This window comes from Pantoea sp. SGAir0184 (assembly GCF_043544755.1).
The window spans coordinates 2,403,671-2,461,341 of sequence record NZ_CP028050.1; the positions used below are offsets into that span (position 1 = coordinate 2,403,671).

The window sequence follows — 57,671 nt, forward strand, 5'->3', positions numbered from 1 at the left end:
CACGGCGGGAATTGCATTCCTGGCGCGGTTTAATATGATAATGATTATCATTAACCTACTTTGGGTGGCGACATGACGCTTTCCGTCTCAGCCTGGTTACAACACAAAATCGACGAATATAAGTTTTCGGTCCGTGATATCACCGTCGACTTCTATCTGGCTCAGGCAAAGCTCAACCGCACCGATTGTTCCATTGAACAACTGCGTCGTTTTAACGATACCTGTCTCGACATGGCCGAAATCTGCCAGCTGAACGGCGACGATCATAGCTACCTGCACGCGATGGGCAAGCTGCACCACCGCTTAGTGCAGGAGATGGGCAATGCCGATCGCGATCGCCTGTTCCGTATTCAGGCTTACCAGCTGGCGCGCCTGTCGCTGACCCGTTTGTGTCATCAACTGGCGCTCAGCGGCGACTGGGACCAGGCGACCCGCCTGCAAAGTGATTTCGTCCGCCACGCAGGCTGGATATTCTAATCCAGCTTTGTGACGGCTCCTACAATTTGTTTACATCAATTCCAGCAAAGCCTGTAGCGGATGGCGCATACCGTTGCCCTCGGCGCGTTTCACCTGGCTGCGGCAGGAGAAGCCGGTCGCCAGACAGCGCTGACGCGGCAGCTTCTGCAGTTGCGGATGCCACGACAGTTCATAAATGCCCAGCGAGTTGGCCAGGTTTTTACTCTCGTGACCATAAGTGCCGGCCATGCCACAGCAGCCCACGTTGATGTTCTCCAGCTTCGCGCCAAAACGGGCAAAAATAGCCTGCCACTGATTGGGCGTTGACGGCAGCGCCGTGACCTCGGTGCAGTGGGCAAACAGATACCAGGCTTCGCCGCTGGCGATCTGCTCCTCGCGCCCGGCCAGCACGCCGTGCAGCCATTCATGCACCAGCTGCACACTGAACGTGCCGCGCTGCTCGCCCAGCACCTGCTGATATTCGTCGCGATAGCACAATACCGTGGCCGGATCGACACCGACCATCGGCACCCCGAGCTGCGCCACCCGGTTGAGGAATTCAGCGGTTTTGCCGGCGGTGCGGGCAAAGCGCTGCAGAAAACCTTTCACGTGCTGCGCTTTCCCGTTAGGTGAGAACGGCAGCAGCACCGGCCGGTAGCCGAGTTTTTCAATCAGCCGGATGAAATCGGTCACCAGCTGCGCTTCGTAATAGCTGGTAAACGGATCCTGCACCACCAGCACGTGCTGTTCGCGCTGGGCCGCATCCATCGCCTCCAGTTGCTCCAGCGTGACCCGCATCGCCGGGTGACCGCTCAGCTGCTGCTTCAGGCTGGGCGAGGAGAGCAGCGGCAGATCGACCATGCCGATGTGGCGCTGGCTGAGGTCGCGCATCCACGGCTGTTTCAGGAAGAAGTTGAACACCCGCGGTGCTTTCGCCATCAGCGGCGCATAGCTTTCAACCGACGCCACCAGATGGTCGCTGACCGGGCGCAGATAGCGGGTGTGATAAAGCTGCAGGAAGCGCGATCGGAAGTTCGGCACATCGATTTTAATCGGGCACTGGGTCGAGCAGGCTTTACACGCCAGGCAGCCGGACATCGCCTCTTTCACTTCATGCGAGAAGTCATATTCGCCCTGCTTCGCATGCCACGAATTGCGCGTGCGCTGAATCAGACTGCGCAGGCTGGCGCCCTGTGCTGGCAAAGCCTGCTCCAGCTTAAGCGGGTCAACGCCCTGCTCCGCCAGCAGGCGCAGCCACTCACGCGTTAGCGTGGCGCGTCCTTTTGGCGAATGGATACGGTTGCGGGTGATTTTCATCGACGGGCACATCGGGCTGCGCACGTCAAAGTTAAAGCACAGTCCGTTGCCGTTACACTCCATCGCGCCGCGCCAGTCATTGCGTACCGTCAGCGGAATCTGGCGATCCCAGCTGCCGCGCGTGGCCGCATCGACCTGCATCATGGGTTCGTCGTTACCCAGCGGCGTACAGATTTTGCCGGGGTTGAGACGGTTATCCGGATCGAACGCCGCTTTGATGCGACGCAGCTCATTAAACAGCGTTTCGCCAAAGAACGCCGGACTGTACTGGGCGCGGAAGCCTTTGCCGTGCTCGCCCCACAGCAGACCGCCGTAGCGCGCGGTAAGCGCCACCACTTCGTCCGAGATCTGCTTCATCAGCATCTCCTGCTGCGGATCGCACATGTCCAGCGCCGGACGCACGTGCAATACGCCGGCATCCACGTGACCAAACATGCCGTAGCTCAGGCCATGGCTGTCGAGCAGCGCACGAAAATCCACAATGTAATCCGCCAGATGCTCCGGCGGCACGGCGGTATCCTCCACGAAAGGAATCGGTTTGGCGCGCCCTTTGGCGTTGCCAAGCAGACCCACCGCTTTTTTACGCATGTTATAGATGCGCTCAATGCCCGCCAGATCATCACACAGCTGATAGCCCATCACGCCACCCTGCTGCTGCGCCATCAGCTCATCCAGCCGCGCGCACAGCGTGGTCACCTGCTGCGCAATCAGCGCCGCATCGTCGCCGGCAAACTCGACAATATTCAGGCCGAGCATCTCTTTGCCTGGCACATCGGTGATCAGCTCGCTGACCGAATGCCAGACAATATCCTCGCGCGCCAGGTTCAGCACTTTCGAATCCACCGTCTCCACCGACAGGGCCTGCGCCTCGACCATAAAAGGTGCATTGCGCAGTGCGGAATCAAACGAATCGTACTTAATGTTCACCAGCCGGCGCACTTTGGGAATGGGTGTGATATCCAGCCGGGCTTCGGTGATAAAGGCCAGCGTGCCTTCGGCGCCGCACAACAGGCGCGTCAGGTCGAAAGTTTGCAAATCATCACTGAACACATGGCGCAGGTCATAACCGGTAAGGAAGCGGTTCAGTTTGGGGAATTTTGCCAGAATCAGTTCACGCTGCTCGCGGCAGCGGTTAAGCACTTCTTTATAGATGCGCCCTTCAGCGGTCGGCGTTGTGGCCAGCTGTTCCGCCAGCGCGGTGGGCATGGCGCGCGTATCAAGAATTTCGCCGCCCAGCAGCACGGCACGCAGGCCTTCGACGTGATCGGAGGTTTTGCCATACACCAGCGAGCCCTGACCGGAGGCATCGGTATTGATCATGCCGCCCAGCGTGGCGCGGTTACTGGTCGACAGCTCCGGAGAGAAGAAAAAGCCGTACGGCCTGAGCCAGGCGTTAAGCTGGTCCTTCACCACGCCGGCTTCTACCCGCACCCAGCCCTGCTCGGTGTTGATCTCGAGGATACGGTTCATGTAGCGCGACATGTCGACCACAATGCCCTGATTGAGCGACTGCCCGTTAGTGCCGGTACCGCCGCCGCGCGGGGTAAACACCAGGCTGTTGAAACGCGGCTCACCAGCCAGTCGGGCGATCAGCGCCACGTCCGCCGTTGAGCGCGGAAACAGCGCCGCATCGGGCAGGAGCTGATAGATGCTGTTATCGGTGGAGAGCGTGAGGCGGTCGGCATAGCTGGTCGCGGTGTCGCCGGTAAAACCTTGTTCTTTCAGCGACTGCAGGAATGTCAGCACCAGTTGAACGAGGCCTGGCGCCTGAGAAATCTGTGGGATCATTATTTCGTGACCGGGATGTTGTAAACGTTTGCGTGGTTAATTTTTTTCAGCTCTTGGTTGTATCACATTTTTTTGCCGCCCGCTGTTTTTTCAGGAAAACGGCCGCGTCACGCTGCTTTTTCTGTTTAATTTTCAGGAAATAGATCATCATTGTGAAGGCGCCGCGGAGCGCCCTCCTGAAGGATTACTGAGGTCTGTGTTGTGATGAAAAGCCTGCAACGCGGTGTGGATCTACCGCAAATGTTGTTCTCGCTGATGTTTATTTTGCTGATGATCATTGCCTGTCTGTGGGTGGTGCAGCCGTTCATTCTCGGCTTCGCCTGGGCCAGCATGGTGGTGATTGCCACCTGGCCGCTGATGATTCGTCTGCAGCAACTGCTGTGGGGTCGCCGTTCGCTGGCGGTGATTGCCATGACGATTCTGCTATTGCTGCTGTTTATTATTCCTATCGCGCTGCTGGTCAGCAGCCTGATTGATAACAGCGCGCCGGTCATCGCCTGGGCGACCCAGCGCCATCTGGTGCTGCCGGATCTCGCCTGGCTGCGCGATATTCCCTATGCCGGACGCAAACTCTATTCCAGCTACCATAAACTGATCGACGGCGGCGGCGCGGCGATCATGAGCCAGGTCCAGCCTTATATTGGCCGCACCACCGGCTTCTTTGTCGCCCAGGCCGGACACTTTGGCCGTTTCATGCTGCACCTTGCCCTGATGCTGCTGTTCAGCGTGCTGCTGTACTGGCGCGGTGAGCAGGTTGGTCTCGGTATCCGGCACTTTGCCTACCGCATGGGCGGACGGCGCGGTGACGCCGCCGTGCTGCTGGCCGGTCAGGCGATCCGCGCCGTGGCGCTCGGCGTGGTGGTGACTGCGCTGGTGCAGGGCGTGCTGGGCGGCATCGGTCTGGCGATTTCCGGCATTCCGTATGCCACGCTGCTGACCGTATTAATGATTCTTACCTGCCTGGTGCAGCTTGGACCGTTGATTGTGCTGGTGCCGGCAATTATCTGGCTCTACTGGAGCGGCGACACCACCTGGGGCACGGTGCTGCTGGTGTGGAGCTGCGTGGTCGGCACGCTGGATAACGTGCTGCGTCCGATGCTGATTCGCATGGGCGCTGATTTACCGATGATTCTGATACTTTCCGGCGTCATCGGCGGGCTGATCGCCTTCGGTATGATTGGACTGTTTATCGGTCCGGTCGTGCTGGCGGTCTCTTACCGGCTGGTTTCGGTGTGGATGCATGAAGCGCCGGCGCCGGATGACGATCCGGAAACGGCCATCGAAGCACTGGCCGAACACGAAGAGCCGCAGCCGTAACGCGCTTCCGGCGCATAACCGGGCGTCCAGCCCGGTTTGCTTATCCGCTTTTCCCTCTCCGCACCCATCGCGATTTGCATTAGTCAGCCGTGGTTAACACTCATTAATCCGTACCACTTAATTTCGCGGCACAATAATTTTTTCCATTAGTGATTTTTAAGAAAAAACGCACTTTTCAGCGTTTAAGCCCGATCGCACCGATAAAATGATTATTTTTCGCACTGATTCCTGTGCCGGATGGGTCATAAAACGTAATGAAAGATTATCAGCTTTAAACTAATAAGAGGATTCTTAAAGACGCCAGCGGCGGCGGTGAATAACATGTTCACTATGTTTTAAATCAAGCCACTGATTTTTAAACAACCTTTTTCCCCTGAGTAAAGTGAAGAATTGCTGTGTGTAGTCTTTGCCCATCCCCTGTGATGGGCTTTTTTTTGCCTGCACTTTAGCGATAAACAGAGCGGACCGGCGGCGAACGCCGTCAGCGCTGGGTTTATGGCAATCTCAGGTGATGAAAAGTAGGATGAGATAACAGACAGGTGCCCGACGGTTGCCGGGCACCAGGCAGGTGTAACAGATTACGCTTTAGCCGCGTCCAGCTCAGCCAGGCTCAGCCAGGTTTCCACCACGGTATCCGGATTGAGCGACAGGCTGTCGATGCCCTGCTCCATCAGCCAGGCAGCAAAGTCCTGATGATCGGAAGGCCCCTGGCCGCAGATGCCGACATATTTGCCCTGCTTCTTCGCCGCCTGAATTGACATCGACAGCAGCGCCTTCACCGCATCGTTGCGCTCATCAAACAGCGCCGACACCACGCCGGAGTCGCGATCCAGCCCCAGCGCCAGCTGCGTCATGTCGTTGGAGCCGATAGAGAAGCCGTCAAAGTGCTGCAGGAACTGTTCTGCCAGCAGCGCGTTGGACGGGATCTCACACATCATGATCACCTTCAGCCCGTTCTCGCCGCGTTTCAGGCCCTGCTTCGCCAGTTCGGCCACCACGGCCTCGGCCTGATCGACGGTGCGTACAAACGGCACCATGATCTCAACGTTGGTCAGCCCCATGTCGTTGCGCACGCGCTTCACGGCTTCACACTCCAGCGCAAAGCAGTCGCGGAAGCTGTCGGCCACGTAGCGTCCGGCGCCGCGGAAGCCCAGCATCGGGTTTTCCTCTTCCGGCTCGTAACGCTCGCCGCCGACCAGGTTGGCATACTCGTTGGTTTTGAAATCCGACAACCGCACAATCACCCGCTTCGGCGCGAAGGCCGCACCCAGCGTGGCGATCCCTTCGGTCAGGCGCGCAATGTAGAACTCCACCGGATCGTCAAAGCCTTTCATCATCTGACCAATCTGCGCCTGCAGTTCCGGCGTCTGCTGATCAAACTCCAGCAGGGCTTTCGGGTGCACGCCAATCATGCGGTTGATGATGAACTCCAGCCGCGCCAGACCGACGCCCTCGTTGGGCAGGCAGGCAAAGTCAAACGCGCGATCCGGGTTACCGACGTTCATCATAATTTTCAGCGGCAGATCCGGCATGGTATCAACCTGCGAACTGGTGACTTCAAAGTCCAGCAGATCGTTATACACATAGCCGGTATCGCCTTCAGCGCATGACACCGTGACCTTATGACCGTCCTTCAGGTGCTCAGTGGCATCACCACAGCCCACCACCGCCGGAATGCCCAGCTCGCGCGCAATGATTGCCGCGTGACAGGTCCGCCCGCCACGGTTGGTGACGATCGCCGACGCCTTCTTCATGATCGGTTCCCAGTCCGGGTCGGTCATGTCGGTGACCAGCACATCGCCTTTTTCGATGCGGTGCATCTCGCTGATGTCGTGAATCACCTTCACTTCACCCGCACCGATGCGATGGCCGATGGCCCGGCCTTCCACCAGCACGCTGCCTTTGCCCTGCAGGCTGTAGCGTTCCATCACCTGTCCGTTGGAACGCACGGTTTCCGGCCGCGCCTGCACGATGAACAGTTTGCCGGTGTGGCCATCTTTGGCCCACTCAATATCCATCGGACGCTTATAATGCTGCTCAATCAGCACCGCCTGGCGCGCCAGCGCCTGCACTTCGTCATCGGTCAGGCTAAAGCGGTCTCGCTGTTCCTGTTCCACGTTCTCAATGCGCACCTGTTCGCCGTGCTCCTGCGAATCGGCGTACACCATGCGGATCTTCTTCGAGCCCAGGGTACGGCGCACAATCGCCGGGCGATTAGCGGCCAGCGTCGGTTTGTGCACGTAAAACTCATCCGGGTTGACCGCGCCCTGCACCACCATTTCGCCAAGACCGAACGCCGAGGTGATGAACACCACCTGGTCGAAGCCGGATTCGGTATCTATGGTGAACATCACGCCGGAGGAGGCGAGATCGGAACGTACCATGCGCTGCACACCGGCCGAGAGCGCCACGCCACGGTGGTCATAGCCCTGATGCACGCGGTATGAAATGGCGCGATCGTTAAACAGCGAGGCGAACACGTGCTTCACGGCCACCAGCACCGCGTCGAAGCCCTGCACGTTAAGGAAAGTTTCCTGCTGGCCGGCAAACGAGGCGTCGGGCATATCCTCGGCGGTGGCCGAAGAGCGCACCGCAAAGGAGGCTTCGGCGTCATCAGCAGAAAGTTGTTCATAGGCGCTGCGGATCGCCGCTTCCAGCTCTGGCTGGAAAGGCGTATCCACCACCCATTGACGAATCTGTTTGCCGGCCTGCGCCAGCGCTGCAACATCATCAATATCCGTGTTGTCCAGCAATGCATAAATACGCTGGTTCAGTCCGCTTTGGTCGAGAAACTGATTAAAAGCGTAAGATGTCGTCGCGTAGCCGTTTGGCACGGATACCCCGAGCGACGACAAATTGGTAATCATTTCTCCCAGGGAAGCATTCTTGCCCCCTACCCGATCAACATCATGCATGCCAAGCTGGTTGTACCAGAGCACTAGCGACTGTTGGTCTTGATTGGACATTGAGATTATCCTTTTAAATGATTGGAGCACATGGAACATTTTGCTATTCGCCAAATCAGCCTGGCACAATCAATTAATAAAGACTAAGTGTTGAATCGTTAAAGCAGAAAATCAGCGTTAAAATCGGATTACTCCCCGAAAAGCGCCTTGTTGCGCAACGTAGCTATTTTTGCCAACCTATTGGCAATGCGATATTTTTCACTTTTTCATGAGGTTAGCCGCGTTTTTTGTTGCGCAACGCTTGCCGTTTTTATTTTGCGCCCGCGCGGGCAAAAGCGAGAAATTAGCGCTGAACAACCCGGCTTTTCATCTATGATGGGTAATCAGCGCAGCGTAAAAATAGATTATTCGCCGGCCAGATATGGATATTTCATTTTACCCTTAGTGAAAATGAAATATTTTAGGTGATAATGTTACGCAAAAGTAAACAAAAGCTTGAGGTCAACCATGAGCACTGAACGCAGCGTATTTTATATCTCTGACGGCACCGCCATCACCGCGGAAGTGCTGGGCCACGCGGTGCTGTCACAGTTTCCGGTGAATACCAACAGCGTGACGCTGCCGTTCGTGGAGAATGTGCAGCGCGCCCAGGCGGTGAAAGCCCAGATCAATGCGCTCTACCAGCAGAGCGGCGTGCGCCCGCTGGTGTTTTTCTCGATTGTCACACCAGAGGTGCGCGACATCATTCTGGAGAGCGAAGGTTTCTGCCAGGACATCGTGCAGGCGCTGGTGGCACCGCTGCAGAGCGAACTGGGCGTAGCCTCCATGCCGGTGGCGCACCGTACCCACGGCCTGACCGCCAGTAACTTAGGCAAATACGATGCCCGTATCGCCGCGATTGATTACACCCTGGCGCACGATGACGGTATTTCGCTGCGCGGGCTGGAAGATGCGCAGGTGATTCTGCTGGGGGTATCGCGCTGCGGCAAAACCCCGACCAGTCTGTATCTGGCGATGCAGTTTGGCGTCCGCGCGGCTAACTATCCGTTCATCGCTGATGACTTGGATAACCTAAAGCTGCCGCCTGCGCTGCGCGCCCATCAGCACAAGCTGTTTGGCCTGACCATCGATCCGGAACGGCTGGCGGCGATTCGTCAGGAGCGCGCTGAAAATACCCGCTATGCGTCGATGCGTCAGTGCCGGCTGGAGGTCGGTGAAGTGGAAGCGCTGTTCCGCACCCATCAGATTCGCTATCTCAACAGCACCAATTACTCTGTCGAAGAGATCGCCACCAAAATCCTCGACATCATGGGCCTGCGCCGCAGCATGTACTGACCTCACCTGCCAGGTTGTAAAGCCTGGCTGCCGTCAGTAATGAATAGCCTTTTGATTTAGCTGGTTGAATTCACGGGCTAATGGTTTATTGTGATCATCATCACTTCCCGGTATTTCACCGCTGCGAAGAACAGATTTTTGAGAATCCCAATGAACAAAACTGATGAACTGCGCACCGCGCGCATCGGCACGCTGCTGACGCCGGCCGCGCTGGCGCAACAACACCCCATTTCGGCGGCGATTGCCGCTAACGTTACCGCCGCGCGTCAGCGCATCGCGCGCATCCTGACCGGTGAAGATCCACGCCTGCTGGTGATTATCGGCCCCTGCTCGCTGCACGACCCAAAGGCCGCACTGGAGTACGCAGAGCGTCTCAGTCTGCTGCGTGAACAGCACAAGGACCGGCTGGAAATTGTGATGCGCGCCTACTTTGAGAAGCCGCGCACCGTGGTCGGCTGGAAGGGTCTGATTTCCGATCCGGATCTCGATGGCAGCTTCGACGTCAACCGCGGCATCGCTATCGCGCGCCAGCTGCTGCTGGATATCAACGCCATCGGCATGCCAACCGCCACGGAATTTCTCGATATGGTGATCGGCCAGTTTATTGCCGACCTGATCAGCTGGGGCGCGATTGGCGCGCGCACCACCGAGAGCCAGATTCACCGTGAAATGGCCTCGGCGCTCTCCTGCCCGGTGGGCTTCAAGAATGGCACCGACGGCAACGTGCAGATCGCGGTTGATGCGATTCGCGCCGCGCGTGTCAGCCATATGTTCCTGTCACCCGACAAAACCGGGCAGATGACGATTTATCAGACCAGCGGCAATCCGCACGGTCACGTGATCCTGCGCGGCGGGCGTCAGCCGAACTACCACGCTGAAGATGTCGCCGCTGCGGCCGCCAACCTGCGCGACTTCAACCTGCCGGAACAGCTGGTGATCGACTTCAGCCATGGCAACTGCCTGAAGCAGCATCGCCGCCAGCGCGATGTGGCGCAGGACGTGGCGGCGCAGATCCGTGCCGGTTCGCGGGCAGTGGCGGGAGTGATGATTGAGAGTTTCCTGCAGGAGGGTAATCAGAAAGTGGTGAGCGGCCAGCCGCTGACCTACGGCCAGTCGATTACCGATCCGTGCCTCGGCTGGGATGACAGCGCGGAGGTGCTGGCGCTGCTGGCGGCTGCCGTGGACAGCCGCTTCTGATGCCTGCTAGCTGGAGCAGCTTACCTCCAGCGTTTTTCCCCACTCCGGCGGCCGCTGGCGCAGTTCCGGGCTGATGGCCGCCTCGTTAAACGGCTGCTGCAGCGCCAGATGTAATCTGGCCAGCGCCGCCGTTTCCCCCTGCTCAACCTCATCGATCACCTGCTGGGCCAGATAGTTGCGCAACACCAGCGCCGGGTTAGCCGCTTTCATGACTGCCTGACGCTGCGCATCGCTGACGCCATCCTGCAGCAGGCGCTGACGATAGCCGTGATACCAGCGGTCAAAGGCGTCACGGTCGATAAACTCATCGCGCAGCGGTGAACGCGTCTCTGCCTGCTGCGTCTCGCTCAGCAGGCGGAACGTCAGGGTGTAATCGCTGTGCTCTGCGGTCATCAGCGCCAGCAGGTCAGTGAGGATGGCGTTATCCCCCGCATCGGCGGTCAGCAACCCGAGCTTCGCGCGCATTTTTTCGCCCCACACCCGCATCAGCTCGTTCTCGTAATGGCTGAGCGCCTGTTTCAACTGCTCAGTGCTCAGCAAACCGGACAGCGCATGCGCCAGGCGGTTGAGATTCCACAAGCCGATCATCGGCTGGTTGCTGAAGGCGTAGCGCCCCTGATAATCGCTGTGATTACAGATGAAATCCGCATCGTAGTCATCAAGGAAACCGTAAGGCCCGTAATCGAGCGTCAGGCCGAGGATCGACATATTATCGGTGTTCATCACGCCATGCGCGAAGCCGACGCTCTGCCACTGGGCAATCAGGCTGGCGGTGCGTTTGACGATATCGGTAAACCACAACAGGTAGCGATCGGCCTCCTGCTCCAGCTGCGGCCAGTGATGATGAATCGCGTAGTCCGCCAGCTGGCGCACTTTCTCCGGCTCGCCGCCGTAATAGAAATGCTCGAAGTGACCAAAGCGCAGATGGCTGTCGGCGATGCGCATCAGCATCGCGCCGCGCTCGCGGGTTTCACGCTGGACCGGTTCGTCGCCAATGGCCAGCGCCAGCGCGCGCGTGGTCGGGATGCCAAGATGGTGCAGCGCTTCCGAGGCGAGAAACTCGCGCACGCTGGAACGGATCACCGCGCGGCCATCGCCCATGCGTGAATAGGGGGTCAGGCCCGCGCCTTTCAGATGCCAGTCAAGTTTGCGGCCGTCGGCCAGTTGCTGTTCGCCCAGCAGCAGACCGCGTCCGTCGCCCAATTGACCGGCCCACACGCCAAACTGGTGCCCGCTGTAGACCTGCGCCAGCGGCGACATGCCGGGAAGTAACGCTGCGCCATACCACACGCCGTGGCCTTTGCCAGCAAACAGCGCGGCATCCAGGCCCATCTCCTGCGCCAGCGCGGCATTGTGATAACACAGCCGCCCGCCGGCAAGCGGCGTTGGGTCCAGCGCGGTGTAGAATCCCGGCAACGTCTGCTGCCAGCTATTAATAAATTGCATCGACACTCCGGAAGGTGCGCAACGGTGCGCCACCCGCATTGCGTTTAAAGATAAAGCGTAGTCTACCGTCGGGGTGACGGAGAAGACAGATGAAAGGTTACTGCTGTGAAGGCGTGGTGAGCGTGACGTGCGGATAGATGAGATCGCTTAACCGTTCCGCTTTAACCACCGGGAACAGACTGCCCTGCAGCTGTGCGCCGCTCAGGGAACTGACTTTCTCCAGCAGGGCATTATCGTCAACGCCACAAATAATTATTTGCGGGGCGTAAGCGGAAAAATTATCGATAACAGTCTGAATAAATGGCGTAAATGAGGCACGTTTCGCCAGCGCATGAATAAACGCTTTGTCCATTTTTAACACGCTAAACAGATTTTCGTATACTGCCGTAGCCGGTGCTTTTCCTGCCCCAAATTGAGAAAGCGATAAGCGAAATTCCTGTTGCAGGCGTGCTAACAGCGGCTGCTTTTTGCCAGCCGATAATTGCGGAAACGTTTCACTGATATCCAAAACAATAAAGGGAAGTTGTTTAAATTTCCTTAAGAGAAACTCACTGGCCAATAGCGTCGTGGCCATAGATTCATCAATACGAACCAGCGCGATAATTTGATGTAACTCAAAAAAGTCACGGTACTTTTCCAGCAGCACTAACTGGCTCTGCAGCAAACGTAATTGCTGGGCATCGTCAAGCTGCGGCAACAGCAAGTCCTGCGGCAGCGTAATCGGCGCACTGTCATGAACAAACTGGGTGACCAGCTCAACCGCAGTCAGCTGGCCCGCCAGGGAATAGGCAGGATAAAACCAGGTTTCCGACTGATAGTCGGCAGATAAATGGACTTTCATTTTTTACAGCCAGATGCAGTGGCAATTGGCGCATCGTATATCAATGAAAACGGTCAGGCAATAGGACCAAACGTTAGAAGAGACGCCGTTTTCTGTCTAATTACCGACTTTTCTGCATCAAATAATACTTAAGCCAAATGATCCAGGTTAATGTCCATACTGATTAAATTCACTGACGTCTATTTTTAGTCGCAAACCCGATTGCGGTAAAGTGCCATTTTAAATGAGAGTTATATCTGGCGGAAAAAAACAAATAAATCGGATCAAAACCCATCTGATTATTACGCCTTTTTTTAACACTAATGGGTTAAGCGGATTAGATGCGACGCGCCTGCCAGAATACTTTGCGCCAGTAAACATTATCCAGCGAGGAGCGGATCACGCCCTGGCTGGTAGAGGCGTGAATGAAGGTATTGTCGGTGTCATAGATGCCGACGTGAAGGCCATTTTCGCCGCTGCCGGTTTTGAAAAATACCAGGTCGCCGGGCAGCAGATCGCTTTTATCGATGCGCGTGCCAATATCGGTCTGATCAATCGTTGAGCGCGGCAGCTGCAGGTCAAAGCGGTCACGAAAGGTCAGGTAGACAAAACCCGAGCAATCCACGCCACCGCGGCTTAACCCGCCATAGCGATAAGGTGTACCGCGCCAGCGGCTGAGCTGATCGTTAAGTTGCGCAATCACGGTGATGGAGTCAGACAGACGGCCATTGGGCGGCGGCGCATGATGGCTACAGCCCGCCAGCAGCAACACGAGGAGAAACAGGGTCAGCCGCATCAGAATAGTCCTTAAAAACGTCGTCCGGCTGACACTGTAGCGACAAAGCGGCGCGGCGCGCAAGTCAGGGAAGATAAAGCAGCGGCCCCTGTGGCGTCTCCAGCTGCACGAATTCGGCCTGATAAAGCGGTGCCAGTCGCTCGGCGGTCAGCACCTCGCGCGCCCTGCCCTGACTGACTACGCGGCCCTGATGCATCAGCCAGACGCGATCGGCATGGCGCAGGCTGTGGTTGAGATCGTGTCCGCTGGCGACAATGGCGATGCCGGCCTCGCTGAGCTGCAACAGCAGCTTATCCACCGCGCGCTGCTGTGCGATGTCAAGCGCGGTGAGCGGCTCATCCAGAATCAGTAACGCACCGCGCGGATTAATTGCCGGATGGATCTGCAGCACCACCGCCGCCAGGCGCACCCGCTGCCACTCACCGCCGGAAAGCTGCGCCAGCGGACGCGTCAGCTTATCCTGCAAGCCAAGCTGCTGCAGCAGGTCAGTGAGCGTCGCCTGCGCGTTATCGCCGCCCGGCGGGCTGTGCAGCCGCAGATAGTGCCACACCGGCAGCGCCGCAGGCGCCGGCTGCTGCTGCGGGAGCCAGGCGCGCTGCTGTGCCAGTGCGGCACCCGACCAGCTTCGCAGCGGCTGGCCGGCCAGCGTCAGCTGCCCTTCGGCGTCGAGCAGGCCAGCGAGCGCGGTCAGCAGCGTGCTCTTGCCGGCGCCGTTAGGGCCGACCACGTGCACGCGCTCACCGCGGCAGAGTGTCAGCTCCCCCGCGCTCAGCCGTCCGGGCACGCGCAGGTCGTGGCACTGCAGCAGCATTACGCCGCCAGCGCCTGCTCAATGCGCTTCAGAATGATCGGATCGTCCGGCGTCATGTCCGGCGAGAAGCGCGCGATCACCTCACCCTGTTTATTGATGAGGAATTTTTCGAAATTCCACAGGATATCGCCCGGCGCTTTTGGCGCGCGGCCTTTGCTCTCCATGCGCTCAAGGAAACCGCTGCCTGCCGGGCGTTCGGCTTCCGGCTGCGCGGCGACCAGCTGACGGTACAGCGGATGACGCTGCTCGCCGTTAACGTCCGTTTTGTCGAACAGCGGGAAGGTTACGCCGTACGTGGTGCTGCAGAAGGTTTTGATCTCTTCATTGCTGCCCGGTTCCTGCTCAAGAAACTGATTGCAGGGGAAGCCCAGCACGCTGAAATCTTTGTCCTGCCAGGCCTTCTGCAGCGACTCCAGCTGTTCATACTGCGGCGTCAGGCCGCATTTTGATGCTACGTTAACCACCAGCAGCACCTTGCCCTGATACTGTGCCAGCGTGGTTTTTTCACCGTCCAGCGTAACCAGTTCTGTCTGATAAAGGCTCATCGTCGATTCCCGTTGTTGATTGCACTGTGCCAGCCGCAGCTAGCGCGAAGACTTCACTAATAACATGATAAACAGTGGCGCGCCGAGCGTGGCAGTGACCACCCCAATTGGCAGCTCGGCCGAGGTGAGCACCAGCCGTGCCAGAATGTCCGCCGCCAGCAGTACCGCCGCGCCCGCCAGCGCCGCGGCCGGCAGCAGGTAGCGATGATCGCTCAGGCCGCTGAGGCGCAGCAGATGGGGGATAACCAGTCCGACAAATCCAATCGCACCGGCCATCGCCACGCTGACGCCCACCAGCCAGCCCATCGCCAGCACCAGCAGATTGCGCCACAGCAGCAGTGGCAGGCCGAGCTGCCGCGCCGACACCTCCCCCAGCGCCAGCAGATTAAGCGTCCGGGCGCTGGCCAGCAGCGCCAGCGTTACCGGCAGCAGGGCCAGCATCATCCAGCCGTAGCGCCAGTCGATGCCGCTAAATCCCCCCATCATCCAATACATCAGCTGGCGCAGATCGAGGCTGGTGCTAAAGTACACCGCCCACGTCATGATGGCGCTACAGATAATGCCGAGCGCCACGCCGGTCAGCAGCAGACGGCTGGCCGACAGCTGACGATGGGCAAAATGCAGCAGGATCAGCGTGATCAGCAGCGCGCCCGCCATCGCTGCCAGAGCCAGGCTCCACAGTGCGCCGTTACCCAGCAGCACCGCCAGCACCAGGCCAATGCCGGCACCGTTCGATACGCCCAGCAGCCCGGGCTCCGCCAGCGGATTGTTGAACAGCGCCTGCATCACCACGCCGCAGACTGCCAGCGCCGCGCCCACCAGCAGCACCGCCAGGGTGCGCGGCAGGCGAAGCTGCCAGACGAACAGATCGCCGCTGGCAGAAAACCATTGCAGCGGAGAAATCCAGCTGTCGCCCGTGCACAGACTGAGCACCAGCAGCAGCAGCACTGCGGCAGTAAGCGCGCCGAGCCAGCGCCGGCTGCGACGGTCGGCCTGTTGGGCCAGCTGATCCAGCAGAGTCATAAGTAAGATTGGCTGAGAAAACAGAGATTTGATTGTAGAGAGATTACGCTAAAAAGAAAGCCGCGCCTGCAGCGTGCTGCCGGGATTGCGCGCATAAAAAAGGCCGCTGAGCGGCCTTTTTGTCATACTGAAATCAGTCAGCATCCTTGGGTGACGCGTTCTCCACGCGACTTTTCAACTTCTGCCCCGGACGGAATGTCACCACGCGGCGGGCGGTGATTGGAATATCTTCCCCCGTCTTCGGGTTACGGCCCGGACGCTGGTTTTTGTCACGCAGATCAAAATTACCAAATCCGGACAGTTTTACCTGTTCTCCGTTTTCCAACGCGCGGCGAACTTCTTCGAAAAAAAGCTCTACCAACTCTTTGGCATCGCGTTTGCTCAACCCGAGTTTTTCAAACAGGTACTCTGACATTTCAGCTTTTGTAAGCGCCATAGGTTCAATCCCTCAAGGTTGCCTGGAATCGCTCTTTTAATGCTGCAACGCATTTGGCAACGGTCGCAGCAATCTCCTCTTCTTCGAGTGTCCGGCTGGTATCCTGCAAAATCAGGCTAATCGCGAGGCTCTTTTCACCCTCGTTTACGCCCTTACCACGGTACACGTCAAACAAGTTTACGCCAACTACCTGATTTACGCCAACTTTCTTACACTCCGCGATGATATCTGCTGCGGGCACATTTTCAGCCACTACCACAGCGATGTCACGGCGGTTTGCCGGGAAGCGTGAGATCTCGCGCGCGTCAGGCAGGACGCGGTCTGCGACCTTATTCCAAAGCAGTTCAAACACTAAGGTGCGGCCGTTAAGATCCAGCTTACGTTCCAGCTCCGGATGAACCACCCCGATAAATCCGATTCGTTCGCCGGCTAAATAAATGCCAGCACTCTGTCCCGGATGCAGCGCCGGATTGGCTTCTGCACGGAACGAAATCGCGTCGAGTTTACCGGTCAAATCCAGCAGCGACTCTAAATCGCCTTTCAAATCATAGAAGTCAACCGTCTGGCGCGCCAGATCCCAGTGCTCTTCGTAGCGGTTACCGCTTAGCACGCCCGCCAGCATAAGATCCTGACGGATGCCGAGATCGGCCTGCGTATCAGGCACAAAGCGTAAACCGCTCTCAAACAGGCGCACACGGCTCTGCTGACGGTTCTGGTTATACACCACGGCGCCGAGCAGACCGGTCCACAGCGACAGGCGCATTGCCGACATATCGCTGGAAATCGGGCTGGGCAGAATCAGCGCTTCTTCGCCCGGATGCAACAGCTGCTGCACTTTCGGATCGACAAAGCTGTAGGTAATCGCTTCCTGATAGCCTTTATCCACCAGCAGGTTTTTGGCACGCTTCAGAGACAGATCGGCTTCACGGTGCTGGGTCATCAGCAGGCTGGCTTTCACCGGCACATCCGGAATGTTGTTGTAGCCGTATACGCGCGCCACTTCTTCGACCAGGTCTTCTTCGATGGCCATATCGAAGCGCCAGCTCGGGGCGACGGCCTGCCATTCGCCGTTGCCAACGGTGACGTCACAGCCGAGACGGGTCAGGATATCGGTCACCTGCTCATCCGCAATGACGTGGCCAATCAGGCGGTCCAGCTTCTCACGGCGCAGCGTAATGGTGGCGCGCGCCGGCAGTTTGCTGGCATCGGTCTGATCGATAACCGGGCCGGCTTCGCCGCCGCAAATCGCCAGCAGCAGCTGAGTGGCGCGCTCCAGCGCCTTGTGCTGCAGCGCCGGATCGACACCGCGCTCGTAGCGGTGGGACGCATCGGTATGCAGACCATGACGACGCGCACGACCGGTGATCGCCAGCGGATCGAAGAACGCGCACTCAAACAGTACGTTCTGCGTCGCTTCGTTGACGCCGGAGTGCTCACCGCCGAAGATGCCACCCATCGCCAGCGCTTTGTGGTGGTCCGCAATCACCAGCGTATCGCTGTGGAGGGTCGCTTCGCTGCCGTCGAGCAGCGTCAGGGTTTCCCCCTCTTTCGCCATGCGCACCACGATACCGCCGTCAATGCGGTCGAGATCGAAGGCGTGCATCGGCTGGCCGAGCTCCAGCAGCACGTAGTTAGTGATATCCACCACCGGATCGATCGAGCGGATACCGCAGCGGCGCAGTTTTTCGCGCATCCACAGCGGCGTTTCAGCTTTCACGTTTACGCCTTTTACCACGCGGCCCAGGTAACGTGGGCAGGCATCGGTGGCGTCAACGCGAATCGGGAAGGTGTCGCTAATGGTGGCTTTAACCGGCTCGATGACCGGCGCCTGCAGCGGCAGGCCATTAATCACCGCCACGTCACGCGCGATACCGATGATACCCAGGCAGTCGGCACGGTTTGGCGTCACGCTGATTTCGATGGTGTTGTCATCCAGCTGCAGGTACTGGCGAATATCAGTGCCCACCGGCGCATCGGCTGGCAGCTCGATAATACCGTTGTGATCGTCAGAAATACCCAGCTCGGAGAATGAGCACAGCATGCCTTCTGACGGCTCACCGCGCAGTTTTGCCGCTTTGATTTTGAAATCGCCCGGCAGCACGGCACCAACGGTCGCCACGGCCACTTTCAGGCCCTGACGGCAGTTTGGCGCGCCGCAGACGATATCCAGCAGGCGTTCGCCACCAACGTTGATTTTGGTGACGCGCAGCTTGTCGGCGTTCGGGTGCTGGCCGCACTCCACCACTTCACCCACCACAACGCCATGAAACGCGCCTGCCACCGGGTCGACGCCGTCGACTTCCAGACCGGCCATGGTGATTTGCTCAGACAGCGCGGCGCTGTCCAGGGCTGGATTTACCCATTCGCGTAACCAGAGTTCACTGAATTTCATTGGATAACCTGCCCTTATTTAAATTGTTTGAGGAAACGTAAATCGTTTTCGAAGAAGGCGCGCAGATCGGTCACACCGTAGCGCAGCATGGTCAGACGCTCCATGCCCATACCGAAGGCGAAGCCGGAGTAGATTTCCGGATCGATGCCGACGTTGCGCAGTACGTTCGGATGCACCATGCCGCAACCCAGCACTTCCAGCCATTTGCCGTTTTTACCCATCACGTCCACTTCCGCTGACGGTTCGGTGAACGGGAAATAGGACGGGCGGAAACGAATCTGCAGGTTCTCTTCGAAGAAGTTGTTCAGGAAGTCATGCAGCGTGCCTTTCAGATTGGTGAAGCTGATGTCTTTATCGACAATCAGACCTTCCATCTGATGGAACATCGGGGTGTGCGTCTGATCGTAATCGTTACGGTAAACGCGGCCCGGCGCGATGATACGAATCGGCGGCTGCTGATTTTTCATGGTGCGGATCTGCACGCCGGAAGTCTGGGTGCGCAGCAGGCGCGTGGCATCGAACCAGAAGGTGTCGTGATCGGCGCGCGCCGGGTGATGCCCCGGAATATTCAGCGCATCAAAGTTGTGATAATCGTCTTCAATTTCCGGACCGGTCGCCACCGCGAAACCCAACTCGCCGAAAAAGGTTTCGATACGATCGATGGTGCGGGTCACCGGATGCAGACCGCCGTTCTCGATACGGCGTCCCGGCAGCGACACGTCGATAGTCTCAGCCGCCAGGCGGGCATTCAGCGCCGCGCTTTCCAGCGTATCTTTACGCGCGTTGAGACGGTCCTGTACCTGCTGTTTGGCGTCGTTGATGACCGCACCGGCCGCCGGCCGCTCTTCCGCCGGCAGTTCACGCAGGGTGGTCATTTGCAGCGTCAGGTGCCCTTTTTTACCCAGAAATTCGACGCGCACGGCGTCCAGGGCGGCGATATCCGACGCCTCGTCGATGGCGGCCGTGGCACGGGCCACCAGGTCTGCGAGTTGGGACATGATTTCCTCTTCTTCCAGCCGGGCTGGTCAGTTCTCGTTGGGATCGTGCGATCCGATTAAGTGTCGCCGGAAACAAAAAAGCCTCCACGAGGGAGGCTTTCAGCGCGATTTTTCGTTTCTTTTCTTATGCGCAAAAGCCCCTGACGATCAGGCGCTAAAGTAAAAAAAGAAACGGAAAATAGCAGCGTGCATGCTTGCGTTACCTTGTCTTGATAGAAACCGCACTATTGAAATGCCCTGCGGCTAAAATGTCAATCATTTGCGTGAGTTGCAGGCAATAAAAAAGGGAGCAAGCTCCCTTTTTTACCTGACTTACGCCAGAGCTGATTTTGCTTTTTCAACCAGTGCAGTGAATGCCACTTTGTCGAATACAGCGATGTCAGCGAGGATTTTACGGTCGATTTCAATGGACGCTTTTTTCAGGCCATTGATGAAACGGCTGTAAGAGATACCGTTCTGACGCGCCGCAGCGTTGATACGTGCGATCCACAACTGACGGAACTGACGCTTACGCTGACGACGGTCGCGGTAAGCATACTGACCAGCTTTGATAACAGCCTGGAAGGCAACGCGGTAAACACGTGAACGTGCACCATAGTAGCCTTTAGCTTGTTTTAAGATTTTCTTGTGACGTGCGCGAGCAATTACACCACGTTTTACGCGAGCCATGTGAGCTCTCCTATATCATATTCTGTGATTTCCCCATCATCTTTCGTGCCGCAGTGGCGTTGGCTGCCTTCATTCATCCCAGTCACTTACTGATGTAAGCGCAGGGATTCATTCCGTTGCCGCCTGACTGCAACCCGAAATCTATCGGGGAATTAAAAAAGGGTTAACTTATGCGTACGGCAGGCAGGCAACAACCAGACCCAGATCGCCTTTAGACACCATGCCTTTTGGACGCAGGTGACGTTTACGCTTAGTAGACTTTTTAGTCAGAATATGACGCAGGTTTGCGTGCTTACGCTTGAAGCCGCCAGAAGCGGTCTTCTTGAAGCGCTTTGCGGCGCCACGTACAGTTTTAATCTTTGGCATTTTTACAAATATCCACTTCGCATTGTTAATAAAATGAACCAGACAGGCGAATAAAAATCCGCGCAGCGCGAACGCTACGCGGCATTATTACTTGAAAGCCTACTGTTTCTTCTTAGGTGCGAGCACCATAATCATCTGGCGGCCTTCGATCTTCGTCGGGAAGGATTCGACCACTGCCAGTTCATTCAGATCTTCTTTCACGCGGTTAAGCACTTCCATACCGATCTGTTGGTGCGCCATCTCACGACCACGGAAACGCAGCGTAATTTTGGCTTTATCGCCCTCTTCCAGAAAACGAATCAGGCTGCGGAGTTTTACCTGATAGTCGCCTTCATCGGTACCAGGACGGAATTTGATTTCCTTAACCTGGATAACTTTTTGCTTCTTCTTCTGTTCCTTAGAAGATTTGCTCTTTTCATAAAGGAACTTGCCGTAATCCATAATGCGGCAAACCGGCGGTTCGGCGTTCGGGCTAATTTCAACTAAATCTACGCCAGCTTCTTCTGCTTTCTCAATCGCTTCGCGCAGTGAGACAATGCCAAGTTGCTCGCCGTCTACGCCAGTTAAGCGCACTTCGGTGGCACGGATTTCGCCGTTGATACGGTTCGGACGCGTCGGTTGTACTCGTTTTCCGCCTTTAATAACCTTATTCCTCTAATTGGTGAAGATGTCGGCTGCGAATCTCTTGTTGCAGCTTCTCAACAAACACATCTACGTCCATGCTCCCGAGGTCTTTACCACGGCGGGTGCGCACGGCAACCTTGCCTGCTTCCACCTCTTTCTCACCGCAGACCAGCATGTAAGGGACGCGACGTAATGTGTGCTCGCGGATTTTAAAGCCTATCTTCTCGTTTCTCAAGTCTGCTTTGACACGAATGCCAGCATTCTGCAATTTCTTCGTCAATTCACTGACATATTCTGCCTGGCCGTCGGTGATATTCATCACCACTGCCTGTACCGGCGCCAGCCAGCTCGGGAAGAAACCGGCGAACTCTTCGGTCAGAATCCCGATAAAGCGCTCCATCGAACCCAGAATCGCACGGTGAATCATCACTGGCGTCTGACGATCGTTGGTTTCGCCCACGTAGGTGGCGTCCAGACGTTTCGGCAGGGAGAAGTCTAGCTGAACGGTGCCGCACTGCCAGGCGCGGTCGAGACAATCGTGCAGCGTAAACTCAATTTTCGGGCCGTAGAAGGCGCCTTCACCCGGCTGATATTCGAACGGAATGTTGTTCTCTTTCAGCGCTTCGGCGAGGTCCACTTCGGCACGATCCCACATCTCATCGCTGCCAATGCGCTTCTCAGGGCGCGTCGACAGTTTCACCACGATTTTTTCAAAACCGAAGGTGCTGTACATGTCATAGACCATCCGGATGCAGCTGTTCACTTCATCACGCACCTGATCTTCAGTACAGAAGATGTGGGCGTCATCCTGGGTAAAGCCGCGCACGCGCATCAGACCGTGCAGCGCACCTGACGGTTCGTTACGGTGACAGCTACCGAACTCCGCCATACGCAGCGGCAGGTCGCGGTACGATTTCAGACCCTGGTTAAAGATCTGCACGTGACCCGGACAGTTCATCGGTTTGATGCAGTATTCACGGTTCTCTGAAGAGGTGGTGAACATCGCTTCTTTGTAGTTATCCCAGTGCCCGGTTTTTTCCCACAGCACGCGGTCCATCATGAACGGACCTTTCACTTCCTGGTAGTCGTACTCTTTCAGCTTGGTGCGCACAAACACTTCCAGCTCGCGGAAGATGGTCCAGCCGTCATTGTGCCAGAATACCATACCCGGTGCTTCTTCCTGCATATGGTAGAGATCGAGCTGCTTACCGATTTTACGGTGATCGCGCTTCGCGGCCTCTTCCAGGCGCTGCAGATACGCCGCCAGCTGTTTCTTGTCTGCCCAGGCCGTACCGTAAATACGCTGCAGCATTTTGTTGTCGCTGTTGCCGCGCCAGTAGGCTCCGGAGATTTTCTGCAGTTTAAAATGATGGCAGAAACGCATATTCGGCACGTGCGGACCGCGGCACATGTCGATGTATTCTTCATGATGATACAGGCCAGGACGATCGTCATGGCTGATGTTTTCGTCGAGAATAGTGGTTTTGTAGCTTTCGCCACGCGCAGCAAACACGTCACGCGCTTCCTGCCAGCTCACCTTCTTCTTCACGACGTCGTAATTGGTCTCAGCCAGCTGGTGCATGCGCTTTTCCAGCAGCTCAAGATCTTCCTGAGTCAGCGTATGGTCGAGATCGACATCATAATAGAAGCCGTTATCGATAACCGGACCGATGGCCATTTTGGTATTCGGCCACAGCTGTTTGATCGCATGCCCTAACAGGTGCGCACAGGAGTGACGAATAATTTCCAGACCGGCTTCATCTTTCGCGGTGATGATAGCGACCTGCGCATCGCTGGTGATCGGATCAACCGCATCCACCAGTTCGCCATTGACGCGACCGGCAATGCAGGCTTTCGCCAGACCCGGACCGATATCCAGCGCAATGTCCATCACGCTGACCGGACGGTCAAATACGCGCTGACTGCCATCAGGAAGAGTAATTACTGGCATTTCATATCCTTAATTGCAGTGGTAAGCCACACGAAAGCCTACATGCAACACTGAGTTTTGTTTGGTTTACCTGGCGCGATGTCAGACCCACACTGTCGGAATGACGCCAGGCGCGTAAAGCGGCAACGATGATAACAGCTTTCCGCAGTGAGCAAAACCCGCGAAGAAATGCGCTAAGCCAAAGAGAGATCAAAAAAAAACCGCCGCGCGGCACAGGCCGGGCGACGGTGTAACAATGCGCTCTGGTTTACATCGCGTAAGAGAGCTGGACCGTGGTTTTGGTGTCGGTACGGTCTGGCGCAGATTCTGGCGGATTGTTATTCCAGGTGACGTTGTAGCCCAGTTTCAGCGCGAAGTGGTCGTTGATCGCCACCTGCAGTGCGGTTTCGGAGTTCAGCGTGGTGTCTTCACCAAAGCTGCTCAGCACCGACACACCCTGGATAAATTTGGTGGTGTCAGTCAGCTGCCACTGATAGCTCAGCGCGCCGTAGCCCAGTGCTTTGGTTTCGTGGCCGCCATCGTGGAAGTCATCGTAACGTACACCCGGACCGAATTCAGCACGCAGCGAGTGCACCGGACCGTTGAGGATCTGACGACCATAACCGGCGGTCAGGACATCGCGTGAATCATAACCGTTCAGGCGGTCGCTCAGCCAGCTCGCCTGACCGAACAGGTAGTCAGCGCTGTTGAGGTTGTAACGGCTACGTCCACCGATGTTATAGGTTTCCGACGAGCGCTCATCGTTGGATGAGGTATTCGCGGCGTTACCCCACAGGCTGTACGCCGTTGAGGTCTGATACCAGGTCATGCTGGTTGACGCGGTCAGCGATGAGCTGGTGGTGTTACCAGTCTGCGCCAGGTAACCGGCTGACGCGGTGCCTTCAAACGGTTTTTTTGCCGTAGAAGGGTCATCCATTGAGGTGAAGACAGCGTTATCTGCAAAGGCCTGGTGACAAAATGCTCCGGCGGAGAGCAACAAAACAGCGGACAGCTTATTGAAGGCTTTCATTAAAAGGTAACCCGTACGACAGTTGAAAAAGAGATGAGTCTGGAGAATTTTCCCGGGCAATCAATGCAATTTACGGTAAGTTTTGTAAAAAAGTATGAAAGCACCAGAATCGCCAGGTTTTGCGCTGGCACCGCGTGTGGATTGGGAATCTTCCCATTTCCGGCGCGCATTATAGGCGGCAAATAACCAAATAACAGCTTAAATGCTACAAGAATTTTCTGCCGACCCTGACAGGACTTTACGCTGTGCGCCGCCGGGCGATTGTGCAGAATTCGCTCTATCGCAGGCGCTGGTCTACGCTGAAATCTGTTCGATAACAATGAGGTGAAAAGATGAGCGATCATGATCTCAAGCGTTACGTTGTCACCTTCCGTTATCAGGAAAGGGGTCTTGGCGATCTGCAGGCGCTGAATAGCGCGATGGTTAACGGTGGTTACAGCACCACGTTACACGATGCGGACGGCCATCCGCACGAGCTGGGCACCAACAGCTTTGGCATTGTCAGTGCGCTGGAGGAGCAGGCGCTGGCGGAACACGCCGCCGGGCTGGCGGCAGTGGCGCTTGATCAGCAGCCGGACGCTGACGTCACCACGCTGGAGGCGTTTCTCAAAGCGCAAGCCTGACGCAATCCGCAAATTGCGCATTGCCGCTGGAGTTGTGCAAGTTTTGCGCGTTACAATCGACCTTACGCAGCGAATAAAGAGGATTACCCGATGTGGTCAGCCATTAGTCGTCTGTTAAGCGAGTACGCCGGCGATGCCGAAATCACCGAACGTCATGAGTTGCCCGGTGGCGATATTCATCCGGCGTGGCGCCTGCGCTACGGTGAGCTGGAGGTGTTCGTCAAATGCAACACGCGCGACATGCTGACGCTGTTCAGCTGGGAAGCCGACCAGCTTGATCTGCTGGCGCGTACCCACACGGTGCGCGTGCCGAAGGTCTACGGCGTCGGTAACGATCGTGACACCAGCTTTCTGCTGCTGGAATACATTCTCCCGCAGCCACTCGACGCCCAAAGCGCATTCCAGCTCGGCCAGCAGCTGGCCCATCTGCACCAGTGGAGCGAGCAACCGCAGTTTGGTCTCGACTTCGACAACAACATTACCACCACGCCGCAACCCAACAGCTGGTTACGCAAATGGTCGGTGTTTTTCGCCGAACAGCGCATCGGCTGGCAGCTGCAGCTGGCGGCGGAGAAAGGCGTGCACTACGGTGACATGGAGCTGATCGTGGATTGCGTGCAGCGCAGCCTCGCTAATCACCATCCGCAACCGTCGTTATTGCATGGTGATTTGTGGCCAGCCAACTGCGCCGGCAGCGCCAGCGGCCCGTGGCTGTTCGATCCCGCCTGCTACTGGGGCGATCGCGAATGCGACCTGGCGATGCTCAGCTATTACGCCGATCTGCCGCGCCAGATTTACGAAGGGTATCATGCGGTGTGGCCGCTGCCGGAAGGCTTCTCGCAGCGTCAGCCGGTGTATCAGCTCTACTATCTGCTCAACCGCGCCAACGTCTTTGGCGGCAACTGGGCCGGCGAAGCGCAGTTCGCTATCGGCCAGTTGCTGGAGGAGGATGCGCTGGGCCAGCGCCAGGTCAGACCGGCCTGACGCTTTACAGCATACCGAGCAGTTTCAACACGAAGTAACCGGCCACGGCGATGATCACCGGCAGAATGTACAGCGGGAAAATCTGCAGCAAAATGGTGTGGCGCGGCACATGGATTTTCTCTTCCAGCTGCGCCCGCGTGCGCCCTTCGCTGCCCTTCGCCTGTTCCAGAATCATCTGGTCTTCAATGCCTTCTTTGATGTGGCGCGCCTGACGCCACATGCGTGCGCCCGAGGCCTGCAAAGCGATGCCCACGAATATCAGGATATAGATCAGCCAGAAGCCAATATTGGCCCCGCCGTTGAATTCCGGCACCGGCGAATTGTTCCAGAACACATTGAGAAACGGCGTGTTGAACTTAATCATATCCACCATCACATGCACGAAGTCGAGCATCACGGCGTCAATGCCGGGCTGCTTTTCGCTGTGTTTAAACATGAAGCCTAAGATGGAGATAAGGGTGGATAACAGCGCCGGAATAAAAATCACCCAGCCAGCCACTCGCTTGAGGATGGCGATGCGGCCAGCCTGTTGATATGTCATGGTGTCTTCCCTTCACAAACAGTAGTTTTGCCCTAAGTCTACCTGCACTACAGCAAATTTTCCTGAAAAATGCGTAACCTGCCGTAAGTCGGTTTTCGCCGCCGCCCATGTTAAGGTAGGGCAAACTGTCAATGGAGCTGTTGTATGACCTATCGTCGCCCTGTGCTGGCCGCTATTTTTGATATGGATGGCTTACTGATTGATTCTGAACCGCTATGGGATCGCGCCGAGCTGGAGGTGTTTGCCAGCCTGAATGTGGATATTAGCCGCCGCCACGAGCTGCCGGATACGCTCGGCCTGCGCATCGATCAAACCGTGCGCATGTGGTACGAAGCGCTGCCGTGGAACGGGCCGGATCAGGCCGAAGTCACTCAGCGCATTATTGCCCGCGCACTGGCGCTGGTCGAAGAGACGCGGCCGCTGTTGCCTGGCGTAGAGCAGGCGCTGCAGCTGTGTCAGCAACAGGGACTGGCGATTGCGCTGGCCTCGGCGTCTCCGCTGGCGATGCTGGAACGCGTGCTGGAGATGTTCAATCTGCGTCACTACTTTAGCGCCCTCGCCTCGGCTGAAGCGCTGCCTTACAGCAAACCGCATCCGCAGGTGTATCTGGATGCTGCGGCAAAGCTCGGGGTTGATCCGCTCAACTGCGTGGCGCTGGAAGACTCGTTCAACGGCATGATCGCCAGCAAAGCCGCGCGCATGCGTTCCATTGTGGTGCCTGCCGCCGAACATCGCCACGATGCGCGCTGGGCACTGGCCAATGTGCAACTGGAAAACCTGACGCAGCTGCAGGCGGAACATCTGTTTAACTGATCGGTGTGCATCGCGCGTTACGCCTGGCTGATGTTTCGCCCGGTTGCCAGGCGCAAAAGTAAGCCAGACCGTTAATTTCCCGCGCTTTTTTCAGGCGCGGGTCAGCAAAAAATTCACTCTTCGTTACAGCGTCACCGTTCTCATTTACTGGATAAATCCCTATACTGGATGCATCGACAGTTTTTGCAGCCAGGTTCCATCATGACGGCCGAAGGCCATATCATTTTTGCCATCGCCAGTGCGATATTTGCCAAACGCGCCGAACTGACGCCGGTGATGGCCAGTGCCGACTGGTGGCATCTGGTGCCGGCTGCGCTGCTGACCTGCCTGCTGCCGGATATCGATCACCCTAAATCAGTGCTGGGCCAGCGGCTAAAGTGGCTGTCGCAGCCGATAGCCCGCGCTTTTGGCCATCGCGGCTTTACCCATAGCCTGCTGGCGGTGGCGGTCAGCCTGTGGCTGTTTCAGATTAACGTGCCGGCCGACTGGTTCCTGCCAGCGGATGTCCTGCAGGGCATGACGCTCGGCTATCTGAGCCACATTGTCGCCGATATGCTGACGCCCGCCGGCGTGCCGCTGCTGTGGCCGTGCCGCTGGCGCTTTCGCCTGCCTATCCTCAACAGCCAGCAAGGCAACCAGCTGGAGCGCGCGCTGTGCCTCGCCCTAGTGGGTTATGCGCTGTGGTTTCCGCCCGGTATGCCGTCGTTTGGCGCTAACGGCTGGCCGGAGCAGCTGTTCAACAACCTGCAGAACGGCATTGGCCGGCTGGTGAACGGCAGTACGCGCTGATGTGTTTTTCCTTCTGCCAGCGATTGCTGAAATAATCGCCTTAAATTCAATTTAGTTATAACCCAGACGATTTAGATATATTGTTCCCGCAGGGCCAACTGGTACCATGCCGCGACAGTTACAGAGGATCCCTCTGCTATTTTCGGTTACGCGGCGCGATCGCGTGGCGACCTTCAGGAGTTAACAATGAATATTCCTCTGATCATCAATATCGTGGCATTTGTCGCGCTGCTGATTGCGTTAAACCGCGTCGGCAACCAGAGCTGGAGCCTGTCGAAGCGCGTGCTGACCGGCCTGGTGCTGGGGGTGATCTTTGGCCTGGCACTACAGGCCATTTATGGCGAAAACAGCCCGGTGGTGAAAGAGTCGATTGGCTGGTTTAACATCGTCGGCAACGGCTATGTTCAGCTGCTGCAGATGATTGTCATGCCACTGGTGTTTGCCTCAATCCTCAGTGCGGTGGCGCGGCTGCATAACGCCTCGTCGCTGGGCAAAATCAGCGTGCTGACCATCGGCGTGCTGCTGTTTACCACCGCCATTTCCGCACTGGTGGGCGTGCTGGTGACCGGCCTGTTCCACCTCAGCGCGGAAGGACTGGTACAGGGCGCGCAGGAAACCGCGCGTCTGAGCGCCATCCAGAGCAACTACGTTGGTAAAGTCGCGGATCTGAGTACGCCGCAGCTGCTGCTCTCCTTTATCCCGAAAAACCCGTTTGCCGATCTGGCCGGTGCCAATCCAACGTCGATCATCAGCGTAGTGATTTTCGCCGCTTTCCTCGGTGTGGCGGCGCTGCAGCTGCTGAAAGATGACAAAGCTAAAGGCGAGCGCGTGCTGGTGGCGATTGATACCCTGCAATCCTGGGTGATGAAGCTGGTCCGTCTGATCATGAAGCTGACGCCGTACGGCGTGCTGGCGCTGATGACCAAAGTGGTTGCCGGTTCCAACCTGCAGGACATCATCAAGCTGGGCGGCTTTGTGGTGGCCTCGTATCTCGGCCTTGCAATCATGTTTGGCGTTCACGCGCTGCTGCTGTCAATCAACGGTATCAACCCGCTGCGCTTCTTCCGTAAAGTCTGGCCGGTGATTACCTTTGCCTTCACCAGCCGTTCCAGTGCCGCCAGTATTCCGCTGAACGTGGAGACACAGACGCGTCGTCTGGGCGTACCGGAATCCATCGCCAGCTTCTCGGCCTCATTTGGCGCGACCATCGGCCAGAACGGCTGTGCCGGCCTCTATCCCACCATGCTGGCGGTGATGGTAGCGCCGACCGTGGGTATCAACCCGTTTGACCCGGTATGGATCGCCACGCTGGTCGGTATTGTCACGCTGAGCTCAGCCGGTGTGGCGGGCGTCGGTGGCGGCGCGACCTTTGCCGCGCTGATCGTCCTGCCGGCGATGGGACTGCCGGTCACGCTGGTGGCATTGCTGATCTCCATCGAACCGCTGATTGATATGGGCCGTACCGCGCTCAACGTTAACGGCTCGATGACCGCCGGTTCACTGACCAGCCGCTGGCTGGGTATGACCGACAAAAAAGTGCTGGAGAGCGACGAACACGCGGAACTGGCGCACCGCTAAGTAACCCGTTTTCCCGTAACGGCAGGCTGCAAAGCCTGCCGTTTTTTTTTGCCGTTTTCTGCACTTTTTTCCGCAATCGTGGCGCTAACGTCAGGAAAGCGTTAAGCATGGTAAACGGAGGCAAAATCGACGGTTTTTTGCTTGAGTTTGCGCGCTGAAAGGCGAATGCTGCGGGGAGTTACCGCAGGAGAACCCCCATGAGAAACGTTATCGCCTCAATGCTGGCGTTAACCCTGATAGCGCCAACTGTAAGTTTTGCTCATCCGTATGGCTGGGGTCCGGGACCCGGCCCGCACTAGGGTGGTCCGGGACCCCGCTGGGGACATCCCGGACCGCTGCGTTTTCTGCCGGAGGCCGCGACCGCCGTGCTGATTGGCGGACTGACCTACTACCTGCTGAACGGTAGCTACTACCAGCGGCAGGGCGACACCTACGTGGTGGTCCAGCCACCGGATGGCCCACCGACCAGCGCCATGCGCGTTCTGGATTACAACGGCAAACGCTATTACGTGCAGGATGGTCACTACTATCAGCGCGAGATCAGCGGCAGCTACATTGAGGTGCCGCGGCCGTATGGGCTGTAAGCGCACAAAGAAAAACGGCCCGTCTGAGACGGGCCGTTTGTTATTCTGCTACCGTTACTGCGCGGCTTGCGGATCGGTATCGTAATCCTTACAGCTCTGGAAGCCGTAGTTCATGACGCGACCGGTGTCGTTATAGCTCACAAAGTAAGTCTGCTGTTTACCATCACGCTCACCAATCACGTAGGTCTGGCAGGTACCCCGTGCGTGAACCATGGTGATCTCGGTTGACGCCGGTCCGGCAATCTGGCGCACCTGTTCACGCGTCATGCCTTTTTTCACATCCTTCACCACAGGCTTAGTCACGTAGCTTTCCGCACGATCGTAAGTTGTACAACCAGACAGGGCTGCCAGCGTCATAGCGGCAGCGATACATCCCAGCACTTTATTCATCTTGTTGTTCCTCATACTTTGTCCATGTCCCACTAAGCCTGGAACATAATTCCAGATTTATCAACTCAATGGCGATGCTTTCGGTCAGTTCTGAAGCGTCAGGATTACGTAAAGATACTGTTTTGCCGTCACCGGCTCCGTATAATCGCGGCGCAAGATACATCTTAAAGCCAAAAATAACACAGAGGATCAATGACACCTGCACACCCTAACCGGCTGGTTTATGCCATTACGCTCGGCCTGCTCGCCGCGCTCGGGCCGCTTTGTATCGATCTCTATCTGCCTGCCCTGCCTGAACTGGCGCGCGACCTCGGTACCGAAACCGCCACCGCCCAGCTAAGTCTGACCGCCGGTCTGCTGGGGCTGGGCGCCGGACAGCTGCTGTTTGGTCCGATGAGCGATAAGTTTGGCCGTATTCGTCCGCTGCTGCTGTCGCTGGCGCTGCTGTTCATCGCCTCGATTGGCTGTGCGCTGGCGAAGGATATTCACGCTCTGCTGGTGGCGCGCCTGTTTGAAGGGCTGGCCGGTGCCGGCGGCGCGGTGCTGTCGCGTGCCATTGCCCGCGATATGTATAGCGGCCATGAGCTGACGCGCTTTTTTGCCCTGCTGATGCTGGTGAATGGCCTGGCGCCGATTGGTGCGCCGGTGCTGGGCGGTGCGCTGATGACGGTGCTGAACTGGCGCGGCATCTTTGTAGTGCTGGGCGCGATTGCCGTGCTGCTGATTCTGCTGGCGCGCTGGAAGCTGCGCGAAACCCTGCCGGCCGAACGCCGTAGCCAGGGATCGATCTTCTCCGCCTGGGCGGCGCTCGGCCAGGTCATCACCCACCGGCCGTTTATGGGCTTCTGCCTGACGCAGGGCTTCATGATGTCCGGCATGTTTGCTTATATCGGCGCCTCACCGTTTGTACTGCAGCAGATTTACGGCCTGTCACCGCAGGCATTCAGCTTGTGCTTTGCGGCGAACGGTATTGGCCTGGTGATTGCTTCCCAGACCAGCGCCCGGCTCTGTCCGCTGTGGGGCGAATATCGCGTGCTCAAGGGCGGCCTGACGCTGGCTTTTGTCGCCTCCAACTGCCTGCTGCTGGCCGGCGTGAGCGGCGCGCCGCTGCCGCTGGTGCTGGTGGCGCTGTTCTTCACCATCGCCAGTAACGGCGTGATCGCCACCACCGCGTCATCGCTGGCGATGCAGAGCCAGGGCCACCGCGCCGGCAGCGCCTCGGCGGTGATCGGCGTTGCGATGTTCTCGCTCGGCGCGCTCAGCGTACCGATCACCGGCCTTGGCGGCACCTCGGTCATCAGCATGACGGCCACCATCTTTGGCTGCTTTATGCTGGCCATCGTGATGTTCATGCTGCTGGCGCAGAAACCAAAAAGCGCCTGAATTGCCAACAGAAACACCGGACAACAAGCCGTTCGGCTTGTTGTTTTTCTGCGGAGGCGTTAGCTTTAGCACATGATTCGCATTGTGCCGTCAGGCTACCGACTTGAGGAGAGGTTCATGTCACTGCAGCAGGAAATCATTCAGGCCCTGGGTGTTAAACCGGTTATCGACCCGCAGCAGGAGATCCGCGTCAGCGTCGATTTTCTGAAGTCCTATCTGAAAGCCCATCCGTTTATCAAAACCCTGGTGCTCGGCATCAGCGGCGGTCAGGACTCAACGCTGACCGGCAAGCTGGCGCAGACTGCCATTACTGAACTGCGTGAAGAGACCGGCGATCACGACTACAGCTTTATCGCCGTGCGCCTGCCATATGGCGTGCAGGCTGACGAGCAGGATTGCCAGGATGCACTGGCATTCATCCAGCCGGATCGCACGCTGGTGGTCAACATCAAAGAAGCGGTACTGGCCAGCGAGCGCGCACTGCAGGAGGCGGGCATTGCCCTGTCGGATTTTGTGCGCGGTAACGAGAAAGCGCGCGAACGCATGAAAGCCCAGTACAGCATTGCCGGCATGACCAAAGGCGTCGTGGTCGGCACCGATCACGCCGCAGAAGCGGTGACCGGCTTCTTTACCAAGTACGGCGACGGCGGCAGCGACATCAACCCGATTTTCCGCCTCAACAAAGGCCAGGGCAAACAGCTGCTGAAAGCGCTCGGCTGCCCGGAACACCTCTATCTCAAGCACCCCACCGCCGATCTGGAGGACGATCGTCCCGGTCTGCAGGATGAAGTGGCGCTGGGCGTAACCTATCAGCAGATTGATGATTTCCTCGAAGGCAAAACCATCGACGCCGACGCGGCGAAAATCATTGAAGGCTGGTATACCAAAACCGAGCATAAACGTCGTCCGCCGATCACCGTGTTCGACGACTTCTGGAAGAAGTAATCCCTGCGGCTTCCCGCTCCCCCGGCGGGAAGCCAGCCTCTTCACGTCCCCGCTGGCGGGAAAACGCGCACGCTGATATACTGTATGCACAACCAGTAAGCGGAGCGTTCTTTGGTCAGACGAGCAAACCGCCATCGCCTCGAATTTGATGCGGCGGCTATCTATCAATATCCCGAACATCTGCGTCAGTGGCTGGAAGGCTTGCCTAATCAGCCGGGCGTTTACACTTTCCACGGTGATAACGACAACCTGCCGCTGTACATCGGCAAGAGCATCAACCTGCGCAGCCGGGTGATGGCCCATTTTCGCACGGCGGATGAAGCCAGCATGCTGCGCCAGGCGCGGCGCGTCAGCTGGATCCCCACCGCCGGGGACGTGGGCGCACAGCTGCTCGAAGCGCAGATGATCAAAACGCAGCAGCCGCTGTTCAATAAGCGCCTGCGCAAAAACCGCCAGCTGTGCTCGCTGCAGCTGGGCGATGGCGCACCGCAGGTGGTTTACGCGCGCGATCTCGATTTCTCCTCCTCGCCTGACCTGTACGGGTTATTCCGCAGCCGCTTTGCCGCCTTAGAGAAGCTGAAAAGCCTCGCCGATGAGCTGCGCCTGTGTCACGGCCTGCTGGGATTAGAGCGCCTGCAGCCGGGGCGCGGCTGTTTCCGCGCGGCGCTTAAACGCTGTGCCGGTGCCTGCTGCGGGGCGGAACCGCTGGCGGCGCATCAGCAGCGCCTGCTGGCAGGGCTGGAGCAGCTGCGCGTGGTGTGCTGGCCGTGGCAGGGCCCGGTGGGTATGGTGGAGCGCGGGACGGAGATGACGCAGATTCACGTCATCGATCACTGGTTCTGGCTGGGATCGGTCAGCAATGAGCAGGAAGCGCGTCAGCTACAGCGTGCGCGTCACGGCTTCGACCATGACGGTTACAAAATTCTCTGCCGACCGCTGCTGTCCGGCGTTTATCCGCTGATTGAGCTATAACGCAAAACCGCCGACGCTGCCCAAAGCACAGTGTGCCATGGACAACGTCGGCGGTCTCAAACCGGTGAGCTAAACGGCTTATTCGCCATCAGCCGGCGGTGGCGGCATTTTACCGTCGTGCGGGCCTTTTTCTGTCAGACGTTTCTCAAAGTTGGCGTTGTACTGCTTCTTCTGGTCTGGCGTCAGCACGTTATAAATCTTGTTCTGGGTTTCCAGCATCTTCAGCGCATGCTCTTTCGCATTGGCGCTCATTTTGTCTGCCTGCGCTTCTGCTTTGGCACGGTCAAAGGTGTCGGATGCGATGATGCTGTGGTTAGCACGACGCTCTTCCAGCGATGGACGCTTCATGTCTTTATGGCTGTCACGCAGGATGTCGCGAATCTGGGTTTTCTGCGCGTCGGTCAGGTTGAGGTCTTTGAACATCATGTCCATGCCGTGGTGGCGCATCGGCTTGTGCATCGGTTTTTCACTGCCCGCTGGCGGCGGCGTCAGGTTGTCAGCCGCAGCATGGACGATATTGGCGGCGCCGAAAGCCATTGCGGTAGCCAGAAACAGGGAGGTCAGTTTACGCATAATATTGTCCTTACTTTTCAGTTTAATGACGACAGCCTGTGTCGCGTCTTCGGAAACAAGCATACGACGCTGAACGTCAACTACTCAGAGGCTGAGTAAAGCCCTGCAAGCATAAAAGACAGTTATCGGGCAATCATGGAGAGATTGCGAAGAAATGCGTGAGGAATTGCAAAAGAGTATGACGATCAAGGGGAAAGCGCAGGAATTAAGGAGGAGTGTAATGGCTTTGTCGGTTTTGCGGAAGGGAAAATGTCGTTAATTTGCGCACGTTCTCTGCTCACCCGTGACCTCTCCCGTCACAGGGAGAGGAGGGATTGCCGGGTAAAGCTTTCGATTACAACTCCAGCGCCTGGGTCTGCTCACTCTCCTCTACCAGCATCAGCCCGGCGCGCAGGCCCGGTGCCACGCTGGGATTGGGGAACAGCACATATTCACGCGCCTGCTGCACGTAATAGCGCCGCTCACCCTCTTCCGCCAGCAGCGTGCCCTGCGGGAAAGCCGTGAAGTTGAGGGTTTCCGGGCCCATATGCAGAACAAACTGCTCGCCGTGCCGGGTGATTTGCTGCGCTACGCGGTAATGGCGCGGCGTCTCGCGCACCGCCGGCAGCGCCTCACCGTACAGCAGCGCCGCCAGCGCACGCTGCACACCGCTGAACTGAGTAAGATCGTTCTCGCCAAACGGCAGCGCCTTTCCCAGCTCCAGCGTACAGCTGGCTGCCGCGTAGTGTTCACAGCTGAAGTGGGTGAAGGTGCCGCCCGGCGCACGGTGAAACACCAGCGCCTCCAGCTCGGCCGCTGCCAGCCAGTGTAAAAAATCCGCTGGCCACGGCTGGCTGTTGAGCGGCATCACGCCAAAGCGCGTATGCCACGAACCGCGAATCGCGGTGTGCAAATCGAGATGCCAGCGAATTTCGTGATCGAGACACTCGCACCAGAAGTTCTCCAGCGCCTGCTCCAGCTGGAGCGCGCGCTGCGCCTCCGGCACGTCGGCCACCTGTTGCCAGCGGCCACCGAACAGCCGGTTGATATCATAATGCTGGTAGCGTTTGCCGCTGCGCAGCGCCGCCGGGTTGCCGAGGATCACCAGCAGGCGCACGGCCAGCGGTTTTTCCCCCTGCAGCAGCGGCGTCAGCAACAGGTTGAGGATCTCCACCGGGGCGGTCTCGTTGCCGTGAATCCCGGCGGAGAGAACCAGCGCCTGCTGCGTGGGCGTATGCGGTGTCAGGGATAGTATGCCCTCATCATGCCACTGCCAGTGCAGGTGGGCGTTACTGCCCTGCCGCTGCGCGGGCGGCCTGCCTGACAGGGTTTGCTGTAAAAAGTCCTGCATGTTCACTCCTTTCTGACACAGGGGGCAACACATTTGCCCCCGGCGTTAACGCTGAAACGCGTAGACACTGCCTAAGTCTAGCAGCTGTGTCAGCTCGTCCAGCGCGCTTCGCCCTTCGCTCAGCAGCTGCGGATCGGCCAGGTCGGCCTGCGTCAGGCGGTCGCGATAGTGACGGTCCACCCAGTCATTCAGACGCGTAAACAGGCGATCGTTCATCAGCACGGCCGGATTGACGGCCTGACGCTCCGCCTCGGTTAACACCACGCGCAGACGCAGGCAGGCCGGTCCGCCGCCGTTGCACATGCTTTCACGCAGATCAAACACCTGCAGTTCACAAATCGGGCCGCCGCTCTCCACCAGCTCGCTCAGGTAGCGCCACACGCCGGGATGCTGGCGCGACTCTTCCGGCAGCACCAGCCGCATGCCGCCGTCCGGATGCTGCAGCAGCTGGCTGTTAAACAAGTAGGTGTTCACCGCATCGGCCACTGACACCCGATCGCGCGGCACCACAATCGGCTGGAAGCCTGGCACCTGCGCCGCCAGCTGTTGCAGCAGCTGGGGCTGGTCGACAAACGCCTCTTCGTGGCAGAAAAAAACCTGCTGATTGCTGACGGCGATTACGTCGTTGTGGAACACCCCCTGATCGATCACCGCCGGATTTTGCTGAGCAAACAGCGTGCTCGCGTCATCCAGCTGATGCAGTCTCGCCACCGCCGCGCTGGCTTCACGTGTCTGACGCGCCGGATAGCGCGCCGGTGCGCTGCCCTGCTGCTGGCCGTCACGACCGTAGACAAACAGCTGAACGCCGGGCGCGCCATAGTCAGCGCCGAAGCGGTTATGGTTGGCTGCACCTTCGTCACCAAACAGCGCCACCTGCGGCAGCGCGTCGTGTACGCTGAAGTGGCGGCCATCGCGGAAGATGGCGCGCAGCAGGTCGGCGGTTTCCGGCGCTTCAATCGCCCGGTGGAACTTATTGTTCAGGTTGGCAACGGTAAAATGCACTTTGCCGTCGGCGCTGTCGGCAGAGGGCGAAACCGTGGCCGCATTGGCCACCCACATCGCCGACGCCGAACTGGCCGCTGACAGCAGCTGCGGTGCCTGCTGCGCCGCTTTGGCCAGCACCTGCGCATCGCTGCCGCTGAATCCCAGCTGGCGCAGCAGCGGCAGATTAGGCCGCTCGTGCGGAGGGATAACCCCCTGCACATAGCCCATGTCGGCCAGCGCCTTCATTTTCAGCAGCCCCTGTTTAGCCGCCAGCCGCGGATTGGAGGGCTGCAGCTGATTGCGCGTGGAGGCTTCGTTGCCAAACGACAGGCCAGCGTAGTGGTGCGTCAGGCCGACCAGACCATCAAAGTTTGCTTCAAACGCCTTCATGATGTCGCTCCTGAAGCAGCAAAATCGAGACCTGGCGACAGGCTGCCCGGCAGCGCTAAGCTGCTGCTCTCCAGCGAGGCCATCGGCCAGGCGCAGTAATCTGCCGCGTACCAGGCGCTGGCACGGTGATTACCGGAAGCGCCTACGCCGCCAAACGGTGCCGAACTGGCGGCGCCGGTCAGCGGTTTATTCCAGTTCACGATGCCGGCGCGCGCTTCCAGCAACAGCTGATCAAACTGGTCACGCTGTGGTGACACCAGCCCGCACGACAATCCGTAGCGCGTGTCGTTGGCGAGGCCAATCGCCTGCGCGTAATGGTCGTAGCGGATGACCTGCAGCAGCGGTCCGAACACCTCTTCGTCAGGCAGTCCGGCGACGCCGGTCATGTCGATGATGCCGGGCGTAATAATCGCGCTGTCGCGATCCGGCCAGCGCATCGCCAGCAGCACCTTGCCACCCAGCGCAACCCGCTGCTGCCAGGCGGCGAAGATCTGCCCGGCGGCGGCGGGCGAAATCACGCTGCCCATAAACGGCTGCGGTTCGGCATCCCACGCTGCCGGTTTGAGGCGCGCACTCACCTCGACCAGGCGCTGCAGGAAGGCATCGCCCGCCGCACCGCGTTTCACCAGCAAACGACGCGCGCAGGTGCAGCGCTGGCCGGCGGTAATGAACGCCGACTGAATAGCGATATGCACCGCGCCATCAATGTCGGCCGGATCTTCTACAATCAGCGCATTGTTGCCGCCCATCTCCAGCGCCAGCATTTTCTCCGGCTGTCCGGCTAACTGGCGATGCAGGTGATAGCCGGTGGCCGCGCTACCGGTAAACAGCAGGCCGTCAATCTGCTCCGCCTGCGCCAGCGCCTGGCCGGTATCACGTCCGCCCTGTAACAGCGCCAGCGTACCCGCCGGCAGGCCCGCTTCCTGCCACAGCTGCACGGTTTTCTCTGCGGTGGCGGGGGTCAGTTCGCTCGGTTTAAACAACACGCAGTTGCCCGCCAGCAGCGCCGGCACGATATGTCCGTTCGGCAGATGGCCGGGGAAGTTATACGGGCCGAACACCGCCAGCACGCCGTGCGGCCGGTGGCGCAGTGAACTCTCACCTTCGGTCTTTTCGCCGGTGCGGGTGTGATAAGCCTTAATCGAAATGGCCACTTTATTGATCATCGCCTGCACTTCGGTCAGCGTTTCCCAGCGCGGTTTGCCGGTCTCACGTGCGATGATTGCCGCAAGCTCGGTTTTATCCCGCTCCAGCAGACGGGCAAAATCCTCTACCCGCGCCTGGCGGGCAGCAAACGGCAGGCGTGCCCATGCCGGGAACGCCGCGCGTGCCGCCTCACAGGCCGCCGCCACCTGCGCCGCAGAGGCAGCGTTGCCCTGCCATAAGATCTCGCCGCTCACCGGATTGTGTTTACTCAGCGTCTCCGCGCTGCCCGGCTGCCATTCACCGTTGATAAAATGCGTCATGCGTTATTCTCCTCGCGACCCAGGGTAACCACCCGCAGCGAATCGCCATAGTCGCAGCGCAGCGCGGTGCGCTGCTGCTGATTAATCAAAACCTGTCCGGATGCGACATCGACCGGCAGCAGCGCCACGCGGAACTGCTGATAGTCGCAGTTCGCCACCAGACACAGCGGCCAGTGCGCCTCAGCTTCGCCTTCGCTGGCGGTCAGCACTTTGCTCTTGCGGATGGCGCGGATGCGGTCGATCTCACACTCCAGCGTCGGGCCGCCGTCAAAGATGTCGATATAGTTGAGATAGCGGAAACCCTCGGCTTCCAGCACCGCGCGCGCCGGCGCGGTTTTCGGGTGGACTTCACCAATCACCTGCTGTGCCGCTTCCGACAGATAGTGGATATACAGCGGATGCTTGGGCATCAGTTCTGCGATAAAAGCTTTTTGCCCGGTGCCGCTGAGAAAATCGGCCTGGCGAAACTCCATGGAGAAGAAACGGCTGCCCACGCTGTCCCAGAACGGCGAATGTCCCTGCTCGTCGCTGACGCCGCGCATCTCCGCGACCACGTGCTTCATGAAGCGCTCGCGGAAATTCGCCATAAACAGAAAGCGCGACTTGGACAGCAGATGGCCATTTTTTCCGTCGCGGTAGTCAGGATCGAGGAACAGCGTGCACAGTTCGCTGCTGCCGGTGTGATCGTTACTCAGCGACAGCGTCGGCAAACTGGCGTAGACGTTCAGCTCTTTCGAGGCGTGCACCTGGGTACCGACGCGGAAGTTGTACCAGGGATCCTGCAAACCTACCGCCACTTCAATGGCGCAGATGCCGACGGCGCGATTGTCACTGCTATCCGCCAGTACAAACACGTAGCCCTGTTCAGCGCGCGGCAGCGCGTCCTGCCAGGTTTGCAGCGAGCGCTCAATGCGCGCCTTCAGCGTCTCGCTGTCGGCGGGCAGCGAGGTCAGACCGCCGCCGGTTTTCCCCGCCAGCGCCAGCAGCTGCGGCAGATCGTCACGTTCGACGGGGCGGATCACCATCATGATGTGGCTCCTTTGAGCACGCGTGCGCAGGCGCGTTCGAAGCGCGCCAGCCCTTCTTTTACTTCACGCTCGCTGATGTTCAGCGCCGGCGCAAAGCGCACCACGCTGGCACCGGCGATCAGTACCATCACGCCCTCTTCCGCCGCCGTCAGGTTGAACTGTTTGGCTTTACCGGCAAAATCGTCATTCAGTACCGCGCCAATCAGCAGCCCCAGGCCACGAATCTCTTTAAACACCGGCAGCCGCTGGTTGATCTCCTGCAGCGCCGTGACAAACCACTGGTGCCGCTCGGCCACGCCAGCCATAAACTCAGGCTGATTGATCAGCTCCATCACTTTACCGGCCACCGCACCGGCCAGCGGGTTGCCGCCGTAGGTGGTGCCGTGCGTACCGACGCCCATCACCTGCGCCAGATCTTCACGCGTCAGCATCGCACCGATGGGGAAGCCGCCGCCCAGCGCCTTGGCGGTGCTCAGCACATCCGGCGTGACGCCGTAATGCATATAGGCATACAGCGAGCCGGTACGGCCGACGCCGCTCTGCACTTCATCAAAAATCAGCAGCGCCTGATGGCGGTCGCACAGTTCGCGCAGTCCGCGCAGGAACGCCGGATCGGCCGGTAATACACCGCCCTCGCCCTGAATCGGCTCGACGATGACCGCGCAGGTCTGGTCATTAATTAAGGCCGCCGCCGAGGCCAGATCGTTAAAGGTGGCATGCTGAATGGCTGGCGGTAACGGGGCGAAGTCGCGCGAATAGGCGGGCTGGCCGCCAGCTGAAACGGTGAACAGGGTGCGGCCGTGGAAGGCATTGGTGAAGGCGACGATATCGTTTTTTTCGGCACCGAAACGGTCGTGCGCCACTTTACGCGCCAGCTTCAGCGCGGCCTCGTTGGCTTCCGCCCCGGAGTTACAGAAGAACACGCGGTCAGCAAAGGTGGCATCAATCAGCTGCTTCGCCAGGCGCAGAATCGGTTCGTTGGTGTAGCCGTTGCCGGTGTGCCACAGTTTACCGGCCTGCTCGGTCAGCGCCTGCTGCAGCGCGGGATGGGCATGGCCAAGCGCGTTCACCGCGATGCCACCGGCAAAATCGATGTACTCTTTGCCCTGCTGATCCCACAGCGTAGAACCTTCGGCACGCACCGGCACAAAAGCCGCAGGGGCATAAACCGGCATCATCCATTGATCGAAATCGTGACGTGAAACCTGCAGTGACATAGCCATTTCTCCTGCCTCACTTCGGGTGAAGCTTTTGTTTTAAAATTGTTAAAAGTTGCTGAGTTGCAGCTCGACTATAGAGTGCAGTTAACGTGCCAGCCAGAGGAAAAAATGCATAAATCAGGTTCAGCAACGAAATATCAATGATTTACGCCCTTTCGCTATGCACATTTAATGCATAAAAAGTGAATAACCATCCGATAACAGCGGCACCGCAGTAATTTGTTTAGCGGATTTATGCATTCGCAAAATGAAATATTGCTTTTGTGATCGCACAGCAGATATTTCGCCAAAATGAGGCGTCTGCTGCGCCATTTTGGGGCGCACTGCGCTTAACGGGTGCAAGTGACAGTCCGGTTCAGGCATCGGCGTGGTGCAGGTCGGCCGCTTATTAGTAACAACTGATTAACTTATTTTTGCTACCTTATGCCAGGCTGGCCGGTAATTAAACGTATTAAAGATCGGGATATTATTTAGCCTGAAATATACCGACACAGTGCGTCAATGCAGATAATTTACGGGGTGACTATCAGCCTGCTTTGATTCATAAGCATTGAACTTTATGGCATAGGCTTGTGCTATTTAAGGCAATAAAACGCTATTTTTATTAAGTCATACCCCTCTTACTTTAATCATTATTTATCAATAAGATAAATATTAATCGTCGATTAAACGCTCACTTAATCATGATAAGTAAAAGCGATTCCCATTTCCGAATAATGGAATTGGCGTATGAAAATCGCACAAATAGCCAATAAGAAATTATTTGTTACAACTATTGCACTACTGATCTTTATCCTTTTGTGTCATTTTCTTGTCACCCCACCAGGGGCTTAAAAAATTAAAAAATAACACAGGGTAAAAATATAAATGATGAAGCGCACTTTACTGGCAGCAGTCATGCCATTGCTGCTGGGACTTTCTGTGGCTCAGGCCGCTGAAATCTATAATAAGGATGGTAACAAGCTGGATCTGGTCGGCAAAATTAACGTGTCGCACCTGTTCTCCGATGACACCACCAATGATGGTGATACCTCATCGTATGTCCGTATCGGTTTTAAGGGCGAAACCAAAATTACCGATCAGCTGACCGGCTACGGTTTCTGGCAATCGCAGTTCAGCCTGCGTAACACGGAAGGCGCCGATGCGCAGGCCGGTAACAAAACCCGCCTCGGCTATGCGGGTCTGAAGTTTGCGCAGTTTGGTTCGATCGACTATGGCCGTAACTATGGTCTGATTTATGACGTGCTGGGCTATACCGATATGCTGCCTTTCTTCGGCGGTGATTCCGGTTATGTCGATGCTTTCCTGTCCGGTCGCTCCACCGGCGTGCTGACCTGGCGTAACAAAGATTTCTTCGGTCTGGTTAAAGGCTGGAACGTCGCAGCGCAGTACGAAGGGAAAAACGAGCGCAGCGACAGCGCGGCAACGCCAAACCTGGCGGTACGCCGCTCTAACGGTGACGGTTTCGCCCTTTCCACCTCGTATGACACCGACTTTGGCCTGAGCGCGGTTGCCGCCTATGCCAGCCTCAATCGCGTCAGTGCGCAAAACCTTGCCACCTACGGCAGAGGTGAGAAAGCCGAACACTGGGAAACCGGGGTGAAATATGATGCTAACCAGCTCTATCTGGCGACCATCTACGGCGAGTCCCACAACGCCACGCCAATCGGTAACAGCGGGTTCGCCAACAAAGCGGTGAACTTTGAAGCCGTGGCGCAGTATCAGTTCCTGAACGGTTTCCGTCCGTCGCTGGGCTACGTGAGCTCAAAGGGCAAAAATATTGAAAACGTCGGCGACGCCTGGCTGTTCAAATACGCGTCCGTGGGTGCCACCTACTACTTCAACAAGAACATGTCGGTCTATAGCGAATACCGCATCAACCTGCTGAAAGATGACAACGCGCTGCGCCTGAAAACCGACGATATTACCGCGGTCGGTCTGGTGTACCAGTTCTGATGATGATTTACCCTCATGGCATCCCGGCAAGTGTCGGCTGAGGATGCAGCAAAGGGCAGCTCCGGCTGCCCTTTTTCTTTGGTGCCGCGCTGATTATGGCGCCAGCAGGTCGAAGCGGTTTTCGCCCCCCTGCTCCAGCATCACCGGCGGCTGCACCTGCAGCGTAATCCAGTTGGAAGTCACGCGATTTTGCTTGCTGTCCTCCAGTGTCACTGACAGGCGATAACTGTTGTTCGCCTCAGGCGACGCATCCCACGCGGGCATAATAATACTCCAGCCCTGCGGGTCGTTGGGATCGGCACCCGGCGTCAGGCTCAGCGCCTGCGTATCGCCCTGCCAGCTGACTTTACTGATTGGATGAGCACTGCGGATCTGCAGTTTCAGCGGCAAACTCTCGCCCGCATTGAGCTGCCACGGCGGCGTGGCGAGGAATACCGACAGGGTTTTACGCTGGCGGAACTCCAGCACCGGCGTATTGCTGCGCGTGACCAAATCATAGCGGCTACCGCGCAGCGAACGCGCGGCGGCGACGTTATCCGGATTGAGCTGCTGACTGAGCGCCACGCCAAAGCGGTAATTGAGACGTAAGCCGAGCTGATCCTGGCTCTCGCCTTCATTACTGGTTTTGTGGCTGGCCGATACGGTGACCAGCGGCACTGGCGTGTAGGAGACGCCCAGCGTCAGCGCTGAAGGATTGTGATAGCTGTTGCCGGAATTAAACAGATCGACATTGTTGCCGAGATACTGCTGCCAGCTGACCGACACGCCCAGCTGGCGGTAAAACGGCAGATAGCCCTGGGTGGTGACATCATACCCGCGTGCCAGCCGCTGCTGCTGGAACGGGTTGCGATTGCGCCAGCCGGACAGCGGCGTGTAGTAGTTGGCGGATAAGCGCAGGTAGTCGCTCCAGGCCTCGGTGCCCAGCGAAGCGCGCTGCAAGCCGCTGTCAAACAGCCGATCAACGAAGCCGTTATAGCCCAGCAGCCAGCTGCCGGCCACCCAGCGCTGTCCCAGCCCGGCATTGCCCACCAGCCCGTCATCAGTCTGGTGCACGCCCAGCTGGCTGAACGTGAGGTAATTGTAGCGATCGGCCCATGGCGTCAGCAGCGAAGCCCCGCTGCCGCTGAAGTTACCTTCCATATCGACGTTAAGATCGATCTGTGCCTGGCCATAAGGCGACAGCAGCGACTGCCCTTCATCCGCCACCCGGGTAGCAACCTCATCACGAAAATGGTTAAACGCCCAGATTCCGGCCTGCTGACCCAGCGTGGTATCGCTGTCGCTGTTCTGGCTGGCCTCGCCGATGCTTTTGGCAATGCCCGCCAGCTTTTTACTGAACGCCGACGTATCGTCCTGATAGCCCAGCGCCGGTAATTCATCAGCAATTTTCTGGAAACGTGCCGGATCGGCAAACGGTGTTGCAGAGACGTCGCTGTTACCGGTGAAGGCCTGCGCAGGCGCAACGGCCGCCAGTACAGGGGCCCCTAAAGTTACAGCAGCGAAAATTTTGCGGGTCAGAACCAATGGCAGCATAGCAAAAGAGTAGTCGTTTCAGTTTAGAATTTGAAGTAGCTCACAAAACTGTACGAGGTTACCTTAACATATCCTCGCGCCAACGTAGGACTTGTCTTGCTATGTTTCAGAATTTACGTCACCCGCGGGCATGCAGGGCGATCAGACGGGAAAACACGTCGTGCGTTCCCCTCTCCCGGGCGGGAGAGGGTTCGGATGCGGGTTGAACACCCGATCAGCATTAAAAACCTAAACTGTCCAGCAGGTCGTCAACCTGGTCCTGGCTGGAAACCACACCTGGCGCGTTAGCATGGATCTGCGGACCGTTCAGCAGGCTGTTGCCCTCTTTACGTGCCGCCGCATTGGCTTCCGGCATGTTCTCCAGCAGTACCATCAGCAGCTGGCGTTCGATCTCCTGGATCACATCCATCATGCGCTTGATTACCTGACCGGTCAGGTCCTGGAAATCCTGCGCCATCATGATTTCCAGCAGCTGCTTGTTGGTGTACGCCGTGTGAGACGGAACGTCGTCAAGGAACTGGCGCGTATCCGAAACCAACTCGCGTGCATCCGCCAGCTCGATCGGGTTTTCAAACCAGGCATCCCAGCGGCCTTTCAGCTGGGTGGCGCCGGCTTCCATCTGGTCCTGGTGTGGCTGCGCCGCTTCCACACAGTTCAGCGCACGTTCCGCTGCCTGTGCGGTCATCTGCACCACATAATCCAGACGGTCACGCGCGTCCGGAATCGCTTCTGCCGCTTCGGCAATGGCCTGATCCAGCCCCAGTTCGCGCAGGCTGTCACGCAGCATACGTGTCAGAGAGCCAATCCGGGCAATAATCTCGTGTGCCGAAGCTTCTTCAGTTGGTTTCGGAAGGTCGCTCATCACATCTCCTTACATACCCAGTTTTTCGAAGATTTTGCCCAACTTCTCTTCCAGCGTGGCGGCGGTGAAAGGCTTCACCACGTAACCGCTGGCACCGGCCTGCGCGGCGGCGATGATGTTCTCTTTCTTGGCTTCGGCAGTGACCATCAGCACCGGCAGTTTGCCCAGCGTGGCGTCGGCACGAATGGTCTGCAGCAGTTCCAGACCGTCCATGTTTGGCATGTTCCAGTCAGAGATAACGAAATCGAAGCCGCCTGCACGCAGTTTGGTCAGGGCGTCGACGCCATCCTCGGCCTCTTCCACGTTATTGAATCCCAGCTCTTTAAGCAGGTTACGGACGATACGACGCATCGTGTTGAAGTCGTCCACTACCAAAAAGCGCATGTTTTTATCAGCCATATCTACTCCTGTGTTGTCTTGTCCGGCAGGACCGGCTCGTTAAATTCGCAATGCCTGTCCGGCGCTAATTTTGGCCAGCATATGCTGGCTGATGTGGCCCAGATCGACCACTTCACTGGTGCCGCCCATCGCTATCGCTTCGCGCGGCATACCAAATACCACACAGCTGGCTTCATCCTGGGCGATGGTCCACGCGCCGGCGCGGTGCATTTCCAGCATCCCGGCCGCGCCGTCGTTGCCCATGCCGGTCAGAATGACCCCCACTGCATTTCGCCCGGCGTTGACCGCCACCGAGCGGAACAGGACGTCCACCGACGGTTTATGGCGGTTCACCGGCGGTCCGTCGTTCAGTTTCACCACGTAGTTGGCACCGCTGCGCGCCAGCTCCATGTGCATCGCGCCCGGCGCGATATAGGCGTGACCGGGCAAAATACGCTCGCCGTCTTCCGCCTCTTTCACGGTAATCTGGCACAGCTTGTTCAGCCGCTCGGCAAACGAGCGGGTAAAACCGGGCGGCATATGCTGCGTAATCAGCAGCGCCGGGCTGGTGGCCGGCAGCGGCTGCAGCACATGGCGAATCGCCTCGGTGCCGCCGGTTGAAGAGCCGATGGCAATCAGCTTTTCACTGCTCAGCAGCGGTCCCGCTTTCAGCATCACCGGCTGCGGCGTGGCGGCACGCGCATGCAGTTTGGCGCGCGCGGCGGCGCGAATCTTGTCAGCGATCATCTGGCTGTAGGCCAGCATGCCTTCACGGATGCCGAGCTGCGGCTTGGTGACGAAATCCACCGCGCCTAACTCCAGCGCACGCAGCGTCACTTCCGATCCTTTACCGGTCAGCGACGAAACCATCACCACCGGCATCGGCCGCAGGCGCATCAGTTTTTCAAGGAAGTCGAGGCCATCCATACGCGGCATTTCGACATCCAGCGTCAGCACCTGCGGGTTGTACTGTTTGATCAAATCCCGCGCTACCAGCGGGTCCGGCGCCGTCGCGACCATCTCCATATCGGGATGGCTGTTGATGATCTCCGTCATCAACTGGCGCATCAGCGCGGAATCATCCACGCACATCACGGTGATTTTGCTCATCGTCTTTCCTTGGTCAGTCCATAGACAGTCTGTCCACGCAGCCAGAACTCTTTACTGATCTGACTGAAGTTTTCCGAATGCCCGGCAAACAGCAGACCGCCCGGCTTCAGCAGGGGGACAAAACGGCGCAGAATTTGTTCCTGCGTCTCTTTATCGAAATAGATCATCACGTTACGACAGAAAATCGCGTCGAACGGCCCCGGCAACGCCCAGTCGTGCGCCAGTAAATTGAGCTGCGCATAGTTCACCATGTTGGCCAGCTCGCTGCGCACGCGCACCATACCGGCGTGCGGACCGGTGCCGCGCAGGAAGAAGCGCTGCAGCTGCGACTGCGATAAGGTGCGCAGCTCCTCCTGGCGATAAACGCCCGCTACCGCTTTCTCCAGCACCTGGGTATCAATATCACTGGCGTGGACGGAAAATTTCCCCGGTCCGGTGCCCAGCGTTTCCGCCAGCGTCATGGCAATCGAGTACGGCTCTTCACCGGTTGAGGCGGCGGTGCTCCACACGCTGTAGTTGCCGCTGCGTTTGCGCGCATGCTCTGCCAGAATCGGGAAGTGGTGCGCCTCACGGAAAAATGAGGTCAGGTTGGTGGTCAGTGCGTTAATAAACGCCTGCCACTCGGCACTGTTCGGGTCCTGCTCCAGCAGCGCCAGATAGCGACCAAAATCATCAATATTCAGCATGCGCAGCCGACGTACCAGACGGTTGTAAACCATCTCGCGTTTGTGGTCGGCCAGCACGATGCCCGCGCGCTGATAGATCAGCTGGCTGATACGACGAAAATGTGTATCGGAAAGCGGCAGGCGCTGCACCATTTGTGAGAGCAGCGTCGTGGCTTCATTTTGATCCAATAACGTCGATTTCTTCATTTCGGGTCACCCGGCAACAAACTGATTAAATTGTGATACTGCGGTTGCTACTGTGCTGCCAGTGCACACCATTCACACGGGCCGCCCTGCGGCGGCCACAAGGGTTAAAAGGTTTCCCAGTTATCGTCAGCGCCACGAGCTCCTGCCGCTTGCGCCAGCGCCTGCGGTGCAGACGGACGCGCAATTTTTGGCGCTGTAGTTACGTTAACGGCCTGGGCGACAAATTCTTTACCAATATTGAACACCGCCACCGACTGTTTCAGTCGGCTGGCCTGATCTTCCAGCGCCGCCGCCGCCGTCGCGGACTCTTCCACCAGCGCCGCGTTCTGCTGGGTGACGCGGTCCATCTCGTTCACCGCCAGGCCAACCTGGTCGATACCGCGGCTCTGCTCATCGGAAGCCGAGGCGATTTCGCCCATGATGTCGGTCACGCGGGTCACCGCGTTGACGATCTCGCTCATGGTTTCGCCCGCGCTCTCTACCAGCACCGAGCCGGTATTGACGCGGCTGACCGAATCTTCAATCAGGCCTTTGATCTCCTTCGCCGCCTGCGCGCTGCGCTGGGCCAGACTGCGCACCTCGCCCGCGACCACGGCGAAACCACGCCCCTGCTCACCGGCGCGTGCCGCTTCCACCGCGGCGTTCAGCGCGAGGATATTGGTCTGGAAGGCGATACCGTCAATCACGCTGGTGATATCGGCAATCTTCTTCGAACTGCCGGCGATGTCCTTCATGGTGCTGACCACGCCATCGACCACTTTGCCGCCCTGCTGCGCCGTTTCGGACGCGTTCAGCGCCAGCTGCGACGCCTGACGGGCGTTTTCCGCGTTCTGCTTCACGGTGGCGGTCAGCTGCTCCATGCTGGCCGCGGTCTGCTCCAGCGATGCGGCCTGCTGTTCGGTACGCGAAGAGAGATCGTTGTTGCCCATGGCGATTTCGCTGGCGCCGGTGTAGATGGCGTCAGAACCGTCGCGCACGATGCGTACGGTGCGCGCCAGCTCCTGCTGCATGTGCTGCAGCGAACTGAGCAGGTCGCCCATTTCGTTGCGCACGCTGAGATCGACTGGCTGCGTCAGATCGCCGCGCGCAATATGGCGGATGTGCTCAATGCTCTGCTGCAGCGGACGGATCAGCGCCGTACGCATACCGCTCCACACCAGCGCAATCACCAGCAGCGTCACCAGCAGCGTACCGACCACCAGCATAATCGCGTGTTGGTAAGCGCTCTCATTGGCGTCAATGCCCTGTTTTGCCAGCACAATGTTGTAGGCGAGCCAGGCGTTGTAATCCTTTTCAAATTTGTCCTGAAAACCCTGCGTTGGCTGATCGACAAAGCCTTTAAAGTTACCGGCACTGAGAAAATCAATCAGCTCGGCCAGCGCCCCGCGAAACGCGTTGTAGTTAGCCTGCAGCGTCAGCACGTTCTGCGCGCTTTTGCCCTTTTCCGACAGGTTAGCGTTGAACTCGGCAAAGCTCTGATCGGCGGTTTTCAGCTCCGTATTGGCCAGCGCCACCAGATCTTTTACCGTGGCACCGGAGCCGGCCTGCTGACTGTCCAGCAGATAGCGGATACCGGCACGGTTCAGTGTGTTACGCGCCTGTACCAGCGAAACCCATGAGGTGCCCATCGCCCGCTGCAGGGTGCTAAGACGTTGGTTGTACGCAAAATTATCTTTATCGGCTTTCACCGTTGAAAAAAACATTCCTCCGGAAAACAGCTGCAGTAAGGCAAATAACGCCAGCACGCACAGCAGGCCGGATACCACTCGAACACGACTAAACATAAACACCTCATTAATTGGCGGATCGCTGGTGTTATCGGCGCGCAGGCGCGGATCTTTATGTGAGGTGAAAGGGGTAAGACCAGCAGCAAACCGGAGAAGGGCCAGCCACGCGACCCTCTCCCGCTGCGGGAGAGGGGACGATTCAGGCAGTGATTAAAACGTTTCCCAGTTTCCGTCACTCACCGGGGCCGTAGCGGCTTTACGCACCGCCGGCGGTGTCGTGGTCACCGGGGGACGCACGGCGACCGCTGCCGACGCGAGCGGAATGCGGAACACCGCCACCGACTGGCTCAGGCGGCTGGCCTGCTCCTCCAGCGAGGCCGCGGCGGCGGCCGACTCTTCTACCAGCGAGGCGTTCTGCTGCGTGACGCGGTCCATCTCGGTCACCGCCTGGCCCACCTGGTCGATGCCACGGCTCTGCTCATCCGAGGCCGAAGCGATTTCGCCCATGATGTCAGTCACGCGCGTCACCGCACCGACGATATCCTGCATGGTGTCACCTGCGGTGCCGACCAGCTGCGAACCGGCGTTAACCCGGCTGACCGAATCGTCAATCAGTCCTTTGATCTCCTTCGCCGCCTGCGCGCTGCGCTGCGCCAGGTTGCGCACCTCGCCCGCTACCACGGCAAAACCACGGCCCTGCTCACCGGCGCGCGCCGCTTCGACCGCCGCGTTAAGCGCGAGGATGTTGGTCTGGAAGGCAATGCCGTCGATCACGCTGGTGATATCCGCGATCTTCTTCGAACTGCCGGCGATGTCATGCATGGTGCGCACCACGCCTTCGACCACGTCGCCACCTTTGCGTGCGGTCTCCGACGCGCTGAGCGCCAGCTGCGAGGCCTGCCGGGCATTCTCGGCGTTCTGCTTCACCGTGGCGGTGAGCTGCTCCATGCTGGCCGCGGTCTGCTCCAGCGACGCCGCCTGCTGCTCGGTGCGCGCCGAGAGATCGTTGTTACCGGCGGAAATTTCGCTGGCGCCGGTAAAGATGGCGTCCGAACCGTCGCGTACGTTGCCGACGGTGTGCACCAGCGACTGCTGCATTTCATGCAGACTGCTGGCCAGCTGGCTCATTTCGTTACGCCCTTCAACGGTGATGGTCTGCGTCAGATCGCCTGCGGCGATATGGCGAATGTGGCCGAGCAACTGATGCAGCGGCTGAATCAGCACCGTGCGCAGGCCAAACCAGCAGGCGACGATTACCGCGATCACCATCACTGCGACAATCGCCAGCAGCCACATCATGGTGTGGAAGGCACGCTGGTTCTGCGCCACGCCCTCAGCGGCTAAAGCACTCTGCGCGCTGCGCCACTCTTCATAGGTGGCTTTCATTTTGACCTGTTTGGCTTCGATGTTCTGATCAAACATGCCCTGCAGATCGTTGGCTTTCAGCCGGGCCAGCATCGCCTTCAGGCCGTTATTGAATGCGGCATAATCCGCTTCCAGCCGGTCGCGCAGCGCATCAGACAGTCCTGGCGTCGCGGGCAAATCGTAATAACGCTGATAGTGACCGGCCGCGGTGTCGAGCTGTTTCTCCGTCTGCGCGATCAGTGCGTTAAGCTGACCGCCGTTGGTCTGTGACGCCATGCTGCCCTGCATGCGCAGCATGGCGCGGTTGAGCACGGTACGGGTTTGATTGAGTTCAATCCAGGCATCGGACATGGCAGCGACGTTATTACTTGACGTTTGTGCCACAGCAAACGCCTCTTTATCTTTTTGTAATGCCGACCAGAACAGCCCGCCGGACAGTAATTGCATAGCACCGAACACCAGCAGGACGGCGATCAGGCTGGTGACGACGTTGATTCGTTTTAACATGGTGTCTCCAAAAAGGGGGTTACGCCCTGTTTATCGACCGCTGCGCTGAATATTTGAGAGGGTTTACCGGACTTTACGAGGGATAATGCTGAATTAAAGCTTTTTTACAGCGTTTTATAAGTAAAGAAAGCAGGCGATGAGGGAGCGGCGCGTTGTCCGCTCCCGTTTCAGCTTAGAACGTTTCCCAGTTGGCGTCACTGACCGGCGCGGTCAGCGCTTTGCGTGGCGCACTGGCCTGCGGGGGGGCGATCTGCGGATGGCGCACGCCCGTGCTGCTGGCAGGCTGAGCGCCACGTGGAATGCGGAACACCGCCACCGACTGGCTGAGACGGCTGGCCTGCTCCTCCAGCGAGGCCGCCGCCGCCGCCGACTCTTCCACCAGCGAGGCGTTCTGCTGCGTGACGCGGTCCATCTCGGTCACCGCCTGGCCGACCTGATCGATACCGCGACTCTGCTCGTCCGACGCCGAGGCGATCTCGCCCATGATGTCGGTGACGCGCGTCACCGCATTGACGATTTCGCCCATGGTATCGCCCGCCGTGCCGACCAGCTGTGAGCCGCTGTCAACGCGACGCACCGAGTCTTCAATCAGCCCTTTGATCTCCTTCGCCGCCTGCGCGCTGCGCTGGGCAAGGTTGCGCACTTCACCGGCCACCACCGCGAAGCCACGGCCCTGTTCCCCGGCGCGCGCCGCTTCGACTGCGGCGTTGAGCGCGAGGATGTTGGTCTGGAAAGCGATACCGTCAATCACGCTGGTAATGTCGGCAATCTTCTTCGAACTGCCGGCGATATCGTGCATGGTGCGCACCACGCCTTCCACCACTTCTCCGCCTTTCTGCGCGGTTTCCGATGCACTGAGCGCCAGCTGCGAGGCCTGCCGCGCGTTCTCGGCGTTCTGCTTCACCGTGGCGGTGAGCTGCTCCATGCTGGCCGCAGTTTGCTCCAGCGACGCCGCCTGCTGTTCGGTACGCGCCGAGAGATCGTTATTGCCGGCGGAGATTTCGCTGGCGCCGGTAAAAATAGCGTCCGAGCCGTCGCGCACGTTGCTGACGGTGCGCACCAGCGCCTGCTGCATCTCCTGCAGCTTGCTCGCCAGCTGGCTCATTTCATTACGTCCTTCGACGGTGATGGTCTGGGTTAAATCGCCCTGCGCAATGTGTTCAATGTGCTGGATGCTGTCGTTGAGCGGCTTAATCAGCACCTTACGCAGGCCGAACCAGCACAGCACGATCACGCCCACCACCAGCGCCAGTACCAGCCCCAGCAGCCACATCATGTGCTCGTAAGCGGCACTGTTCGCCGCCACGCCGGCCGCCGTCAGACGATCCTGATCGGCGCGCCACTGGGTGTAGTTTTCCAGAAAGGCACTTTGCGTCGGGGCCACCGGTACTTTGCCGGCTGCGGCGGTATCGTTGTGCTGCAGTACCTGCTGCATCTCAGCCAGCGCGCTGGCGTAAGCCTTATAGGTCTGTTCCAGCTGCTGATTGAGCTGCAGATTCTGGCCCGGCGTGTCCGGCGTGTTTTTAAACAGCGTGAAGTTATCCTGCGCCGTCTGCTGGAACGTCCTGCTCTGCCCGAACAGCGTACCGATGTCAGCTTCGGTGCCGGTCAGTTTACTGGTGGCAATACGCAGCTGGATGCGCGTCAGGATCACGCGGCTTTGGTTAAGGCTCATGTAAGCATCATTGATGGCGGCAATGTTTTTGCTCGCCAGCTGAGAGGTATTGAAACTTTTTTTGTCGTCACTCAGCGCTTTAAAAAACAGCGAGCCGGAAGCCAGCTGCAGTACGCCAAACACCAACAACACCAGCAACAGGCTGGTCACAACGCGGATTTTCGTAAACATAGTTTGCCCTGGGAAATGAAGAAAAATCGTGCAATACAGTTATCGACCTGGTGGCGGGAATATTGAGCGAGGGCAGGAAATATTTGTCGGCTTTGTTATTGATTTATAACGGTTTAATAAAGGATGTAATAGTCACGGGCCGCATCAGCGACCCGTGACTCTCTGCGAGCGATTATGCGCTACGCAGCGTATCCACCAGCGCCATCTCTTCACTGCTCAGCAGTTTTTCGATGTCGACCAGAATCAGCATACGCTCGCCCAGCGCACCGAGACCGGTGAGGTACTCGGTCGACATGGTGACGGCAAATTCCGGTGCCGGACGGATCTGATCCTGCGTCAGCGACAGCACGTCAGACACGCCATCCACCACGATGCCGACCACGCGATGCTCAAGATTCAGCACGATCACCACGGTGTTTTCGTTGTACTCCACGTCCGGCTGCGAGAACTTCACGCGCAGGTCGATAATCGGCACAATCACGCCACGCAGGTTAGTCACGCCCTTGATGAACTCCGGCGTGTTAGCGATACGCGTTACCTGATCGTAACCACGAATCTCCTGCACTTTAAGGATATCGATGCCGTACTCTTCGTCACCGAGGGTGAAAACCAGGAACTCCTGGCCGACGGTTTCGCCGGCGATTTTCGTCACGGTTGCCATGTCAGTCATTTTTTTACCCTTTCGTTATCTGTTACGCTGCGGCACCGGCCACACGCTTCTCACGGTTCAATGATTGCAGTGCCGATACGTCGACAATCAGCGCAACGCTGCCATCACCGAGGATGGTGGCGGCGGAAATGCCCGGCACTTTGCGGTAGTTGCTTTCCAGGTTCTTCACCACCACCTGATGCTGACCAATCAGCTGATCGACCAGCAGCGCATAGCGACGTCCTGCGCTCTGCAGGATCACCACGATGCCCTGCGTGGCGTCGGTTTTGGCGTTCTGCACGTCAAACACGTTCCACAGCTCAACCAGCGGCAGGTACTCGCCGCGCACTTCCAGTACGCGCTCGCCACCGGCCAGCGGTTTCAGCTCTTCAGCCGTGGGCTGCAGTGACTCCATCACCGCGTTCAGCGGCAGGATGAACACTTCGTCTGCCACGCGCACCGACATCCCGTCGAGGATCGCCAGCGTCAGCGGCAGCAGAATGCGAATGGTGGTGCCTTTGCCCTGCTTCGAGGAGATTTCGACGTGACCGCCCATCTCCTGGATATTACGTTTCACCACGTCCATGCCGACCCCGCGGCCTGATACGTCGGTCACCTGTTCGGCGGTCGAGAAGCCTGGCGCGAAGATCAACATGCCGACTTCTTCATCGCTCATGCTGTCGCTGACCGGCAGGCCGGACGAGAGCGCTTTCGCCAGGATACGTTCACGGTTGAGGCCGGCACCGTCATCGATCACTTCGATACAGATGTTGCCGCCCTGATGTTCCGCGGACAGCGTCAGATTGCCGACCGCCGTTTTGCTGGCGGCCAGCCGTTTTTCCGGGGTTTCGATGCCGTGGTCGAGGCTGTTACGCACCAGGTGCGTTAACGGATCGATAATGCGTTCGATCAGGCTCTTATCCAGTTCGGTTGAGCTGCCGAGCAGCGTCAGTTCAACCTCTTTGCCCAGCTTGCTGGCCAGATCGCGCACCAGACGCGGGAAGCGGCTGAACACGTACTCCATCGGCATCATACGAATCGACATCACCGATTCCTGCAGGTCGCGGGCGTTACGCTCCAGCTGACCCATGCTGTTGAGCAGGTCACCATGTGCCACCGGATCCAGCGCACCGGAGCGCTGCGCCAGCATCGACTGGGTAATCACCAGCTCGCCGACCAGGTTGATCAGCTGGTCAACTTTTTCCACCGCCACGCGAATACTGCTGGATTCGCTGCTTTTGGCGGGCGCGGCAGCACGCTTGCTCTCACGCTTCACCGCCGGGGTAATGTCGGTGACGGTCGCCGTTTGCTGCACCGGCGCTTCGGCTTCGGCCTCTGCGACTGGCGCGGCGGCAACGGCGGCGGGTGCGGCGTCCTGCGGGAACTGAATCTGCGCTTCATCAATCACGAAACACAGCACCGCCACGATATCGTCTTTGCCGACACCGTCGATGGTGGCTTCCAGCGAGCTGGCGCCTTTCACCACATCGGTCAGGGTGCCGAGGTTGCCCAGCTCTTCCAGCAGCAGATCCGGCTCTTTCTCTTTCAGATTGATCAGCTGCAGACGCAGGCCGCTGCTGGCGGGAGCGGCAGGTGCTGCCACGTCGGCGAGCGCCACCACCGGTGCGGCGGCTTGCGGGGCTATTCCTTTGGCTTCCAGCGCCAGCTGGCGCAGGGCTTCACAGATGTAGTTAAAGCTTTCTGCGTTTGGCTCCTGCGCGGTTTTATAGGCATCGAGCTGTTCCTGCATAATATCTTTGGTTTCCAAAAACAGGTTGATGATGTCGGTGCTGAGCTGCATTTCGCCACGGCGCGCACCATCCAGAATGTTTTCCAGGATGTGGGTGGTTTCCTGTAAAACCGTAAAGCCAAATGTACCGGCTCCGCCCTTAATGGAGTGGGCGGCGCGGAAGATGGCATTCAACTGCTCGGAATCGGGCTCCTGGGGATCCAGTCCCAACAGGTGTTGCTCCATATCCGCTAACAGCTCATCGGCTTCATCAAAAAACGTCTGGTAAAAATCGCTGATGTCCATGCTCACGGGATCACCTCGGCTGTGAGGGTTGGTCTGGTGTCACCGCGCTGGCGGCGGGCGGTGCCGCTGCCGGCGGATTCGCCGCGGCTGCCGGTGTGGCCGGTGCTGCGGTAGAACCCGTGGGGGCAGTTGGCGCCGCCGGACCAGCCGGTGCGGTAATGCTAGGTAAAATCTGCGCCGGGTCACTCACCTGAACGGCATCGCTCTCGGCATTCTCTTTTTCAATCGCCGCTTCGGTGTCATGGTTCAACACCAGCAGGCTGATACGACGGTTCACCGCGTCGTTGGCGCCGCGGTTTTTCAGTTTCATGGTGTCGGCCATGCCGACCACGCGCAGCATTTTGCCGCCGTCCAGCCCGCCCGCCACCAGCTCACGGCGTGAGGCATTGGCACGATCCGCCGACAGTTCCCAGTTGCTGTAGCCGCGATCGCCGCTGGCGTACTGGAAGTCATCGGTATGGCCGGACAAACTGATTTTGTTAGGAATATCATTCAGCAGCGGCGCAATGGCGCGCAGGATATCGCGCATGTACGGCTCCACTTCCGCGCTGCCGGTTTTAAACATCGGGCGGTTCTGGCTATCGATAATCTGAATGCGCAGCCCCTCTTCCACCATGTTGATGATCAGATGCGGACGCAGCGCTTTCAGGCGCGGATCGGCCTCAATCAGCTGGTCGAGTTTTTCACGCAGCCGGTTCAGGCGAATGTCATCCAGCTGGCGCTTTTGCGCATCCATATCGACCTGTTTTTGCACTTCGCCTTTCTTCTGCGTCGGATCATCGCCGCCGCCGGGAATCGGACTTTCGCTGTCGCTGCTACGCTGACCGCCGGTCAGGGCGACCTTGAGCGGCGTTTTAAAATATTCGGCAATCTGCACCAGCTCCTGCGGATTGGCGATCGAGATCAGCCACATCACCATGAAGAACGCCATCATCGCCGTCATAAAGTCGGCATAGGCAATCTTCCATGAGCCATGGCTGCCTTCATGCTTTTTATGTTTGCGCCGTTTGACCAGCACAATCGGGCGATTACCGTGCTTCATGAAGGCGTATCCGAAGTCTGCTTAGCCGGGTTTTTCGCGTTACGCACGTGCTCTTCCAGCTCGGTAAAGGACGGACGCTCGGTGGAATACAGGGTTTTACGACCAAACTCGACGGCGATCTGCGGCGCATACCCGTTCAGGCTGGAGAGCAGCGTGACTTTGACGCACTGCATCATCTTGGTGGTTTCCGCGCACTTCTGGCGCAGCACGGATGCCAGCGGCGAAATGAAGCCGTAAGCCAGCAGAATACCGAGGAAGGTTCCCACCATGGCGTGCGCAATCAGCGCGCCCAGTTCTGCCGCCGGGCGGTCCGCGGAGGCCAGCGCGTGCACCACGCCCATTACTGCGGCGACGATACCAAACGCCGGCAGGCCATCACCGACCGCCGCTAAGCTTTGTGCTGGTACTTCGCACTCGTGTTCATAGGTTTCGATCTCTTCATCCATCAGGGCTTCGATCTCGAAAGCATTCATATTTCCGCTCACCATCAGCCGTAAATAATCGGTAATAAAATCCACTAAAGGTTTATCGGACAAAATACGCGGATAGTTAGCGAAAATTTCGCTCTGGCTGGGATCTTCAATATCGCGCTCCAGCGACAGCATGCCCTGCTGACGTGATTTTGCCATCAGGCGATACAGCAGCGCCATTAAATCCATGTATACGGCTTTGTTATATTTTGAGCCGCGCATTAACAAAGGCAGCGCTTTTAGCGTCTTTTTAATCGATTTGCCGTTGTTGCCCACCAGAAACGCACCAATGCCGGCGCCGCCAATAATCAGCAACTCCGACGGCTGGTAAAGCGCACCCAGATGGCCGCCTACCATCATGTAACCGCCCAGCACGGAACCGAGGACTACGATATAACCCACAATAATCAGCACAAAAACATCCTTACGTCCGTAACGTGTTGGTGGAAGTTAAGCCAGAGAGCCGCAGGTGTTATTCACAGGGTGTGGGCAAAAAAAAAGCAGCGGTATTAACCGCTGCTGGA

The 57,671-nt window shown here is 58.2% G+C and carries 50 protein-coding genes, 1 other RNA gene, 1 pseudogene and 1 other annotated feature; of the genes and pseudogenes, 15 read left to right on the top strand and 37 right to left on the bottom strand.

Annotation, left to right across the window (positions count from 1 at the left end; genetic code table 11):
* The first annotated feature begins 72 nt into the window (after positions 1 to 72).
* Positions 73 to 477, top strand: a complete 405-nt coding sequence (locus C1N60_RS11285; RefSeq protein WP_021506233.1) for a hypothetical protein — start codon at positions 73 to 75, stop codon at positions 475 to 477.
* 30 nt (positions 478 to 507) lie between these two features.
* On the opposite strand, the gene C1N60_RS11290 is transcribed toward C1N60_RS11285, so the two are convergent.
* Positions 508 to 3,561, bottom strand: coding sequence for a D-2-hydroxyglutarate dehydrogenase YdiJ (locus C1N60_RS11290; protein ID WP_394520856.1), 3,054 nt, complete (start codon positions 3,559 to 3,561; stop codon positions 508 to 510).
* Positions 3,562 to 3,765: 204 nt separating this feature from the next.
* Between C1N60_RS11290 and ydiK the strand changes: the two genes are divergently transcribed.
* Both ydiK and rprA read left to right on the top strand, forming a co-directional pair.
* Entirely contained in the window at positions 3,766 to 4,878 is a 1,113-nt protein-coding gene (gene ydiK, locus C1N60_RS11295) for an AI-2E family transporter YdiK (RefSeq protein WP_021506235.1), read from the top strand.
* Between the two features lie 330 nt (positions 4,879 to 5,208).
* An RNA gene (gene rprA, locus C1N60_RS11300) (antisense sRNA RprA) lies at positions 5,209 to 5,316 on the top strand.
* Between the two features lie 140 nt (positions 5,317 to 5,456).
* On the opposite strand, the gene ppsA is transcribed toward rprA, so the two are convergent.
* The gene (gene ppsA / locus C1N60_RS11305; RefSeq protein ID WP_394520857.1) at positions 5,457 to 7,844 is read right to left on the bottom strand and encodes a phosphoenolpyruvate synthase; all 2,388 of its coding nucleotides are present in this window, start codon (positions 7,842 to 7,844) and stop codon (positions 5,457 to 5,459) included.
* Between the two features lie 447 nt (positions 7,845 to 8,291).
* Between ppsA and C1N60_RS11310 the strand changes: the two genes are divergently transcribed.
* On the top strand, positions 8,292 to 9,119 hold the full coding sequence (locus C1N60_RS11310; RefSeq protein WP_394520858.1) for a posphoenolpyruvate synthetase regulatory kinase/phosphorylase PpsR: 828 nt from the start codon (positions 8,292 to 8,294) through the stop codon (positions 9,117 to 9,119).
* A gap of 150 nt (positions 9,120 to 9,269) precedes the next feature.
* Complete coding sequence (locus C1N60_RS11315) at positions 9,270 to 10,316, top strand: 3-deoxy-7-phosphoheptulonate synthase (RefSeq protein WP_058780654.1); 1,047 nt, start codon at positions 9,270 to 9,272, stop codon at positions 10,314 to 10,316.
* 6 nt (positions 10,317 to 10,322) lie between these two features.
* Here the strand turns inward: C1N60_RS11315 and C1N60_RS11320 are convergent, their stop codons facing one another.
* The 15 genes from C1N60_RS11320 to C1N60_RS11390 all read right to left on the bottom strand — a co-directional run bounded on the left by C1N60_RS11320 (position 10,323) and on the right by C1N60_RS11390 (position 24,202).
* Entirely contained in the window at positions 10,323 to 11,762 is a 1,440-nt protein-coding gene (locus C1N60_RS11320; protein WP_166718737.1) for a protein adenylyltransferase SelO, read from the bottom strand.
* Positions 11,763 to 11,859: 97 nt separating this feature from the next.
* A complete protein-coding gene (locus tag C1N60_RS11325; protein ID WP_021506240.1) occupies positions 11,860 to 12,603 on the bottom strand; it encodes an EAL domain-containing protein in 744 nt (247 codons plus the stop codon).
* A gap of 316 nt (positions 12,604 to 12,919) precedes the next feature.
* Entirely contained in the window at positions 12,920 to 13,378 is a 459-nt protein-coding gene (locus C1N60_RS11330) for an NlpC/P60 family protein (protein ID WP_021506241.1), read from the bottom strand.
* A 64-nt stretch (positions 13,379 to 13,442) separates the two neighbouring features.
* Positions 13,443 to 14,189 (bottom strand): vitamin B12 ABC transporter ATP-binding protein BtuD, encoded by a 747-nt coding sequence (gene btuD, locus C1N60_RS11335; protein WP_394516652.1) that lies wholly within the window; start codon positions 14,187 to 14,189, stop codon positions 13,443 to 13,445.
* Positions 14,189 to 14,734: a glutathione peroxidase gene (locus C1N60_RS11340; protein ID WP_021506243.1), complete on the bottom strand. Its 546-nt coding sequence runs from the start codon at positions 14,732 to 14,734 to the stop codon at positions 14,189 to 14,191. The genes btuD and C1N60_RS11340 overlap by 1 nt, the downstream gene beginning before the upstream one ends.
* A 39-nt stretch (positions 14,735 to 14,773) precedes the next feature.
* A complete protein-coding gene (btuC, locus tag C1N60_RS11345; protein ID WP_021506244.1) occupies positions 14,774 to 15,757 on the bottom strand; it encodes a vitamin B12 ABC transporter permease BtuC in 984 nt (327 codons plus the stop codon).
* A gap of 133 nt (positions 15,758 to 15,890) precedes the next feature.
* Positions 15,891 to 16,193 carry an integration host factor subunit alpha gene (gene ihfA / locus C1N60_RS11350; protein WP_021506246.1) on the bottom strand — a complete coding sequence of 101 codons (303 nt, stop codon included), beginning with the start codon at positions 16,191 to 16,193 and terminating at the stop codon, positions 15,891 to 15,893.
* 4 nt (positions 16,194 to 16,197) lie between these two features.
* Positions 16,198 to 18,585: a phenylalanine--tRNA ligase subunit beta gene (gene pheT, locus C1N60_RS11355; RefSeq protein ID WP_394520859.1), complete on the bottom strand. Its 2,388-nt coding sequence runs from the start codon at positions 18,583 to 18,585 to the stop codon at positions 16,198 to 16,200.
* A gap of 14 nt (positions 18,586 to 18,599) precedes the next feature.
* A complete protein-coding gene (gene pheS / locus C1N60_RS11360) occupies positions 18,600 to 19,583 on the bottom strand; it encodes a phenylalanine--tRNA ligase subunit alpha (RefSeq protein ID WP_021506248.1) in 984 nt (327 codons plus the stop codon).
* A 71-nt stretch (positions 19,584 to 19,654) separates the two neighbouring features.
* Positions 19,655 to 19,780: a sequence feature (Phe leader region), on the bottom strand.
* Entirely contained in the window at positions 19,731 to 19,775 is a 45-nt protein-coding gene (gene pheM, locus C1N60_RS11365) for a pheST operon leader peptide PheM (protein ID WP_121626058.1), read from the bottom strand. It overlaps the preceding feature by 45 nt.
* 115 nt (positions 19,781 to 19,895) lie before the next feature.
* Entirely contained in the window at positions 19,896 to 20,252 is a 357-nt protein-coding gene (rplT, locus tag C1N60_RS11370; protein WP_010616241.1) for a 50S ribosomal protein L20, read from the bottom strand.
* A gap of 168 nt (positions 20,253 to 20,420) precedes the next feature.
* Positions 20,421 to 20,618, bottom strand: coding sequence for a 50S ribosomal protein L35 (rpmI, locus tag C1N60_RS11375; protein ID WP_006118955.1), 198 nt, complete (start codon positions 20,616 to 20,618; stop codon positions 20,421 to 20,423).
* Positions 20,619 to 20,717: 99 nt separating this feature from the next.
* Positions 20,718 to 21,260: a translation initiation factor IF-3 gene (gene infC, locus C1N60_RS11380; protein ID WP_058757673.1), complete on the bottom strand. Its 543-nt coding sequence runs from the start codon at positions 21,258 to 21,260 to the stop codon at positions 20,718 to 20,720.
* A gap of 4 nt (positions 21,261 to 21,264) precedes the next feature.
* Entirely contained in the window at positions 21,265 to 23,193 is a 1,929-nt protein-coding gene (gene thrS, locus C1N60_RS11385) for a threonine--tRNA ligase (RefSeq protein WP_021506250.1), read from the bottom strand.
* Between the two features lie 247 nt (positions 23,194 to 23,440).
* Positions 23,441 to 24,202, bottom strand: coding sequence for a DUF481 domain-containing protein (locus tag C1N60_RS11390; protein WP_031279185.1), 762 nt, complete (start codon positions 24,200 to 24,202; stop codon positions 23,441 to 23,443).
* A gap of 332 nt (positions 24,203 to 24,534) precedes the next feature.
* Here C1N60_RS11390 and ghoS point away from each other — a divergent pair, with 332 nt between their 5' ends.
* The gene (ghoS, locus tag C1N60_RS11395) at positions 24,535 to 24,825 is read left to right on the top strand and encodes a type V toxin-antitoxin system endoribonuclease antitoxin GhoS (protein ID WP_058757672.1); all 291 of its coding nucleotides are present in this window, start codon (positions 24,535 to 24,537) and stop codon (positions 24,823 to 24,825) included.
* A gap of 90 nt (positions 24,826 to 24,915) precedes the next feature.
* Positions 24,916 to 25,809, top strand: coding sequence for a fructosamine kinase family protein (locus C1N60_RS11400; RefSeq protein ID WP_211725570.1), 894 nt, complete (start codon positions 24,916 to 24,918; stop codon positions 25,807 to 25,809).
* 4 nt (positions 25,810 to 25,813) lie between these two features.
* Here C1N60_RS11400 and C1N60_RS11405 read toward each other — a convergent pair whose 3' ends face one another.
* Positions 25,814 to 26,350, bottom strand: a complete 537-nt coding sequence (locus C1N60_RS11405; protein ID WP_021506254.1) for a YniB family protein — start codon at positions 26,348 to 26,350, stop codon at positions 25,814 to 25,816.
* A gap of 144 nt (positions 26,351 to 26,494) precedes the next feature.
* Between C1N60_RS11405 and hxpB the strand changes: the two genes are divergently transcribed.
* The 4 genes and pseudogenes from hxpB to C1N60_RS11425 all read left to right on the top strand — a co-directional run bounded on the left by hxpB (position 26,495) and on the right by C1N60_RS11425 (position 30,114).
* Positions 26,495 to 27,163: a hexitol phosphatase HxpB gene (hxpB, locus tag C1N60_RS11410; RefSeq protein WP_058757670.1), complete on the top strand. Its 669-nt coding sequence runs from the start codon at positions 26,495 to 26,497 to the stop codon at positions 27,161 to 27,163.
* Between the two features lie 201 nt (positions 27,164 to 27,364).
* Positions 27,365 to 27,952 (top strand): metal-dependent hydrolase, encoded by a 588-nt coding sequence (locus C1N60_RS11415; RefSeq protein ID WP_021506256.1) that lies wholly within the window; start codon positions 27,365 to 27,367, stop codon positions 27,950 to 27,952.
* Between the two features lie 186 nt (positions 27,953 to 28,138).
* Positions 28,139 to 29,530 (top strand): L-cystine transporter, encoded by a 1,392-nt coding sequence (locus tag C1N60_RS11420; protein WP_021506257.1) that lies wholly within the window; start codon positions 28,139 to 28,141, stop codon positions 29,528 to 29,530.
* Between the two features lie 197 nt (positions 29,531 to 29,727).
* Positions 29,728 to 30,114 (top strand): annotated as a pseudogene (locus tag C1N60_RS11425) (DUF6515 family protein).
* Positions 30,115 to 30,168: 54 nt separating this feature from the next.
* Here the strand turns inward: C1N60_RS11425 and osmE are convergent.
* The gene (osmE, locus tag C1N60_RS11430; RefSeq protein ID WP_021506259.1) at positions 30,169 to 30,504 is read right to left on the bottom strand and encodes an osmotically-inducible lipoprotein OsmE; all 336 of its coding nucleotides are present in this window, start codon (positions 30,502 to 30,504) and stop codon (positions 30,169 to 30,171) included.
* Between the two features lie 192 nt (positions 30,505 to 30,696).
* On the opposite strand from osmE, the gene C1N60_RS11435 reads away from it, so the two are divergent.
* The 3 genes from C1N60_RS11435 (at position 30,697) to cho (ending at position 33,804) form a co-directional block, all read left to right on the top strand.
* Positions 30,697 to 31,887: a multidrug effflux MFS transporter gene (locus tag C1N60_RS11435; protein ID WP_394520860.1), complete on the top strand. Its 1,191-nt coding sequence runs from the start codon at positions 30,697 to 30,699 to the stop codon at positions 31,885 to 31,887.
* 117 nt (positions 31,888 to 32,004) lie between these two features.
* Positions 32,005 to 32,832, top strand: a complete 828-nt coding sequence (nadE, locus tag C1N60_RS11440; protein WP_021506261.1) for an ammonia-dependent NAD(+) synthetase — start codon at positions 32,005 to 32,007, stop codon at positions 32,830 to 32,832.
* 111 nt (positions 32,833 to 32,943) lie between these two features.
* On the top strand, positions 32,944 to 33,804 hold the full coding sequence (gene cho, locus C1N60_RS11445) for an excinuclease Cho (protein WP_394520861.1): 861 nt from the start codon (positions 32,944 to 32,946) through the stop codon (positions 33,802 to 33,804).
* A 78-nt stretch (positions 33,805 to 33,882) separates the two neighbouring features.
* On the opposite strand, the gene spy is transcribed toward cho, so the two are convergent.
* From spy to C1N60_RS11475, 6 genes are all read right to left on the bottom strand, one after another.
* Entirely contained in the window at positions 33,883 to 34,377 is a 495-nt protein-coding gene (gene spy, locus C1N60_RS11450) for an ATP-independent periplasmic protein-refolding chaperone Spy (RefSeq protein WP_021506263.1), read from the bottom strand.
* Between the two features lie 334 nt (positions 34,378 to 34,711).
* On the bottom strand, positions 34,712 to 35,707 hold the full coding sequence (gene astE, locus C1N60_RS11455; RefSeq protein ID WP_059011766.1) for a succinylglutamate desuccinylase: 996 nt from the start codon (positions 35,705 to 35,707) through the stop codon (positions 34,712 to 34,714).
* A 45-nt stretch (positions 35,708 to 35,752) separates the two neighbouring features.
* Positions 35,753 to 37,081: an N-succinylarginine dihydrolase gene (gene astB, locus C1N60_RS11460; RefSeq protein WP_394520862.1), complete on the bottom strand. Its 1,329-nt coding sequence runs from the start codon at positions 37,079 to 37,081 to the stop codon at positions 35,753 to 35,755.
* Positions 37,078 to 38,547: a succinylglutamate-semialdehyde dehydrogenase gene (gene astD, locus C1N60_RS11465; protein WP_394520863.1), complete on the bottom strand. Its 1,470-nt coding sequence runs from the start codon at positions 38,545 to 38,547 to the stop codon at positions 37,078 to 37,080. Before astD ends, astB begins: the two co-directional genes overlap by 4 nt.
* Complete coding sequence (gene astA, locus C1N60_RS11470) at positions 38,544 to 39,575, bottom strand: arginine N-succinyltransferase (protein WP_021506267.1); 1,032 nt, start codon at positions 39,573 to 39,575, stop codon at positions 38,544 to 38,546. Before astA ends, astD begins: the two co-directional genes overlap by 4 nt.
* Positions 39,572 to 40,792: an aspartate aminotransferase family protein gene (locus tag C1N60_RS11475; protein WP_394520864.1), complete on the bottom strand. Its 1,221-nt coding sequence runs from the start codon at positions 40,790 to 40,792 to the stop codon at positions 39,572 to 39,574. Before C1N60_RS11475 ends, astA begins: the two co-directional genes overlap by 4 nt.
* 870 nt (positions 40,793 to 41,662) lie before the next feature.
* Here C1N60_RS11475 and C1N60_RS11480 point away from each other — a divergent pair.
* Positions 41,663 to 42,751, top strand: coding sequence for a porin (locus tag C1N60_RS11480; protein ID WP_058782069.1), 1,089 nt, complete (start codon positions 41,663 to 41,665; stop codon positions 42,749 to 42,751).
* Between the two features lie 93 nt (positions 42,752 to 42,844).
* Here the strand turns inward: C1N60_RS11480 and C1N60_RS11485 are convergent, their stop codons facing one another.
* The 12 genes from C1N60_RS11485 to motA all read right to left on the bottom strand — a co-directional run bounded on the left by C1N60_RS11485 (position 42,845) and on the right by motA (position 57,561).
* Entirely contained in the window at positions 42,845 to 44,284 is a 1,440-nt protein-coding gene (locus C1N60_RS11485) for a YchO/YchP family invasin (protein ID WP_152391082.1), read from the bottom strand.
* A gap of 220 nt (positions 44,285 to 44,504) precedes the next feature.
* Positions 44,505 to 45,146, bottom strand: a complete 642-nt coding sequence (gene cheZ, locus C1N60_RS11490) for a protein phosphatase CheZ (RefSeq protein WP_058757663.1) — start codon at positions 45,144 to 45,146, stop codon at positions 44,505 to 44,507.
* Between the two features lie 9 nt (positions 45,147 to 45,155).
* Positions 45,156 to 45,545, bottom strand: a complete 390-nt coding sequence (gene cheY, locus C1N60_RS11495) for a chemotaxis response regulator CheY (protein WP_021506272.1) — start codon at positions 45,543 to 45,545, stop codon at positions 45,156 to 45,158.
* Positions 45,546 to 45,584: 39 nt separating this feature from the next.
* Positions 45,585 to 46,634, bottom strand: coding sequence for a protein-glutamate methylesterase/protein-glutamine glutaminase (locus tag C1N60_RS11500; protein ID WP_021506273.1), 1,050 nt, complete (start codon positions 46,632 to 46,634; stop codon positions 45,585 to 45,587).
* Complete coding sequence (gene cheR, locus C1N60_RS11505) at positions 46,631 to 47,506, bottom strand: protein-glutamate O-methyltransferase CheR (protein WP_031279190.1); 876 nt, start codon at positions 47,504 to 47,506, stop codon at positions 46,631 to 46,633. Before cheR ends, C1N60_RS11500 begins: the two co-directional genes overlap by 4 nt.
* 104 nt (positions 47,507 to 47,610) lie before the next feature.
* A complete protein-coding gene (locus tag C1N60_RS11510; protein ID WP_394520865.1) occupies positions 47,611 to 49,290 on the bottom strand; it encodes a methyl-accepting chemotaxis protein in 1,680 nt (559 codons plus the stop codon).
* 153 nt (positions 49,291 to 49,443) lie between these two features.
* The gene (locus C1N60_RS11515; protein WP_394520866.1) at positions 49,444 to 51,105 is read right to left on the bottom strand and encodes a methyl-accepting chemotaxis protein; all 1,662 of its coding nucleotides are present in this window, start codon (positions 51,103 to 51,105) and stop codon (positions 49,444 to 49,446) included.
* 172 nt (positions 51,106 to 51,277) lie between these two features.
* Entirely contained in the window at positions 51,278 to 52,951 is a 1,674-nt protein-coding gene (locus C1N60_RS11520; RefSeq protein WP_058785635.1) for a methyl-accepting chemotaxis protein, read from the bottom strand.
* A gap of 172 nt (positions 52,952 to 53,123) precedes the next feature.
* Positions 53,124 to 53,621, bottom strand: coding sequence for a chemotaxis protein CheW (cheW, locus tag C1N60_RS11525; RefSeq protein ID WP_021506278.1), 498 nt, complete (start codon positions 53,619 to 53,621; stop codon positions 53,124 to 53,126).
* A gap of 22 nt (positions 53,622 to 53,643) precedes the next feature.
* Positions 53,644 to 55,635 (bottom strand): chemotaxis protein CheA, encoded by a 1,992-nt coding sequence (gene cheA, locus C1N60_RS11530; protein ID WP_181444757.1) that lies wholly within the window; start codon positions 55,633 to 55,635, stop codon positions 53,644 to 53,646.
* Between the two features lie 10 nt (positions 55,636 to 55,645).
* On the bottom strand, positions 55,646 to 56,677 hold the full coding sequence (motB, locus tag C1N60_RS11535) for a flagellar motor protein MotB (RefSeq protein WP_021506280.1): 1,032 nt from the start codon (positions 56,675 to 56,677) through the stop codon (positions 55,646 to 55,648).
* The gene (motA, locus tag C1N60_RS11540) at positions 56,674 to 57,561 is read right to left on the bottom strand and encodes a flagellar motor stator protein MotA (protein WP_021506281.1); all 888 of its coding nucleotides are present in this window, start codon (positions 57,559 to 57,561) and stop codon (positions 56,674 to 56,676) included. Before motA ends, motB begins: the two co-directional genes overlap by 4 nt.
* Between the last annotated feature and the right edge of the window lie 110 nt (positions 57,562 to 57,671).

What these genes read in the sequence shown, in the direction of transcription:
- C1N60_RS11515 (WP_394520866.1), bottom strand. Translation starts at nt 51,105, where the DNA reads ATGTTAAAACGAATCAACGTCGTCACCAGCCTGATCGCCGTCCTGCTG.
- C1N60_RS11435 (WP_394520860.1), top strand. Translation starts at nt 30,697, where the DNA reads ATGACACCTGCACACCCTAACCGGCTGGTTTATGCCATTACGCTCGGC.
- ppsA (WP_394520857.1), bottom strand. Translation starts at nt 7,844, where the DNA reads ATGTCCAATCAAGACCAACAGTCGCTAGTGCTCTGGTACAACCAGCTT.
- C1N60_RS11315 (WP_058780654.1), top strand. Translation starts at nt 9,270, where the DNA reads ATGAACAAAACTGATGAACTGCGCACCGCGCGCATCGGCACGCTGCTG.
- hxpB (WP_058757670.1), top strand. Translation starts at nt 26,495, where the DNA reads ATGACCTATCGTCGCCCTGTGCTGGCCGCTATTTTTGATATGGATGGC.
- astA (WP_021506267.1), bottom strand. Translation starts at nt 39,575, where the DNA reads ATGATGGTGATCCGCCCCGTCGAACGTGACGATCTGCCGCAGCTGCTG.
- pheT (WP_394520859.1), bottom strand. Translation starts at nt 18,585, where the DNA reads ATGAAATTCAGTGAACTCTGGTTACGCGAATGGGTAAATCCAGCCCTG.
- ydiK (WP_021506235.1), top strand. Translation starts at nt 3,766, where the DNA reads ATGAAAAGCCTGCAACGCGGTGTGGATCTACCGCAAATGTTGTTCTCG.
- C1N60_RS11475 (WP_394520864.1), bottom strand. Translation starts at nt 40,792, where the DNA reads ATGTCACTGCAGGTTTCACGTCACGATTTCGATCAATGGATGATGCCG.
- spy (WP_021506263.1), bottom strand. Translation starts at nt 34,377, where the DNA reads ATGCGTAAACTGACCTCCCTGTTTCTGGCTACCGCAATGGCTTTCGGC.
- astE (WP_059011766.1), bottom strand. Translation starts at nt 35,707, where the DNA reads ATGCAGGACTTTTTACAGCAAACCCTGTCAGGCAGGCCGCCCGCGCAG.
- motB (WP_021506280.1), bottom strand. Translation starts at nt 56,677, where the DNA reads ATGAAGCACGGTAATCGCCCGATTGTGCTGGTCAAACGGCGCAAACAT.
- C1N60_RS11520 (WP_058785635.1), bottom strand. Translation starts at nt 52,951, where the DNA reads ATGTTTACGAAAATCCGCGTTGTGACCAGCCTGTTGCTGGTGTTGTTG.
- C1N60_RS11415 (WP_021506256.1), top strand. Translation starts at nt 27,365, where the DNA reads ATGACGGCCGAAGGCCATATCATTTTTGCCATCGCCAGTGCGATATTT.
- rpmI (WP_006118955.1), bottom strand. Translation starts at nt 20,618, where the DNA reads ATGCCAAAGATTAAAACTGTACGTGGCGCCGCAAAGCGCTTCAAGAAG.
- cheW (WP_021506278.1), bottom strand. Translation starts at nt 53,621, where the DNA reads ATGACTGACATGGCAACCGTGACGAAAATCGCCGGCGAAACCGTCGGC.
- ghoS (WP_058757672.1), top strand. Translation starts at nt 24,535, where the DNA reads ATGAGCGATCATGATCTCAAGCGTTACGTTGTCACCTTCCGTTATCAG.
- C1N60_RS11330 (WP_021506241.1), bottom strand. Translation starts at nt 13,378, where the DNA reads ATGCGGCTGACCCTGTTTCTCCTCGTGTTGCTGCTGGCGGGCTGTAGC.
- C1N60_RS11310 (WP_394520858.1), top strand. Translation starts at nt 8,292, where the DNA reads ATGAGCACTGAACGCAGCGTATTTTATATCTCTGACGGCACCGCCATC.
- astB (WP_394520862.1), bottom strand. Translation starts at nt 37,081, where the DNA reads ATGAAGGCGTTTGAAGCAAACTTTGATGGTCTGGTCGGCCTGACGCAC.
- cheY (WP_021506272.1), bottom strand. Translation starts at nt 45,545, where the DNA reads ATGGCTGATAAAAACATGCGCTTTTTGGTAGTGGACGACTTCAACACG.
- rplT (WP_010616241.1), bottom strand. Translation starts at nt 20,252, where the DNA reads ATGGCTCGCGTAAAACGTGGTGTAATTGCTCGCGCACGTCACAAGAAA.
- C1N60_RS11500 (WP_021506273.1), bottom strand. Translation starts at nt 46,634, where the DNA reads ATGAGCAAAATCACCGTGATGTGCGTGGATGATTCCGCGCTGATGCGC.
- pheS (WP_021506248.1), bottom strand. Translation starts at nt 19,583, where the DNA reads ATGTCCCAACTCGCAGACCTGGTGGCCCGTGCCACGGCCGCCATCGAC.
- thrS (WP_021506250.1), bottom strand. Translation starts at nt 23,193, where the DNA reads ATGCCAGTAATTACTCTTCCTGATGGCAGTCAGCGCGTATTTGACCGT.
- C1N60_RS11510 (WP_394520865.1), bottom strand. Translation starts at nt 49,290, where the DNA reads ATGTTTAGTCGTGTTCGAGTGGTATCCGGCCTGCTGTGCGTGCTGGCG.
- C1N60_RS11340 (WP_021506243.1), bottom strand. Translation starts at nt 14,734, where the DNA reads ATGAGCCTTTATCAGACAGAACTGGTTACGCTGGACGGTGAAAAAACC.
- cheZ (WP_058757663.1), bottom strand. Translation starts at nt 45,146, where the DNA reads ATGAGCGACCTTCCGAAACCAACTGAAGAAGCTTCGGCACACGAGATT.
- C1N60_RS11400 (WP_211725570.1), top strand. Translation starts at nt 24,916, where the DNA reads ATGTGGTCAGCCATTAGTCGTCTGTTAAGCGAGTACGCCGGCGATGCC.
- C1N60_RS11285 (WP_021506233.1), top strand. Translation starts at nt 73, where the DNA reads ATGACGCTTTCCGTCTCAGCCTGGTTACAACACAAAATCGACGAATAT.
- osmE (WP_021506259.1), bottom strand. Translation starts at nt 30,504, where the DNA reads ATGAATAAAGTGCTGGGATGTATCGCTGCCGCTATGACGCTGGCAGCC.
- cheR (WP_031279190.1), bottom strand. Translation starts at nt 47,506, where the DNA reads ATGAAGAAATCGACGTTATTGGATCAAAATGAAGCCACGACGCTGCTC.
- C1N60_RS11390 (WP_031279185.1), bottom strand. Translation starts at nt 24,202, where the DNA reads ATGAAAGCCTTCAATAAGCTGTCCGCTGTTTTGTTGCTCTCCGCCGGA.
- btuC (WP_021506244.1), bottom strand. Translation starts at nt 15,757, where the DNA reads ATGACTCTGCTGGATCAGCTGGCCCAACAGGCCGACCGTCGCAGCCGG.
- C1N60_RS11320 (WP_166718737.1), bottom strand. Translation starts at nt 11,762, where the DNA reads ATGCAATTTATTAATAGCTGGCAGCAGACGTTGCCGGGATTCTACACC.
- C1N60_RS11420 (WP_021506257.1), top strand. Translation starts at nt 28,139, where the DNA reads ATGAATATTCCTCTGATCATCAATATCGTGGCATTTGTCGCGCTGCTG.
- btuD (WP_394516652.1), bottom strand. Translation starts at nt 14,189, where the DNA reads ATGCTGCTGCAGTGCCACGACCTGCGCGTGCCCGGACGGCTGAGCGCG.
- C1N60_RS11405 (WP_021506254.1), bottom strand. Translation starts at nt 26,350, where the DNA reads ATGACATATCAACAGGCTGGCCGCATCGCCATCCTCAAGCGAGTGGCT.
- C1N60_RS11485 (WP_152391082.1), bottom strand. Translation starts at nt 44,284, where the DNA reads ATGCTGCCATTGGTTCTGACCCGCAAAATTTTCGCTGCTGTAACTTTA.
- astD (WP_394520863.1), bottom strand. Translation starts at nt 38,547, where the DNA reads ATGACGCATTTTATCAACGGTGAATGGCAGCCGGGCAGCGCGGAGACG.
- cheA (WP_181444757.1), bottom strand. Translation starts at nt 55,635, where the DNA reads ATGGACATCAGCGATTTTTACCAGACGTTTTTTGATGAAGCCGATGAG.
- nadE (WP_021506261.1), top strand. Translation starts at nt 32,005, where the DNA reads ATGTCACTGCAGCAGGAAATCATTCAGGCCCTGGGTGTTAAACCGGTT.
- C1N60_RS11480 (WP_058782069.1), top strand. Translation starts at nt 41,663, where the DNA reads ATGATGAAGCGCACTTTACTGGCAGCAGTCATGCCATTGCTGCTGGGA.
- ihfA (WP_021506246.1), bottom strand. Translation starts at nt 16,193, where the DNA reads ATGGCGCTTACAAAAGCTGAAATGTCAGAGTACCTGTTTGAAAAACTC.
- C1N60_RS11325 (WP_021506240.1), bottom strand. Translation starts at nt 12,603, where the DNA reads ATGAAAGTCCATTTATCTGCCGACTATCAGTCGGAAACCTGGTTTTAT.
- C1N60_RS11290 (WP_394520856.1), bottom strand. Translation starts at nt 3,561, where the DNA reads ATGATCCCACAGATTTCTCAGGCGCCAGGCCTCGTTCAACTGGTGCTG.